General features: G+C 45.6%; 57 protein-coding genes and 1 pseudogene (2 of these 58 cut by a window edge). 33 read left to right on the forward strand and 25 right to left on the reverse strand.

Going from position 1 to position 57,349, the window contains the following annotated elements; genetic code table 11:
* From atpD to AC5W14_RS10920, 9 genes are all read left to right on the forward strand, one after another.
* Window positions 1-190: the end of a F0F1 ATP synthase subunit beta gene (gene atpD, locus AC5W14_RS10880; RefSeq protein ID WP_496057892.1), read on the forward strand. The gene continues 1,223 nt to the left of window position 1, outside the view; the window shows 190 of its 1,413 coding nt (coding positions 1,224-1,413); its start codon lies off the left edge, out of view; its stop codon occupies window positions 188-190.
* A 31-nt stretch (window positions 191-221) separates the two neighbouring features.
* The gene (locus tag AC5W14_RS10885) at window positions 222-626 is read left to right on the forward strand and encodes a F0F1 ATP synthase subunit epsilon (RefSeq protein ID WP_496194387.1); all 405 of its coding nucleotides are present in this window, start codon (window positions 222-224) and stop codon (window positions 624-626) included.
* A 413-nt stretch (window positions 627-1,039) separates the two neighbouring features.
* Window positions 1,040-1,267, forward strand: a complete 228-nt coding sequence (locus AC5W14_RS10890; protein ID WP_496057890.1) for a DUF1146 family protein — start codon at window positions 1,040-1,042, stop codon at window positions 1,265-1,267.
* Between the two features lie 179 nt (window positions 1,268-1,446).
* Complete coding sequence (gene murA / locus AC5W14_RS10895) at window positions 1,447-2,766, forward strand: UDP-N-acetylglucosamine 1-carboxyvinyltransferase (protein ID WP_496057889.1); 1,320 nt, start codon at window positions 1,447-1,449, stop codon at window positions 2,764-2,766.
* 150 nt (window positions 2,767-2,916) lie between these two features.
* Window positions 2,917-3,732 (forward strand): flagellar hook-basal body protein, encoded by an 816-nt coding sequence (locus AC5W14_RS10900; RefSeq protein ID WP_496057888.1) that lies wholly within the window; start codon window positions 2,917-2,919, stop codon window positions 3,730-3,732.
* Between the two features lie 22 nt (window positions 3,733-3,754).
* On the forward strand, window positions 3,755-4,594 hold the full coding sequence (locus AC5W14_RS10905; RefSeq protein WP_496194388.1) for a flagellar hook-basal body protein: 840 nt from the start codon (window positions 3,755-3,757) through the stop codon (window positions 4,592-4,594).
* Between the two features lie 47 nt (window positions 4,595-4,641).
* A complete protein-coding gene (locus AC5W14_RS10910; protein WP_496057886.1) occupies window positions 4,642-4,926 on the forward strand; it encodes a DNA-directed RNA polymerase subunit beta in 285 nt (94 codons plus the stop codon).
* 73 nt (window positions 4,927-4,999) lie between these two features.
* Complete coding sequence (gene fabZ / locus AC5W14_RS10915) at window positions 5,000-5,437, forward strand: 3-hydroxyacyl-ACP dehydratase FabZ (RefSeq protein ID WP_496057885.1); 438 nt, start codon at window positions 5,000-5,002, stop codon at window positions 5,435-5,437.
* A 154-nt stretch (window positions 5,438-5,591) separates the two neighbouring features.
* Window positions 5,592-5,765 carry a hypothetical protein gene (locus AC5W14_RS10920; RefSeq protein WP_496057884.1) on the forward strand — a complete coding sequence of 58 codons (174 nt, stop codon included), beginning with the start codon at window positions 5,592-5,594 and terminating at the stop codon, window positions 5,763-5,765.
* Between the two features lie 82 nt (window positions 5,766-5,847).
* Here AC5W14_RS10920 and AC5W14_RS10925 read toward each other — a convergent pair whose 3' ends face one another.
* Window positions 5,848-6,924, reverse strand: a complete 1,077-nt coding sequence (locus AC5W14_RS10925; RefSeq protein WP_496194389.1) for a branched-chain amino acid aminotransferase — start codon at window positions 6,922-6,924, stop codon at window positions 5,848-5,850.
* A gap of 89 nt (window positions 6,925-7,013) precedes the next feature.
* Window positions 7,014-8,192 (reverse strand): YbfB/YjiJ family MFS transporter, encoded by a 1,179-nt coding sequence (locus AC5W14_RS10930; protein WP_496194390.1) that lies wholly within the window; start codon window positions 8,190-8,192, stop codon window positions 7,014-7,016.
* 180 nt (window positions 8,193-8,372) lie between these two features.
* Between AC5W14_RS10930 and AC5W14_RS10935 the strand changes: the two genes are divergently transcribed.
* From AC5W14_RS10935 to ytvA, 4 genes are all read left to right on the forward strand, one after another.
* Complete coding sequence (locus AC5W14_RS10935; protein ID WP_496194391.1) at window positions 8,373-9,275, forward strand: hypothetical protein; 903 nt, start codon at window positions 8,373-8,375, stop codon at window positions 9,273-9,275.
* A complete protein-coding gene (locus AC5W14_RS10940; protein ID WP_496194483.1) occupies window positions 9,253-9,831 on the forward strand; it encodes a methyl-accepting chemotaxis protein in 579 nt (192 codons plus the stop codon). Before AC5W14_RS10935 ends, AC5W14_RS10940 begins: the two co-directional genes overlap by 23 nt.
* A 462-nt stretch (window positions 9,832-10,293) precedes the next feature.
* The gene (locus AC5W14_RS10945; RefSeq protein ID WP_496194392.1) at window positions 10,294-10,668 is read left to right on the forward strand and encodes a hypothetical protein; all 375 of its coding nucleotides are present in this window, start codon (window positions 10,294-10,296) and stop codon (window positions 10,666-10,668) included.
* Between the two features lie 105 nt (window positions 10,669-10,773).
* Window positions 10,774-11,556, forward strand: coding sequence for a YtvA family blue-light photoreceptor (gene ytvA, locus AC5W14_RS10950; RefSeq protein WP_496194393.1), 783 nt, complete (start codon window positions 10,774-10,776; stop codon window positions 11,554-11,556).
* 41 nt (window positions 11,557-11,597) lie between these two features.
* Here ytvA and AC5W14_RS10955 read toward each other — a convergent pair whose 3' ends face one another.
* The gene (locus AC5W14_RS10955) at window positions 11,598-11,777 is read right to left on the reverse strand and encodes a CsbD family protein (RefSeq protein WP_496057878.1); all 180 of its coding nucleotides are present in this window, start codon (window positions 11,775-11,777) and stop codon (window positions 11,598-11,600) included.
* Window positions 11,778-11,866: 89 nt separating this feature from the next.
* Window positions 11,867-12,724 carry a MurR/RpiR family transcriptional regulator gene (locus AC5W14_RS10960; protein ID WP_496194394.1) on the reverse strand — a complete coding sequence of 286 codons (858 nt, stop codon included), beginning with the start codon at window positions 12,722-12,724 and terminating at the stop codon, window positions 11,867-11,869.
* A gap of 196 nt (window positions 12,725-12,920) precedes the next feature.
* On the opposite strand from AC5W14_RS10960, the gene AC5W14_RS10965 reads away from it, so the two are divergent.
* Window positions 12,921-14,495: a gluconokinase gene (locus AC5W14_RS10965; protein WP_496194395.1), complete on the forward strand. Its 1,575-nt coding sequence runs from the start codon at window positions 12,921-12,923 to the stop codon at window positions 14,493-14,495.
* Between the two features lie 73 nt (window positions 14,496-14,568).
* On the forward strand, window positions 14,569-15,474 hold the full coding sequence (gene gnd / locus AC5W14_RS10970) for a phosphogluconate dehydrogenase (NAD(+)-dependent, decarboxylating) (protein WP_496194396.1): 906 nt from the start codon (window positions 14,569-14,571) through the stop codon (window positions 15,472-15,474).
* A 372-nt stretch (window positions 15,475-15,846) separates the two neighbouring features.
* On the opposite strand, the gene AC5W14_RS10975 is transcribed toward gnd, so the two are convergent.
* Both AC5W14_RS10975 and AC5W14_RS10980 read right to left on the reverse strand, forming a co-directional pair.
* Window positions 15,847-15,978, reverse strand: coding sequence for a hypothetical protein (locus tag AC5W14_RS10975; RefSeq protein WP_496058225.1), 132 nt, complete (start codon window positions 15,976-15,978; stop codon window positions 15,847-15,849).
* Between the two features lie 297 nt (window positions 15,979-16,275).
* A complete protein-coding gene (locus AC5W14_RS10980; protein WP_496194397.1) occupies window positions 16,276-17,886 on the reverse strand; it encodes a long-chain-fatty-acid--CoA ligase in 1,611 nt (536 codons plus the stop codon).
* Between the two features lie 208 nt (window positions 17,887-18,094).
* On the opposite strand from AC5W14_RS10980, the gene AC5W14_RS10985 reads away from it, so the two are divergent.
* From AC5W14_RS10985 to AC5W14_RS11005, 5 genes are all read left to right on the forward strand, one after another.
* Complete coding sequence (locus tag AC5W14_RS10985; RefSeq protein WP_496194398.1) at window positions 18,095-19,090, forward strand: 2-hydroxyacid dehydrogenase; 996 nt, start codon at window positions 18,095-18,097, stop codon at window positions 19,088-19,090.
* Complete coding sequence (locus AC5W14_RS10990; protein ID WP_496194399.1) at window positions 19,083-20,453, forward strand: aspartate aminotransferase family protein; 1,371 nt, start codon at window positions 19,083-19,085, stop codon at window positions 20,451-20,453. Before AC5W14_RS10985 ends, AC5W14_RS10990 begins: the two co-directional genes overlap by 8 nt.
* 128 nt (window positions 20,454-20,581) lie before the next feature.
* Window positions 20,582-21,781 carry an N-acetylglucosamine-6-phosphate deacetylase gene (gene nagA / locus AC5W14_RS10995; protein ID WP_496194400.1) on the forward strand — a complete coding sequence of 400 codons (1,200 nt, stop codon included), beginning with the start codon at window positions 20,582-20,584 and terminating at the stop codon, window positions 21,779-21,781.
* A gap of 2 nt (window positions 21,782-21,783) precedes the next feature.
* Entirely contained in the window at window positions 21,784-22,512 is a 729-nt protein-coding gene (nagB, locus tag AC5W14_RS11000) for a glucosamine-6-phosphate deaminase (protein ID WP_496194484.1), read from the forward strand.
* 42 nt (window positions 22,513-22,554) lie between these two features.
* Window positions 22,555-23,289 (forward strand): GntR family transcriptional regulator, encoded by a 735-nt coding sequence (locus tag AC5W14_RS11005; RefSeq protein ID WP_496057865.1) that lies wholly within the window; start codon window positions 22,555-22,557, stop codon window positions 23,287-23,289.
* Window positions 23,290-23,397: 108 nt separating this feature from the next.
* On the opposite strand, the gene nagE is transcribed toward AC5W14_RS11005, so the two are convergent.
* The gene (nagE, locus tag AC5W14_RS11010; protein WP_496194401.1) at window positions 23,398-24,771 is read right to left on the reverse strand and encodes an N-acetylglucosamine-specific PTS transporter subunit IIBC; all 1,374 of its coding nucleotides are present in this window, start codon (window positions 24,769-24,771) and stop codon (window positions 23,398-23,400) included.
* 16 nt (window positions 24,772-24,787) lie between these two features.
* Complete coding sequence (gene murQ / locus AC5W14_RS11015) at window positions 24,788-25,711, reverse strand: N-acetylmuramic acid 6-phosphate etherase (protein WP_496194402.1); 924 nt, start codon at window positions 25,709-25,711, stop codon at window positions 24,788-24,790.
* A gap of 346 nt (window positions 25,712-26,057) precedes the next feature.
* Between murQ and AC5W14_RS11020 the strand changes: the two genes are divergently transcribed.
* From AC5W14_RS11020 to AC5W14_RS11045, 6 genes are all read left to right on the forward strand, one after another.
* Window positions 26,058-28,418 (forward strand): glycoside hydrolase family 31 protein, encoded by a 2,361-nt coding sequence (locus AC5W14_RS11020; RefSeq protein ID WP_496194403.1) that lies wholly within the window; start codon window positions 26,058-26,060, stop codon window positions 28,416-28,418.
* 531 nt (window positions 28,419-28,949) lie between these two features.
* Entirely contained in the window at window positions 28,950-29,705 is a 756-nt protein-coding gene (locus AC5W14_RS11025; protein WP_496194404.1) for a C40 family peptidase, read from the forward strand.
* Window positions 29,706-29,846: 141 nt separating this feature from the next.
* Complete coding sequence (locus AC5W14_RS11030) at window positions 29,847-30,539, forward strand: Na-translocating system protein MpsC family protein (RefSeq protein WP_496057860.1); 693 nt, start codon at window positions 29,847-29,849, stop codon at window positions 30,537-30,539.
* 179 nt (window positions 30,540-30,718) lie between these two features.
* Window positions 30,719-31,621: an ROK family protein gene (locus tag AC5W14_RS11035; RefSeq protein WP_496194405.1), complete on the forward strand. Its 903-nt coding sequence runs from the start codon at window positions 30,719-30,721 to the stop codon at window positions 31,619-31,621.
* A gap of 99 nt (window positions 31,622-31,720) precedes the next feature.
* Window positions 31,721-32,365, forward strand: a complete 645-nt coding sequence (locus AC5W14_RS11040; protein ID WP_496194406.1) for a hypothetical protein — start codon at window positions 31,721-31,723, stop codon at window positions 32,363-32,365.
* A gap of 510 nt (window positions 32,366-32,875) precedes the next feature.
* Window positions 32,876-33,874 (forward strand): C40 family peptidase, encoded by a 999-nt coding sequence (locus AC5W14_RS11045; RefSeq protein WP_496194407.1) that lies wholly within the window; start codon window positions 32,876-32,878, stop codon window positions 33,872-33,874.
* 51 nt (window positions 33,875-33,925) lie between these two features.
* On the opposite strand, the gene AC5W14_RS11050 is transcribed toward AC5W14_RS11045, so the two are convergent.
* Window positions 33,926-34,159: a DUF2273 domain-containing protein gene (locus tag AC5W14_RS11050; protein WP_496194408.1), complete on the reverse strand. Its 234-nt coding sequence runs from the start codon at window positions 34,157-34,159 to the stop codon at window positions 33,926-33,928.
* A gap of 184 nt (window positions 34,160-34,343) precedes the next feature.
* Between AC5W14_RS11050 and AC5W14_RS11055 the strand changes: the two genes are divergently transcribed.
* Both AC5W14_RS11055 and AC5W14_RS11060 read left to right on the forward strand, forming a co-directional pair.
* Entirely contained in the window at window positions 34,344-34,760 is a 417-nt protein-coding gene (locus AC5W14_RS11055) for an Asp23/Gls24 family envelope stress response protein (RefSeq protein WP_496194409.1), read from the forward strand.
* Window positions 34,761-34,996: 236 nt separating this feature from the next.
* Entirely contained in the window at window positions 34,997-35,743 is a 747-nt protein-coding gene (locus AC5W14_RS11060; RefSeq protein WP_496194410.1) for a glucose 1-dehydrogenase, read from the forward strand.
* A gap of 1 nt (window position 35,744) precedes the next feature.
* Here the strand turns inward: AC5W14_RS11060 and AC5W14_RS11065 are convergent, their stop codons facing one another.
* Window positions 35,745-36,194: an OsmC family protein gene (locus tag AC5W14_RS11065; RefSeq protein ID WP_496194411.1), complete on the reverse strand. Its 450-nt coding sequence runs from the start codon at window positions 36,192-36,194 to the stop codon at window positions 35,745-35,747.
* 172 nt (window positions 36,195-36,366) lie between these two features.
* Here AC5W14_RS11065 and AC5W14_RS11070 point away from each other — a divergent pair, with 172 nt between their 5' ends.
* A complete protein-coding gene (locus tag AC5W14_RS11070) occupies window positions 36,367-37,824 on the forward strand; it encodes a glycoside hydrolase family 32 protein (protein WP_496194412.1) in 1,458 nt (485 codons plus the stop codon).
* 36 nt (window positions 37,825-37,860) lie between these two features.
* On the opposite strand, the gene speB is transcribed toward AC5W14_RS11070, so the two are convergent.
* From speB to AC5W14_RS11100, 6 genes are all read right to left on the reverse strand, one after another.
* On the reverse strand, window positions 37,861-38,808 hold the full coding sequence (gene speB / locus AC5W14_RS11075; RefSeq protein WP_496057851.1) for an agmatinase: 948 nt from the start codon (window positions 38,806-38,808) through the stop codon (window positions 37,861-37,863).
* Window positions 38,809-38,832: 24 nt separating this feature from the next.
* Entirely contained in the window at window positions 38,833-40,224 is a 1,392-nt protein-coding gene (locus tag AC5W14_RS11080; protein ID WP_496057850.1) for a YjiH family protein, read from the reverse strand.
* A gap of 57 nt (window positions 40,225-40,281) precedes the next feature.
* Entirely contained in the window at window positions 40,282-41,670 is a 1,389-nt protein-coding gene (locus AC5W14_RS11085; protein WP_496194413.1) for a sigma-54 interaction domain-containing protein, read from the reverse strand.
* An 83-nt stretch (window positions 41,671-41,753) separates the two neighbouring features.
* Window positions 41,754-42,551, reverse strand: coding sequence for a carbon-nitrogen hydrolase family protein (locus AC5W14_RS11090; protein WP_496194414.1), 798 nt, complete (start codon window positions 42,549-42,551; stop codon window positions 41,754-41,756).
* Window positions 42,548-43,888, reverse strand: coding sequence for a purine-cytosine permease family protein (locus tag AC5W14_RS11095; RefSeq protein ID WP_496057847.1), 1,341 nt, complete (start codon window positions 43,886-43,888; stop codon window positions 42,548-42,550). Before AC5W14_RS11095 ends, AC5W14_RS11090 begins: the two co-directional genes overlap by 4 nt.
* Window positions 43,889-43,914: 26 nt before the next feature.
* The gene (locus AC5W14_RS11100; protein WP_496194415.1) at window positions 43,915-45,366 is read right to left on the reverse strand and encodes an aldehyde dehydrogenase family protein; all 1,452 of its coding nucleotides are present in this window, start codon (window positions 45,364-45,366) and stop codon (window positions 43,915-43,917) included.
* Window positions 45,367-45,590: 224 nt separating this feature from the next.
* Between AC5W14_RS11100 and AC5W14_RS11105 the strand changes: the two genes are divergently transcribed.
* On the forward strand, window positions 45,591-46,775 hold the full coding sequence (locus tag AC5W14_RS11105) for a pyridoxal phosphate-dependent aminotransferase (protein WP_496194416.1): 1,185 nt from the start codon (window positions 45,591-45,593) through the stop codon (window positions 46,773-46,775).
* A 27-nt stretch (window positions 46,776-46,802) separates the two neighbouring features.
* Here AC5W14_RS11105 and AC5W14_RS11110 read toward each other — a convergent pair whose 3' ends face one another.
* Together AC5W14_RS11110 and AC5W14_RS11115 are read right to left on the reverse strand one after the other, a co-directional pair.
* Window positions 46,803-47,579: a Cof-type HAD-IIB family hydrolase gene (locus AC5W14_RS11110; RefSeq protein ID WP_496057845.1), complete on the reverse strand. Its 777-nt coding sequence runs from the start codon at window positions 47,577-47,579 to the stop codon at window positions 46,803-46,805.
* A 93-nt stretch (window positions 47,580-47,672) separates the two neighbouring features.
* A complete protein-coding gene (locus AC5W14_RS11115; RefSeq protein WP_496194417.1) occupies window positions 47,673-48,119 on the reverse strand; it encodes a DUF4385 domain-containing protein in 447 nt (148 codons plus the stop codon).
* Between the two features lie 142 nt (window positions 48,120-48,261).
* On the opposite strand from AC5W14_RS11115, the gene AC5W14_RS11120 reads away from it, so the two are divergent.
* A complete protein-coding gene (locus AC5W14_RS11120; RefSeq protein ID WP_496194418.1) occupies window positions 48,262-50,223 on the forward strand; it encodes a glycoside hydrolase family 15 protein in 1,962 nt (653 codons plus the stop codon).
* 124 nt (window positions 50,224-50,347) lie between these two features.
* On the opposite strand, the gene crcB is transcribed toward AC5W14_RS11120, so the two are convergent.
* The 7 genes and pseudogenes from crcB to larA all read right to left on the reverse strand — a co-directional run bounded on the left by crcB (window position 50,348) and on the right by larA (window position 55,362).
* The gene (gene crcB, locus AC5W14_RS11125) at window positions 50,348-50,722 is read right to left on the reverse strand and encodes a fluoride efflux transporter CrcB (protein ID WP_496194419.1); all 375 of its coding nucleotides are present in this window, start codon (window positions 50,720-50,722) and stop codon (window positions 50,348-50,350) included.
* Window positions 50,719-51,141 carry a fluoride efflux transporter FluC gene (locus AC5W14_RS11130; RefSeq protein WP_496194420.1) on the reverse strand — a complete coding sequence of 141 codons (423 nt, stop codon included), beginning with the start codon at window positions 51,139-51,141 and terminating at the stop codon, window positions 50,719-50,721. Before AC5W14_RS11130 ends, crcB begins: the two co-directional genes overlap by 4 nt.
* Window positions 51,142-51,234: 93 nt before the next feature.
* Window positions 51,235-52,428: a nickel pincer cofactor biosynthesis protein LarC gene (gene larC, locus AC5W14_RS11135; protein WP_496194421.1), complete on the reverse strand. Its 1,194-nt coding sequence runs from the start codon at window positions 52,426-52,428 to the stop codon at window positions 51,235-51,237.
* Window positions 52,425-53,102: a nickel pincer cofactor biosynthesis protein LarB gene (gene larB / locus AC5W14_RS11140; RefSeq protein ID WP_496194422.1), complete on the reverse strand. Its 678-nt coding sequence runs from the start codon at window positions 53,100-53,102 to the stop codon at window positions 52,425-52,427. The genes larC and larB overlap by 4 nt, the downstream gene beginning before the upstream one ends.
* 21 nt (window positions 53,103-53,123) lie before the next feature.
* Complete coding sequence (gene larE / locus AC5W14_RS11145) at window positions 53,124-53,846, reverse strand: ATP-dependent sacrificial sulfur transferase LarE (RefSeq protein WP_496194423.1); 723 nt, start codon at window positions 53,844-53,846, stop codon at window positions 53,124-53,126.
* Between the two features lie 20 nt (window positions 53,847-53,866).
* Window positions 53,867-54,073, reverse strand: a pseudogene (locus AC5W14_RS11150) (ATP-dependent sacrificial sulfur transferase LarE); the annotation flags it as partial.
* 32 nt (window positions 54,074-54,105) lie between these two features.
* Entirely contained in the window at window positions 54,106-55,362 is a 1,257-nt protein-coding gene (gene larA, locus AC5W14_RS11155; protein WP_496194424.1) for a nickel-dependent lactate racemase, read from the reverse strand.
* Between the two features lie 260 nt (window positions 55,363-55,622).
* On the opposite strand from larA, the gene AC5W14_RS11160 reads away from it, so the two are divergent.
* A complete protein-coding gene (locus AC5W14_RS11160) occupies window positions 55,623-56,342 on the forward strand; it encodes a (Fe-S)-binding protein (RefSeq protein WP_496194425.1) in 720 nt (239 codons plus the stop codon).
* 25 nt (window positions 56,343-56,367) lie between these two features.
* On the forward strand, window positions 56,368-57,349 hold the 5' portion of the coding sequence (locus AC5W14_RS11165) for a LutB/LldF family L-lactate oxidation iron-sulfur protein (protein WP_496194426.1). The gene runs 443 nt beyond the window's last position; the window shows 982 of its 1,425 coding nt (coding positions 1-982); the start codon lies at window positions 56,368-56,370; its stop codon lies off the right edge, out of view.

A 57,349-nucleotide genomic window follows, 5' to 3' on the forward strand; every position in this document is an offset into this window, starting at 1 on the left:
CTTCCTATCCCAGAACTTCCACGTAGCAGAACAGTTTACCGGCCAGACAGGATCTTATGTCCAGGTGAAAGACACCATCAGAGGATTCCGTGAAATTCTGGATGGAAAACATGATGACGTGCCTGAAGATGCGTTTCGTCTAGTAGGTCCAATTGAAGCTGTGCTGGATAAAGTAAAAGCATCGTCTTAATAATTGAGGCTGCTGTGAAGGAGGATAAATGATGTCTACTACCAAACTTAGTATCGTTACTCCTGACGGCACAGTTTATGAGGGAGAAGCAGACCTGGTCAGTGTACGTTCCACTACGGGAGAACTCGGTATACTGCCAGGCCATATTCCTTTAGTTGCGCCCCTGGAAACAAGCCCTGTGCGGGTGAAAACAAATGCGGGCACAGATCTTGTAGCGGTCAGCGGCGGCTTTGTAGAAGTGCGTCCTGATAAGGTGACTATATTAGCCGAGTCAGCAGAGCGCCCGGAAGAAATAGACAAAGGTCGTGCGCAGACGGCAAAAGAAAGAGCGGAAGAGCGACTAAACCGTGCTAAACAGGAAGAAATTGATATCAAGCGGGCACAGCTTGCTCTAAAGCGTGCCAATACCAGGCTTGAAGTAGCAAAACAAAAATAAAAAATGGTTCACTGTGTCCAAACAGTGAACCATTTTTTATTTTTATACGTTTTCTTTTTGGAGAAACCTTATGAATTAAGCAATTCATTTCTATATTTGTAATTTTCTTTCTATTGTTGTAATCTTTTTGTAAAGATAATTTAAAAAACATGTTATATTGTATTTACTATTTCTGTAAATGTGGTACATTAGGTAAGGAAATATTTAACTTTTTCATTTTTTGCACAACTTTTGTCCTGAATTTTAAAAAAATATGTAAAAAACCACGTGATGTTTTATGTTTATGCTGAAAAGGGAAAGGAAAGACTGGGTAAGCTATTCTGGGACTAGGAATTTTGACCCTTCTTTTATGTCTGCATATAGCTTATGATAGTGTGCGGATTGTACCGTCCTCAAGTAAGGAGTTTTTTCGAATGGAAGCCGGTCAGGAAGCAATTTTACATATACTCGTTAACATCTTTTTTCTGATAGTAGTATGGTGGACCCTGCAGGCCTTTCGTTTTGATGTCTTTTTGAGAGATCCCGAAGGCTTAAGAGCTAAATTGCTTTATGTATTCGTCACAATAGCTATCAGTTATCTTGTCAGTTCGTTTTTCATGGAATACCTGCAAGGCTCTTTCATGTTAAGAAACCTGCTTTAAAACGAAAATTTCAAGAAAAAGCAATAAATCTGTAACCTTTGCTGCATGCTGCCGACTATATTAGGTGGAACCATGCTCGATGCAGCATAACTGGCAATCGTCACCGTAACTAACCTTAGATAATCAATTGAGAATAATAATGTTTAATAATGATGTATTAAATAGTGGAGGGAAAAATGGTGGAAAAAATTCTAGTACGAGGTGGAAAACGCTTAAAAGGATCAGTGAAAGTAGAAGGAGCGAAAAATGCCGTTCTACCTGTTATTGCAGCATCTCTGCTTGCAGAAACAGGAAAAAGCACGATCTATGAGGTACCGCCTTTAGCCGATGTATATACAATGAAGAGCGTCCTTTCCCATATTGACGCACGAATTGATTATAAAGATGGAATCTTTACAGCAGACGCAAGCGGATCGATCGGAACGGAAGCCCCGTTTGAATATGTACGTAAAATGAGAGCATCCTTTCTTGTTATGGGCCCAATGCTTGCAAGAAAAGGACTTGCTCATATTGCGCTTCCAGGCGGATGCGCGATCGGATCGCGTCCTATTGACCAGCACCTGAAAGGCTTTGAAGCGATGGGTGCTATTGTAGAAATCGGCAACGGCTATATTGAAGCCAAAGTGGAAGGGCGTCTAAAGGGAGCCCGTATATACATGGATTTCCCAAGCGTAGGCGCAACGGAAAACATTATGATGGCAGCGGCTCTTGCAGAAGGAACGACAATTCTGGAAAACGTAGCAGAAGAGCCGGAAATTGTAGACCTTGCCAATTACATTAATGCGATGGGTGGAAAAGTACGCGGTGCAGGCACCGGCACTATCCGCATTGAAGGTGTAGAAAGCATGCATGGTGCGGTTCACACTATTATTCCAGACCGTATTGAAGCAGGTACATTTATGATCGCCGCAGCTATTACAGGAGGAGAAGTTTTTGTAGAAGGCGCGCTTCATGAGCACCTTCGTCCTCTCGTAGCGAAAATGAGAGAAATGGGCGTTATTATTGAAGATGAAGATAATGGCATGCTCGTAAAAGGTCCTGATATGCTTCGTCCGGCTGATATCAAAACATTGCCGCATCCTGGTTTCCCAACAGACATGCAGGCCCAGTTTATGGCTCTTCTTACACAGGCGCACGGTACGGCTGTTATCACGGAAACAGTCTTTGAAAATCGCTTCATGCATGCAGAAGAATTCCGCCGCATGAATGCTGATATTAAGACAGAAGGAAGAACAGCTGTTGTTACAGGCCCGGCTCACTTAATCGGCGCCGAAGTAGCAGCAACAGACCTTCGTGCAGGTGCCGCTCTTGTTCTTGCCGGTTTAGTGGCAGAAGGAGAAACATCTGTAACGGAACTTCGTCACCTGGACAGAGGCTACGTAGATTTCCATCAGAAGCTGCAGGCACTTGGAGCCAACGTTACACGTGTCAGCATAGAAGAAAGCAAAGGGGAAGAAGTAGAAGAAAACACAGTACTTCGTTCCGTACAAAACCGTTAATATGTAAAGACCAGGCCCGGCGCTCACGCGTCGGGCTTTTTATTTTAAAAAAATGGATAAAAAAAGTACACATTATTTTTCTTCTGCCGATATAGTGAAGGAGAGTACTAGCAGCAGCGGAAAGAAACTAAAAAAGGATGTGGCGCCCGGATGTTAAGAGGGTTTTATAGTGCAGCCAGTGGAATGATAACCCAGCAGCGGAAAACGGAAATGCTTAACAATAATATATCGAATGTGAATACACCTGGTTTTAAAGAAGATAAAGGGGCAATCCGGACGTTTCCAGAGATGCTTCTGCAGGCTAAAAATACTACCGGCCAAAAGGGGCATGGCTCCTACCCGATTGGAGATCTGGCTACCGGCGTTTATATGCAGGAAAAGACGGCCAACACGATGCAGGGAGATCTTCAGGAAACGGGGAATGCTGTGGATATTGCTATTTTAAATGGTAATGTTCCTGAAAATGAAGCAGGAGACCCGAGCTCTATTTATTTTGCAGTGACGAATGATGAAGGAGAAACAGGCTACTCCCGCAATGGCAATCTAGCCGTGGATGGGGCAGGCTTCTTAACGACGAGCCAGGGGCATTATGTTCAAGGAACCGACGGACAACCGATAGCTGTAGGGAATGAACGGTTTTCACTAAGCCGGGAAGGCATCGTGACAACAGAGGATGGAGAGGAAGTTGGGGAGATTGCTGTAGCTTATGCAGAAAATAGCGATGACCTCGTAAAAGAAGGATCGGGGCTGTATCGTTCAGAGAATGGAGACCTTCCGTTAGCCGGTGAGGCAGGAGCGGACTATCAGCTGCAGCAGGGCTTTGTGGAGCGGTCCAACGTAGATGCTACGCAGACGATGGGAGAGCTGACGAGCAGCTACCGGAATTTCGAATCCAATCAGAAGATACTTCAGTCATATGACCAGAGCATGCAGCGCGCCGTAAATGAAGTCGGCCGTCTGGGATAGCTATAACTAAAGGAGACAGTGTATGAATTCAATGATGATGCCTGCATACAATACAATGGGAGAACTTCAGAAACAAATGGATGGCATTACGAACAACCTTTCCAACAGCAATCAAATTGGCTATAAACGAAGAGAAAGTACATTTTCTGATCTATTGTTCCAGCAGATTAACAATCAGCCTAATGCCAATCAGCTGGGCCGCAAAACGCCCGATGGCATCCGCCAGGGAAATGGAGCGGGCATTGCCCAGACCGCTATCCGTCTGGAGCAGGGCGCTTTAAAACAGACAGATCGTGAACTCGATTTTGCAATTACTGCCGAAGATTCCTTCTTTCAAGTAGAAAACACGCAGGGAGAAGGGGCGGAAAGGCGCTATTCCAAAGATGGCAACTTTAAGCTGTCTGAGAACCCGCAGGTGCCCGGCTCATGGACATTAGTAAATAGTTCAGGGGAATATGTACTCGGAGAGAACGGGGAGAGAATAAACGTGCCTGACGGCGCAGGAGAAATTGCACTGCGTAATAACGGACAGCTTACAGCCGTTCTGGAAAATGGGGAAACAGCAGAAATCGGCAGCATTGAACTGGCTAAAATACTTAAACCGCAGCTTTTGGAAAATCAGGGCGGTAATTCTTATACACTTCCAGATCCTGCATTGCTTGATATCGCAGAAGGAGATATGATAGAGTTGCAACCGGGAACATCAGATCTGCTTCAGCAGAAAACATTGGAGCAGTCTAATGTTGATATGGGACAGGAAATGACAAATCTTATTCAGGCACAGCGTAATTATTCCTTCAACGCCCGTGCAATTACGCAGGGAGACCAAATGATGGGACTAATTAACAGCGTTCGCGGTTAATTAACATGCTGCTGGCTTGCCGGATGGATGGTATAGGAGAGAAACCGATGAAGCCAGGAAAAAAGCCCAGGCAGGGGACGACCAGAACGGAACAGAGGCATAGGCATAGAGGAAAACCAGCATCGGACAGCGGAGCTCCTCATAAAGAAGAAAACCAGGATAGAACCATTCCCCCTTTATGGAAGCGCCTTGTAGGCCTGCTTATCGTACTGCTTATCCTCGCTGTTGTGGGATTGATTGTCGGCTATCTTATTTTAGGGGACGGCGGGTCTTTACAGGTGTTGAATCCCGTGACTTGGATTGAACTGATCCGCTTTGTAACGGGTCGATAGATAGCACAGCCTGTTTATGGCATACTATAAACAGGCTGTGTTTTAGTATGCTCAAAAAAGAGGAGAGATACATATGTTAACTATTGACGAAATTAAAGACATTATTCCGCACCGCTACCCCTTTCTTCTAATTGATAAAGTGATAGAAGTAGAAGATGGCAAACGAGCCGTAGCTGTTAAAAATGTTACAGCGAATGAAGAGTTTTTTAACGGACATTTCCCGGATTATCCCGTAATGCCCGGTGTGCTTATTGTAGAAGCGATGGCTCAGACCGGCGCTGTAGCGTTGTTAAAGCTGGAAGAAAACCGCGGAAAACTGGCTTTGTTTGCAGGCATTGATGGCTGCCGGTTTAAGCGCCAGGTCAAACCGGGCGATCAGCTTACGCTGGAAGTGGAAATTAAAGGCTTCCGCCGTTCTATTGGTAAAGGAAAAGCCACTGCCACAGTAGATGGCGAAATTGTAGCAGAAACAGAACTGACTTTTGCGCTGCAGGACGCACCGTCTGCTTAAGTAAAGCTGAATAATAAATAGATGGAAAAGCCCGGCCTGTATGGATGCCGGGCTTTTTTTCTATCTGGTTTATACAGGCATTATATAAAAAAGAACAGGCTGGCTGTGATAAAATAAAAAGAAACAGTTACAACGTATAAGGGGGGCTCCTGCAATGCTTCTAACATCCAAAGAAAAAAAACATCTGCTCAAAGTGTTAAAACGAGATCAGTATAAGTGGTTTCATCCGCAGGCGGAAAAAGAAAAATCAAAAGAGCTGTACGATAAGATCAAACAGACGGTCCGAAACGAAAAAATAAATGAAGATAAGCCAAGCAGTAAGCTTTAAAGGATCTATCAGCACGGTGAATTGACATGAAGCGTTAAAAAACGAGGAAGCCCTGGGGGGCTTTCTCGTTTTTAGGTGCCTATTAAGTCTGGACAGCAACGGTCCAGCTCATTTTATCTTCAATCATACCGGTTTGGATACCGGCAATCGTTTCATACAGCTCGAGGGAAAGTTTTCCTGTTTCCCCGTTGTTGATTAAAAGGTCTCTGCCTTTCCATTTAAGCGTGCCTACCGGGGAAATAACGGCTGCAGTGCCGGTACCGAATATTTCTTCCAGGGTGCCGTTTTCATGAGCTGCCTCTACTTCATCTATAGAGATTAAACGCTCAGTCACTGGAATATCCCAGCTTTTAAGCAGCTCGATTACGGAATTACGGGTAATCCCTTCCAGGATGCTGCCGTTTAATGCAGGCGTAATCACTTCTCCATTAATTTTAAAGAAAATGTTCATACTGCCTACTTCTTCTATATATTTCTTTTCAATGGCATCCAGCCAGAGCACCTGGTCATAGCCAAGATCTTCTGCTTTTTTCTGGGCTTTCAGGCTTGCTGCATAATTGCCTGCCGTTTTAGTAAAGCCGACGCCGCCTTTTACCGAACGGACATAATCGTCCTCTACAAAAATACTTACCGGGCTCATCTGCTCGGAGTTGGAATAATAGGCTCCCACCGGAGATAAAATAATGATGAGTTTATAGCGTGAGGAAGGCTTGACGCTGAGGCTTGCTTCCGTCGCGATAATGAAGGGACGGATATACAATGACTGCCCCTCTTTTGTAGGGATCCAGTCTTTTTCAAGCTTAACCAGTTCTTTTAAAGCTTCCACCATGAAATCTTCATCAATTTCGGGAATGTTCATGCGGCGGTTGGATTCGTTCAGGCGTTTGAAATTTTTCTCCGGGCGGAATAAAAGCAGCTTATCCTGAAAATGATAGGCTTTTAATCCTTCAAATACCGCCTGCCCATAGTGAAACACAAGACTGGATGGATCCATTGTTAACGGCTGGTATGGAACAATTCTAGGGTCGTGCCAGCTGTCCTCTGTGCTGTAATCCATAATAAACATATGATCGGTAAATTCTGCGCCAAAGCGGAGATTATCATAATCCGGCTTTGACTTTTTTTCTTCTCTCTCTTGAATGGCCAATGATAAAGACATACCGTATCGCTCTCCTTGTGTGTAAATACAATCGTATGGTGTGCATTATAGCAAGTATACTCTTAAAAAACCACTTAAGGAAAGACTGTTCAAGAATAAGAGGTAATCGAGTTCTCAATCACGCGGCTTTTAAGAAACAATAACAAAATACTAATCAGAAGCACTCCTGCCGATAGAATAAATCCGCCGGTATATTCACTGCCGGTTGTTACGGCTGCCGCTGCCAGCGGTCCAATAAGCTGGCCGATGCCGTAGCTTGCAGTGAGACCTCCCATAATAAGCTGCGGCTTTAGAGGCTGCAGCTGTCTGGCAAGCATCATCGTTAACGCTACAATGCCCATGAAAGAGCCTCCATAGCCGATGGCAGAGACTACGGCAAATCCTGTCGTTGGAGAAAGAATCGGCAGAAGCACCGCTGCGGTCTGTAAAATATAGGCGCCCTTTAACGCAGAAAGGATTCCGATATGCTTTTGCAGCCAGGCCCAGAATAAGCAGGAAGGAATAACTGCCGCCCCGACAACAGCCCATATGTAGGATGGAGACAGGCCGAGTTCTCCTTTGGAAGACAAAAGCGAAATAATAAAGGTTCCGAATATAATGTAGCCAAAGCCTGCACAGCCATAGATAAGATAAAGAGCCTGCACGGCTTTGGGGTCTGGAGTATCGACGGCAATAAAGGAGGCTTTATCAGAAGACGGTGTCTGATTGGACAGCTCAGGGAGCTTTAGCTGCAGACCGAGCCAGATTAACAGGGACAGCACGAGGCTGATAACCCCAAAGCCTAGCCAGGCACCTTCCATTCCAACTCTTTCGACTAAAGAAGGGGTAAACAGGCCGGACAGCAGAATGCCGCCGCCTACGCCGCCATAGAGCACTCCGGATACAGGCAGGCGGTCATACCCTTTTAATTTATTAAGGACAAAAGCGGCAACAAGGACAAACACCAGGCCGCTTGCAACGCCCGACAGCAGCCGCCACACAAGCCAGGGGAAAAGAGAGCCGCTCAGCCCCATAGCAGCTGTGGTGAGGACACTGACAGCCAGCCCGGAATAGATAATGCCTCTGCCAGGTTCAAGGCGGCGTGCCCACATTGCTCCAATAAAATAACCCGTATAGTTAGCGGAGGCCAGAAGTCCGGCAGAAAAAGGAGCAAGGCCCCGGCTTTCCATTGGAGGGAGAAGTGGTGTAAAAGCAAACCGGCCAATCCCCATTACAACGGACAAAGCAAGAAACCCGGCTGCCATATAAACGATTGGTATCCATTTCATTGTATCAGCCTCTTTTTTTATAGTTCTTATTTCCTTGTTTAATTATTTTATCCATATTTATATGTAATTATTAAGTGAACATGTAATATTTTTGTTTAATAAAATTATTTTATGGGCATATATATCTAAAATAGAATATAATATATAAGTATAAAGACTTATATAAGGGAGAAAGAGAAGATGAGAGAGAAAAACAAGGTAATGCTTTGGATTGGAGGCGGTGCTCTTTTTATTATGACGACTGTCCTTATTTTACACCAAATGTTTCATTGGCAGCATATTATGATGAATCACAGCGGATCGGGCAGCAGCCTGAACGGCTTTTCCCTGGTTATGGCTGTTGTCTTCATTGGAGGGGCTGCAGGGCTCTATATTTCTTCTCTGCTGGTTTATTTGGCTTCAGCAGCAAACGCTAAACTTCCGCTTATGTTAACGCTTGCGATAACGTTGACTGCGATGGGGACCATTGCTGCAGGAGAAGGAATGGTGGAATACCATTTTTCTATATTTGTCTCTCTTGCTATTGTAGCTTATTACAGAAGCATCCCGCTGCTTTTATTATCAGCTTCTCTATATGCGCTGCATCACATTACCGGTTTTCTCTTTTTTTCGGCTGCGGTCTACGGGATGATGGAATATAATATTGTCATGGTGACCGTGCATGCCGTATTTGTTATCCTCACTGTTACTGCCCTGGTATTTCAAATTAAGTCGAGCGAAGCATTCAATAGAAAACAGGCTGCTGTTCAACGGAAGCAGCAAGAGGTTATTGCAGGGTTAACACAAAATATTCGAGGTGCCTCTGCTGATCTATTCACCAATACGAGGGAAGCGGAACTGGCTGCACAGGAAATCAGTTCCGCTGTTACTGCTCTTGCCGGCGGGCATGAAAGGCAGGCTGTTCAAACAGAAAAAGAGATAGAAGCCCTAAAGGCTATAGAATACCTTATTCATGATTTAGCGGGCCACAATAAAGCGGTCCAGGCTTTCATCCGGTCAGTGGGCGGCACAGTCTTCAGCCGGCGTGAAATCACTGCAGGAATTTACAGAAACGATCAAGGTGCTGGAAGAAAGGTCCGCTAAAATAGGAGGAATGGTCGAATTAATTACGAACATTGCCGATCAGACAAATCTGCTTTCCTTAAACGCCTCGATTGAAGCGGGAAGAGCGGGAGAAGTGGGCAAAGGTTTTGCGGTAGTGGCAGGTGAAGTACGAAAGCTTTCCGAGCAGTCTAATAACTCTGCTAAAAGCATAAAGCATATCGTAACAAATATCCAAAAAGACATTCATTCGGCTTCTTCTGTCTGGAAAAAAGGGGAGGAACAGCTTGAAGAGGGTAAGACGCTTACGACCGAAGCAGCCGAGATGCTGGAACAGATTGCAGCCGGTGCCGACATCGTCCATAAACAAATGGAGCAGTCGATGCAGAATACCGGGCAGCTCTTAAGTAAAACGGGCATTCTGGTGCAGTCCTCTGAAGCGGCGACCGAGCTGACAACTACTACTTTAATGGAAGCCCGCTCGATTTCTGCTGCTGCAGAGCGGCAGTCTGTAAGCATGAAAGGATTGTCGGAAGCTATTGCGGCCGTGGATGGACTGGCCGGACAGTTGAAATGTGCAGCAGAAAAACTAAAATAAAAAGCCGGCTCCCTCTTATAGAGAGGGGACCAGCTTGTTTTCCGGCGTACTGCTGTATTTATCATTAAAAGCTAAAATAGGGCACGATGCGCAGCTTTCGTTGATTCCGGTGCAGGTAACCATGCATTCCATTTTTCCTTTGTTATATACCTGGGATAATTCCTGTTTAACATAACAGTTAAGCTTAGAACAAAAAACCAGCTGTTCTGAAAGAGCATATTCCATCGTGTGCACCTCCCTTATTATTTGCCTTAAAAAGTATCTTTATACTTCTATATACCCATTATAGGAGTGTGGAAACAACAATATTTTTCATTCGCATAAAAATATTTTCTTTAAATTAGCGATAAAATGTTTAAAAAGAACTGAAATAAGGAAAATATTACTAATATACGTAATGGTACAATGAATTGCCTTTCTTTATCCGGAGGACTGTTTTGCTGTACCGGGAAGGGGGCTGAAATGAAATATTGGACATACATACTTTTTCTTTTATCTATTTCAGCCCTGCTGGCCGGGTGTGGAACAAAAAGCACAGAATCGGCTCTTCTGGAAGAAAGTCCGGAAAGCCCTTCTTTTTTTCTGTTTTCCAATGAAGAAAATATGACAGCGGAAAAACCTTTTTATGACGCGCTTCTTACTTACTCCAATGTATGTGGAGAAACCGGCGGGGCAGCGGTGGAAATTCTAAGTCAAACGGCCGGCATGGAAAACGGCACTGCTTCTTTTCTTTTTGCGGATCAGAAGCAGGAAACCCCTTATGAGGGAGAAGCTGATGCAGAAAGCATCTATACCTTTATGGAGGAACATGCCCCGTGTCCGGTGGAAGGTAAGTAATAAACAATGCAGAAAAAGCAAATGTTTTCAAATAGTAGCAGGGTATTATTTGTAAGAGTATAATGTAGAAAAATGATGTTGGTAGATAGAGAGAGGTAAACTGCGATGAAAGATAATTATATTTCAAAGGAGTTCGCTGATTCACTCGTTGTGCAGACAATTGATTCAGCACAGGTGGGCGTTACCATCACGGATCCTTCCCAGTCGGATAATCCGATTATTTATTTGAACAATGGTTTTACGGAAATTACCGGATACACGAGCAGCGATACGCTCGGCCGCAACTGCCGGTTTCTGCAGAGTGATGTCGCAGCAGGCGATGCGGTCGAAGAAATGCGGCGTGGCATAAAAGAAAAGAAGCCGGTTACTGTGGAAATACTCAACCGCCGTAAAGATGGCCGCGTTTTTTGGAATGAAATATATATAGAGCCTTTGTATAGAGAAGGAAAGCTCTATTTTCTTGGCGTGCAGAAAGATATATCCAAACAAAAAGAGTATGAAGAAAACCTGGAAAAAACCCAGGAACAGGTCTCTCAGCTGTCAACGCCTATCGTTCCTATTACAGAAGAGTTCTCGGTGCTTCCTATTATTGGGGATTTATCCTATGAACGGTTTGAAACGATCCGCAATTATATATCGGAAACCTATTATTCGATGCATTACTCTTACCTGGTGCTGGATCTATCCGGTCTGGGGAAATACGATAATATGGTGGCGGATGGGCTTTTAAATCTCAATCGTCTGTTAAAAATGCTTGGAGCAAAACTTATTATTACAGGCCTTTCTCCGGAATTGTCGATTGCCTTTGTGGGAAGAAACATCAATCTAACCGATATTCAGACGGCATCGACCGTGAAAAGCATTTTAAAACAATACGATATAACCTAAAAAAGCCGAAAATCCTCTCCGGGATTTTCGGCTTTTTTTTATTAATTTTTCTTCTTTAGGTTTCCAATGCCTTCTTGGGTTTTGCCTTTGGTTTTATCTTTTTTTCCATCTGCCTGCATATCCGGATCGTTTTTTGCGTTTCCTACCTGATCTTTTACTTCACCTTTGGCTTTGTTTACTGTACTTTTTGCTTTGTCGCTGAATCCTTTTTTATCTGCCATTATGTTTCGCTCCCTTTATAAGTTAATACTCTTATATTCCTCTCCGGCCGGGAAATGAAACCGGAATTATTTAAAGGCTCGGGGAAGGGTCACAGCCGCTTTCGGGAAATAGCATCGCGGATTAAAGATAAAGCTTCCTGCGTCTGCTGTTTTCTTTTAACACAGTAATTCACATACAGGGTATCGAGCAGAGACAGCTCGGCAATTCTGGAAGCCAGTGCTTCCGAACGATATTCTGTTTCCTGCGCCACCGTATACAGGGAAATATCGGCCTGTTTTGTAAGAGGGGACTTAGCGTAGTTAGTAATAGCAATGGTCCGGGCCCCTTTGCCTTTAGCCACTTCCAAAACTTCCAATAGGTCTTTATTCGCGCCCGTGTGGGAAATGAAAAAGGCGGCATCCTTTGGCTTAAGCTGGGAAGCGGCCATCAGCTGAAGGTGGCTGTCTGTGTAAGCGAGGCTTGAAAGCCCGGTACGCATAAATTTATGCTGGCCGTCCTGCGCCGTCACTCCCGATCCTCCGTTTCCGTAGAAGTGGACCTGGCCTGCTTCAAGGAGAATAGTCAAGGCTTCCTGGAGTGTGTCTGCGGTTTGGATATCTCTTGTGTGGGCCAGCGCTGTCATATTGGACTGGAACACCTTGTTCATAATAGTCATTTCAGAATCATCTTCTTTGATATCTTCATGAATGTCTTCGATCGGTGTCACAAGCTCGGAGGCAAGCGAAATTTTCATAGCCTGATAGCCTTTGAATCCCAAATGCGTACAGAATCGAAAAACAGTAGCGTCGGCTATCTGAAGGTCATCAGACAATTGATTAATGGTGGAATGAATAATTTTTTCAGGGTTTTTTAACACGTAATCGGCAATTTTTTTCTCTTTTGCACTCATCTGCTTATAGGAAGAGTGGATGCGGTGAAATACGTGCGGAATCGATGTATCAGCCATAAACGGCTCCTTTCCGGGCGTGTCTTCTTGATAGTGTATAGCAAACATGGAAAGAAGAGAAGTTGAAAAAAGTGGAAAAAGAAAATTAGTTTCGGCTTGTATAAAATTTTATTTCTTGTATAATTAAAAAATAAGAAAAATATTTTCATTCGTGCGCAAAAATGAAACCGCTCTAATTTCTAAGGGAGGATTAAAAATGAAAGCGATTATTGGAATTGACATCGGTACGACGAGTACAAAAACTCTTGCATATGGAACAGACGGCCGTATTTTTTCGGAAATAGAAAAAGAATATCCGCTGTACTCCTCCATCCCTTCAGAAAAAGAACAGAATCCGGAAGAAGTATATTCCGCTGTCATAGAAACGATAAAAGATACCGTAACAGCTTTAAAAAAACAGGGAATAGAAGCAGCCGGGGCAGGCTTCAGCTCGGCTATGCACAATATTATGGCAGTTGATCAGAATGGAGAGCCTCTTACCAGGCTTATTACCTGGGCGGATCAGCGTTCGGTTAAGGAAACAGAGGCATTAAAAGACGGAAACGGTCATGAGATTTTTATGCGGACCGGTACGCCGATTCATCCGATGTCGCCTTTAACAAAATTAATGTGGTACCGGAAACACGAGCCTGCTCTATTTAAGCAGGCGGCAAAATGGATTTCAATTAAAGAATTTGTCTTTTACCGGCTGTTCGGCACGTACGCCATTGATTATTCGATTGCGTCTGCGACAGGACTCTTTCATCTTGAAAACCTGGATTGGGACGAGGAAGCCCTTCAAACAGCAGGAGTTACGAAAGAACAGCTATCCGCTCCAACCGCTACAAACACTATTTTTACCGGCCTCCAAGAAGGACTTCAAACAGAGCTTGGTCTTTCAGGAAAAACGCCTTTTGTTATTGGAGCAAGCGACGGAGTACTTGCCAACGTCGGTTCAGGTGCGCTTGCGCCCGGCGTAATAGCGTGCTCAATTGGAACGAGCGGGGCCGTGCGAACGGTAATTGATAAGCCCCATGTAGACCCAAAGCAGCGTATTTTCTGTTATGCGCTTGCCGAAGACAGGTGGGTGATCGGCGGACCAATTAATAATGGCGGCATTGCCCTGCGCTGGGCGCGGGATAAATTATTTCCTGATTTAAAAAAGCTGGCAGAGCAGGAAGGGAAAAATCCGTACGACGTGCTCAATGACATTATTGATTCGGTAGCCCCGGCTTCGGACGGTTTAATCTTTCTTCCTTACTTAATGGGGGAAAGGGCTCCCTTTTGGAATTCCGATACAAAAGGAATGTTCTTTGGCCTGACGCTTCACCACGGCAGGGAGCATATGCTCAGAAGCGTGATGGAAGGCGTCATGATGCAGATGTACTCGGTTGTTATCGCGTTGATGGAAGCAGGCGTCGAACCCAGGCAGTTCAGGGCAGGCGGCGGTTTTGCCCGCTCACAGACCTGGAAGCAGATGATGGCTGATATGTTTGAAACGGAGATTGTTATTCCGGAAAGCCATCAGGGCTCCTGCTACGGAGCGGCCTGGATGGCGATGGAAGCCCTTGGTATGGTGGAAAGCCTGGACAGCATTGAGCAGACCATTTCCATTGATGAAAAACAATATCCCATTAAAGAAAATGTCACAGCCTACAGAGACATTAAGCCGATTTTTTTACGGATGGCAAGAGATCTGAAAGACGAATTCAAAGCGATCTCCGAAGTACAGCGTTCCCATGCGGAAGGGAAAAGACGGCTTTCCCCTACTCGGAAAGAAGAAACACTGTAACTGTCGCGGGTTGTAAGGGAGCTCAAAAAACATATTCAACGGCTTTTTATAAAATAAAAGGGGGAAATATATTATGAAAATCGGATTAGTTGGACTAGGGAAAATGGGATTTAATATAGGAGCACAAATGCTGGAAAAACAACATGAGGTAGTAGCTTTTGATTTAAATAAAGAATTTGCAGATTCTTTTGTGAGCGAAGGCGGTACGGCGGCTGAAAGCCTGGAGAGTCTGGTGCAGCAGCTGGAAACACCGCGCGTCATCTGGGTCATGGTGCCGGCCGGGGAACCGACAGAAAAAGTACTGAATGAAACAGCGGGTTACATGGATAAGGATGATATTCTCATTGATGCCGGGAACTCGCACTACAAAGAATCAGTGGAGCGCCATAATGCATTTGCTGAACGTGGCATCCGATTTATGGATATGGGAACAAGCGGCGGTATCTCCGGCGCCCGGAATGGAGCCTGCTTCATGGTAGGCGGAGCGAAAAGCGCTTTTGACCACATTGAGCCGGTACTTGATGATCTGTCCGTACCCGATGGCTATCATTATTCAGGAGAAGGCGGCAGCGGCCACTACTTGAAAATGGTGCACAACGGTATCGAATATGGAATGATGGCAGCGATTGGAGAAGGATTTGATCTTCTTGAGAAAAGTCCATTTGACTATGATTATGAAGGGGTAGCCAAAGTATGGAACAACGGCTCTGTTATCCGCGGCTGGCTCATGGAATTAATGGAAGAAGCATTCAAAGGCGATGCGAGGCTCGATGAAATAAAAGGGGTCATGCATTCTTCCGGAGAAGGAAAATGGACCGTAGAGTCCGCGCTTGATATGGAAATGGCGGCACCCGTCATTACGATGGCTTTAATGATGAGGTACCGCTCGCAGGAAGACGATACGTTTACAGGGAAAGTCGTAGCAGCGCTGCGCCACGGATTCGGCGGCCATGCGACTGAAAAAAATACCGATAAGTAAATTGAAAAAGGCTGTTTTCCTGTAATAGGGAGCAGCCTTTTTTTCTATAGGATATGGCGGAACTGATTGGACTGTTCTTCCAACTCTTTAGCGGCCTGGATGATCGTGTGAAAGTTATCGGCGGCTTTTTTAATCTGCAGCTGTTAATATTTTTTAAATAATATGACTTAAGTTGAAAAAAGACTAAAAAATGCAAAAAAAAGAGTCTGGCTTCTAAAAGTCAGGCTTTTTAGTAAACAGCTATGTATATATAGCAGGGTTGGGATACATCAAACGAAGAATTCTACGCTTGCAGCAGGGTAAGCCGAGCAGGTATCCGAGCCCTGCATTCTGGTAATTCCCTATTTAAAGGAATTTATTTCTGGGTCGTTATTACGCTTTTGTTTTCTTTGCTTTTTTCTTGAAAAGCGGCTTTTTTTCAGCTTTTACAACAGGATTTGATTTGTTCTGCTGCTCTGCATCTTTGCCGTAAAGCTCTCTAGCTTTTGTGTACATTAGTGTCAATTAATAACCCTCCTTTTTTATCTTCTTATAAACACTTTTCCCGCTGTGTTTTTTTCGCAAACATACGATTTGTATGAGCGGAAATCTATTGGCTGAACAGCTGGTAAATAAATTGCTTATAAGGGAAAATTAAACCATTTTTGAAGCACTGTCAATAGAAGAATTTCAATAAAGTTCAGGAAATTTAGACAACTTCTCTAAAGCGCTTCTGACAGTAGATACAGCGGATTTATAAAAAGCGGAAATCTTTTTTTATAAAGAAAAACCGCTCTGTCTGAAGAGCGGTTTTTCAAGAGATCAGGAGCTGGTTTTTAATGCTCTTTTTAAAATTTTACCGGTTGCGTTTTTTGGAAGTTCTTCAATAAATTCGATGGCAGCAGGTAGCTTAAATTTAGCTAAATGCTGGCTGCAGAAACCATGGACATCCTCTGTTGTTAATTCTTTGTTTTTTGTAACAACAAAGGCTTTAATTTTTTCTCCGTATGATTCATCGGGCTCACCGAGGACTGCTGCTTCTACGATATCCGGATGCTGGTAAATAACTTCTTCTACTTCCCGGGGATACACATTGTAGCCGCCGACAATGATGAGATCTTTTTTACGGTCTACAATATAGATGTAGCCGTCCTCATCCATGCGGGCGAGGTCGCCGGTATAAAGCCAGCCGTCACGGATCGTCATGCTGGTCTCTTCCGGAAGGTTTAAATAACCCTTCATGACGTTGGGGCCTTGAACAATCAGTTCTCCGACTTCATTTCGAGGCACTTCTCTGTCTTCCGGGTCCACGACTTTATTTTGAATGCCCGGGAAGTCCACGCCGACGGATCCGGCTTTTCTTTCGCCGTGAAGCGGGTTAAAAGCCGTAACTGGAGCGCTTTCCGACAGCCCGTAGCCTTCCAGAATCGGCACATCAAATCGCTGCTGGAACCGTTTGAGAAGCTCTACCGGCATGGACGCACCGCCGGAAATACAGAGACGGATGGAAGAAAGCTCTTCTTTTCCGATATCAGGCATTTGGTTAATAAAGTTATACATTGTCGGCACCCCTGCAAACAAGGTCACCTGATGCTTCTGTATGGCTGCCACGGTCTCTTTTGGACTGAAGGCTGGCATAATGACGATAGGCACTCCTTTAATAAGAGAGGCGTTCATTGAGACGGTCATACAGAATACGTGAAACATCGGCAGCACGGCCATGGAGACATCTTTTTCTTCATACTCCATGGCATCTGCCGTAGCGAGTGCATTGGAGAGCACATTTTCATGCGTCAAAATAGCCCCTTTCGGCCGGCCGGTTGTACCTGATGTATAAAGAATAACCGCGGTATCCTCCTTTGTAAGCGTTGTGCTGCTTAATGGAGCCTGATTTTCGTCCAGCAGTGAGGGAAAAGAGATATAGTCCGGTGATGGCTCAAGGCCTTCTCCTGTCAGGATAACGTGATCCAGAGAAGAAAGTTTTGCTTTTACCTGCAGAAGCGGGTCCTTCATTTTTCCAATACCAATAATGGCTTTTGCTCCCGAGTTGGAAAGAATAAACTCAAGCTCGCTTGGTGTATACATCGGGTTCATTGGCACAACGGCTGCACCAATGCGGAGAATGCTGTAATACGAAATAACAAATTCCGGAGAGTTTCCGAGCAGCAGTGCTACACGGTCTCCTTTTTGAACACCGAGTGATTCCAGTCCACCGGCGGCCTGGTTAATGTCTTTAGCAAGAGACGAATAGGTAAAGGGCTGGTCCTGCCATATGTACGCAGTAGACTCAGCAGAGACATTGGCTGCATCCTCTAAATAATCCACAAGTGTAGTCAATAAATGAATCCTCCTTTTTGAAATAATGAATGAACAGTCATTCAATGTAAGCGATAACAAACTACTACAATAAACATAATCTTTATGGAAGAACATGTCAAGATAGGAGCACCGGTCCAAGTTGAAGTAGCGGACAAAACCTTCACATCGTAAAATATAACCCTCTTACTTTTTATGAATTTATATGAAAAAATTAACATATTAAGATAGATTTTAATTCTTTTTATAAAGAAGGAAGGAAAGGAAGTTCCTTGTATAGAAGAGGTACGTTACAACGAAGAAACTGATACATAGGTGGGATAAAATGGAAAAGCCGTATATTTTAGCATATGGAAGAGTAAGCGAAGAAGCACTGGATAAGCTCGGACAGGAATACGAAACAGTTTACTTTACGCAGGGAGAAAACCTGGAAAATGAACGTTTTCGTGAAGTAGTAAAGCAGGCAGAAGCGATTGTCGGGGTGGAACTTGAGATAAATGAACAGCTGCTCGAACATGCCCCGGCCTTAAAGGTTGTCAGCAATGTAGCAGTAGGTTACGATAACCTTGATATGAAAGCGCTGTCTAAGAAAGGGGTCGCTGGCTGCCATACGCCGGGCGTTCTTAATGATACGGTCGCAGACGCTGTATTCGGAATGGTCCTGGCATCTGCCCGAAGAATCCCCGAAATGGACCGGTTTGTAAAAGAGAACAAGTGGAATGGCGTGATGCCTGATGAAAAATTTGGCGTTGATGTGCATCATAAGAAAATAGGCATTATTGGCATGGGACGGATCGGAGAAGCAATAGCCAAGCGTGCCAGCCTCGGATTTGATATGGAGGTTCTTTATCATACCCGTTCCAAGAAGGAAAAAGCAGAAAAAGAGTACGGAGCGGTTTATCATGAATTACCAAGCCTGCTGGAACAGTCCGATTTTGTCGTGCTCATGACACCCCTGACTTCGGAAACAAAAGGGTTAATGGGAGCAGAGGAATTCAGGAAAATGAAACCAGGCTCTATTTTCATAAATGCTTCCAGAGGAGCGGTAGTGGATGAAGAGGCACTGGTTCATGCACTAAAAAATAAAGAAATCCGTGGAGCGGCCCTTGATGTGTTCCAGCAGGAACCAATTCAGCCGGATCACCCTTTTTTAACCATGGATCAGGTCATTACGCTTCCGCATCTGGGCTCGGCAACAGCAGAGAACGAAAACAATATGTCTCTGCTTGCAGCAGACAACGCCCTAAAGGTACTGAAAGGACAGACCCCGGCTTATATAATAAACCCGGAAATACAGAAAGGGAGGAATGAACATGAGTGAAAGGTTTACAGCAGAAGCAGTCAGTCCGGCCGAATGGTATGAAAAAGACGAGGAACTCGTATGGCATGCCATGCGCCCGGGAAGCAAAAAGCGTTCCTTTATTGCCTCAAAAGCAGAAGGGGCGTGGATCGAAGATATAGAGGGAAACCGTTACCTTGATGCGATGGCCGGTCTTTGGTGTGTAAATGCAGGATACGGACGCAAAGAAATAGCGGAGAGCGTGTACGAACAGTTGCTGGGCATGCCTTTCTATCCGTTGACGCAAAGCCATAAGCCGGCTATTCAGCTGGCTGAGAAGCTCAACGAGTGGCTGGGTGGGGATTATGTTATCTTTTTCTCAAACAGCGGGTCGGAAGCAAATGAAACGGCCTTTAAAATAGCCAGACAATACTTTCATCAAAAAGGGGAGGCGGCGCGCCAAACATTTATCTCGCGCTATCGTTCCTATCACGGTAATACGATGGCTACGCTTGCAGCAACCGGCCAGGCCCAGCGTAAATATAAATACGGTCCGGGTCTGCCCGGGTTTGTTCATGTGTCACCGCCGGATCATTACCGCTCGGGAATGGAAACAGAAGACCAGAGCAATGAAAAAGCAATACAGGATTTGGAAAACGTTATGAACTGGGAGCTTGGCGAAACGGTCGCCGGAGTAATCATGGAGCCTATCATTACAGGAGGAGGCGTACTTGTTCCCGGAGATACGTATATGAAACGGGTTCAGGAAACATGCCGGAAGAACGGGACCCTGTTAATCTCAGATGAAGTGATCTGCGGATTTGGCCGAACCGGTAAACCTTTTGGATTTCAGCATTTTGATGTGCAGCCGGATATCGTAACGATGGCGAAAGGCATTACAAGCGGCTATCTGCCGCTGTCCGCAACAGCTGTGAAGCGGGAAATCTATGAATCTTTTCAGGGGACAGAAGCCCATGATCATTTCCGGCATGTGAATACATTCGGAGGAAGCCCGGCATCATGCGCGGCGGCACTTGCCAACCTGGAAATTATGGAGAAAGAGCAGTTAAGCGCCCGCTCAGAAGAACTTGGAAAAGAACTGCAGGAGTCACTGCAGGAACTGCTCTCCCTTCCTCATGTAGGAGATGTCAGGGGAAGAGGGCTGCTGGCAGGAATTGAATTTGTGGAAACAAAAGAAAACAAAAAACCGTGGGAAGAAGCGAAAGTAGCGCAGATAGTAGCACGTTGCAAAGAAAAAGGGATGATTATCGGGAAAACGGCGGATACGGTAAACGGCTATAATAATATTATTACGCTTTCGCCCCCGCTAAGTCTTACCCGTGAAGACTTTGATTTTCTTGTAAAAACGTTGAAGGAAACAATTCACGAAGTTGTCACCCAATAAAAAAAGTAAATGGCTCTGTTCCACCAGATAAAATAAAATCTGGTGGTTCTTTTTTGGTTTATTGGTATAGACAACTATAACATTTAACGGTACAATTAAAGCAAGAGAATATAATAAGGAGTGAGAAAGTGAGCAGCGAATGGATTATAAAGAATGTTCGTGTCGTTAATCCGAAAGAGGATATCGATCGGGCGTTTATTCATATACAGGAGTATAAAATTACAAAGGCAGCTTCTATGGAAGAGTGGGAATTATATAAGAGCAAAATAATGGTAGAAGATGGAGCAATACTGGATTTCTCTAAAGAAAAGAACACTTTTCTAGTACCGGGTTTTGTTGATGTTCATATTCATGGAGCCAACGGCAGCGACGTAATGGATGGAACACAAACCGCGCTTAAAACGATGGCCTCTTTTCTGCCGGGGGAAGGGACAACAAGCTTTTTAGCTACGACTATGACCCAGCACCCTGACAAGATCAAACAGGCACTTGAACAGGTTGGAAGCTACGAAGCGGAAGAGCGGGCTGAAGCCGAATGCCTCGGAGCCCACGTGGAAGGTCCTTTTTTTACAAAGGAAAAAGCAGGTGCCCAGCCGGCGGGGTATCTGCGTCAGGCGGATGTTTCTCTTTTTAGAGAGTGGCAGCGGGCAGCTTCCGGAAAAGTGAAAATAGTATCGCTCGCTCCGGAGCAGGATCCGGAATTTCTGCTCACCTCTTATTTAAAAGAAACGGGAGTAGTCGCTTCCGCTGCGCATTCCAACGCAGAAGCGGCTCTTGTCCGGACGGCACAAAAGCACGGGATGTCTCATGCCACGCATTTATATAACGGGATGAGCGGCCTGCATCACAGAGACCCCGGACTGGCAGCAGAAGCTCTTCTTAATCCTGCTATCACAATAGAAATGATCGCAGACGGAGTGCACATTCACCCTGATATGGTTAAGCTTGCCTATCGATTGAAAGGTGCAGCGTCGACCCTGCTCATTACGGATTCCCTGCGCGCCAAAGGACTGCCGGACGGGAAGTACGATCTTGGAGGCCAGCAGGTAACCGTTAAAGGAAACAAACCATATTTAGACGATGGAACGATAGCCGGCAGCGTCCTGCCAATGAACGAAGCACTCAAAAACATGTTGAACTTCAGCGGCTGTTCCCTGCAGGAAGCGGTGCGGATGGCTTCCTGGAATCCAGCTGAATTAGCTGGAGTGCTCGACAGAAAAGGAAGCATTGAAGCAGGCAAAGATGCAGACTTTGTTTTGATGGATAGAGAAGGGCAGGTTTACAAAACATGGTGCAGAGGACAACTGGCCTTTCAGAAAGGAGAATGACAGTGCGTTTAATAGAAGCAATGGATTACGAAGAGATGAGTGAAACGGCTGCCCGGCTGCTGTATGAAAAAATCGCAGAAAAGCCTGATGCCGTGCTCGGTCTGGCCACAGGCGGCACCCCTGAAGAAACATACGCCGCACTCGTCCGGAAACTAAAAGCAGAACCACTAAATCTGTCCGGCCTTCAGACATTTAATCTCGATGAATATGCCGGGCTTTCCCCGGCTGACCCAAACAGTTATTATAAATATATGGAGAAAAAGTTCGTAAGTCCGCTGCAGATCAATAAAAGGCAGTGCCATATTCCAAACGGCGAAGCAGAAGATTGGGAAAAAGAGGCGGCACGCTATGAAACAATCGTACAGCAATCGGGCGGGGTGGACCTTCAGCTTTTAGGTATTGGGGAAAACGGACATATTGGTTTCAATGAGCCCGGCACTTCCTTTCATTCCACAACGCACGTCGTTACATTAGATGAAGAAACCAGAGCCGCTAATGCTAAATACTTTAAGCAGCAGGAGGATGTTCCTGAAAAAGCTATCACCATGGGAATAGGCACAATTATGAAAAGCCGCAGTATATTGTTGATCGTCTCAGGAAAAAGAAAGGCGAAAGCTCTGAATCGGCTGATGAATGGCGAGGTAACAGAAGCTTTTCCTGCTTCTGTTCTTCACAAACATCCCGATGTTACGATCATTGCCGATAAAGAAGCAGTTTCACTTCTTTCATAAGATAGAAAATGCTTGTACCACAATATGCCAGGAGGACGCCATATGATTGACAAGCAGTCTCCGCTCCCGATTTATTATCAAATTCAGGAGCTGATCCGCAAAAAAATTGAAAAGAAAGAATGGCAGACAGGCGATGTTCTGCCTTCCGAACGGATTTTTGCAGAGCAGTACGAAGTGAGCCGTATGACCGTAAGGCAGGCAGTAACAGAGCTTGTGAATGAGGGCCTGCTCCGCAGAGAAAAAGGAAGAGGAACCTTTGTTGCTGAGCAGAAATTCACCCAGACGCTGCAGGGGCTGACAAGTTTTACAGAAGATATGAAGGCGCGGGGGCTGAAGCCGAGCAGCCGTTTAATCGGCTTTACTATTAAAGAGGCTGCTGGAAAAACAGCCCGTGTGCTTGGCCTCAATGCTGGAGAAGAGGTTTACGAAATACAGCGTATACGGCTGGCAGATCAGTCGCCGATGGCCATGGAAACAACGTATATTTCAACAAAAATGGTTCCCGGCTTAACAGAAAGCATCGTTCAACATTCTATTTATGAATACGTAGAATCTGAGCTCAGTCTGGCGATTGGATATGGTGAACAATCCCTGGAAGCGGCTCTATCGATGAAAAAGGAAGCTGAACTTCTGGAGATAGAAGTAAACGATCCTATTCTGCTTATTTCAAGAATTACGTATCTTCAGGATAAAACCCCGTTTGAATATGTAAAGTCTGCCTACAGAGGAGACCGTTATAAATTCAGCATTCAAATGCCAAGAAGCGAACGAAAATAAATATTCAATACTTTTCAACATAAATCCCCTTTGTCCTGTTTTAGAAATAGGACAAAGGGGTTTTTATGCTCATAAAAATCCCGCTCTGTTTAAGAGCGGGAAATGAGCTTAAGCACTTTTGTTAGGATTCTGATTTTTAATAGCATCTGCTAAGAATTCTACATCCGTACCTACAATAACTTGTAAATTTGTTTTATCCATTTTTACTATGCCTTTGGCACCCTGGCGCTTTATTTCGGATTCATTAATTTCATCCATATTATGAATTTGCAAACGCAGTCTGGTAGCACAGTTATCTATATTTTTAATATTGTCATATCCACCTAATGCAGCTACATATCCATTAGCAAGTACATCATACTTGTCATCTCCTTTTGCGGAAACGATAGAGGTTTCTTCTGATTCTCTACCAGGCGTCTGCAAATTAAATTTAATGATAGCGAAATAGAAGATAACAAAGTAAGCAATACCGAAACATAGACCTATAAGCAGCAGCCTGATAGGTTCAGTAGCTAAACCATAACTGAGTACATAATCCAAAAAGCCGGCGGAAAAACCAAATCCGCTTAAGGTTCCGGCGGCATAGGTAATCATCATGGAAGCCGCCATAAGCAGTGCATGAATTAAGTAGAGGACTGGGGCAAGAAACATAAAAGTGAATTCAATTGGTTCTGTGATTCCAGTAAGAAATGATGCTAAAGCGAGGCCGCCAAGCATACCTGCGGTTTGAAGTCTTTTTTCCGGTTTGGCAGCAAAAACCATAGCAAGACAAGCTGCCGGAAGACCAAACATCATAACCGGGAAAAATCCAGTCATAAATATTCCTGCGGTCGGATCTCCTGCGAAGAATCGGTTCAAGTCTCCAGTAGCGCCTTCAAATGACCCAAATTCGAACCAGAAAAAACTATTTAAAACATGATGAAGGCCGATAGGTATAAGAAGTCGATTTAAAAAGCCATAAGCTCCTACTCCAATCATACCAGCGTCTATTATCATGGTCCCCAACGAATCTATACCTGCTTGTACAGGAGGCCATGCATAACCGAATATAAAAGCTAATAGAATCATCGTACCTGCTGTAATAATAGGAACAAACCGTCTTCCTCCAAAAAAGGCAAGCCACATTGGGAGTTTAATATTATAAAAACGGTTGTACATCAAGCCGGCAACAACGCCGCTTATAATTCCTCCTAAAAATGACATATCAACAGCTTCATTGATTGCTGCTGTTCCATTAGTTAAAACAAGATAACCAATGGCTCCTGCTAATCCTGCGGCACCATTATTGTCCTTGGCTAAGCCGATAGCTACTCCAATAGCAAAAATAAGAGGTAGATTATCGAATAATGCTGCCCCTGATGCAGCCATAAAAGGGATATCGAAAATATCTTCTGCCCCTAGACGAAGTAATAAAGCTGCAGCAGGCAGAGTAGCTATAGGGAGCATTAAAGCTTTTCCTATTTGTTGTAAAAATCCAAGCATATGAAACCCTCCTTAATTAATTAGATTCTTTAGTAAGGTATAAATGATTTTGAATTGCTTTTTTAAGATGGCCATTATGTTTTTTTAATAGTTTTTCAGGACCTTCACCACCCTCACCAGTAATTAATTGAACAATAGCTGCTTTTGTATTATTTTTTTGTTCTTTTAAAGCGGAGGCCGCCTCCTCTCTATTTGCTCCAGATGCATCCATCACAATAGAAAGAGCGCGCTCTTTGAGCTTTAAATTTGTAGGTTGTACATCAATCATTAAATTACTGTAAACTTTACCAATCTTTATCATAGAAACAGTAGAAAGCATATTTAAAGCAAGTTTTTGGGCAGTTCCTGCTTTCATTCTGGTGGAGCCGGTAATTACTTCAGGGCCAACACAAAGCTCGATTGTGTGGGAAGCTGCAGATGCCATGGGAGAACCAGAAGAACAGACAAGAGCTATTGTGAAAGCTCCTTTGCTGTTTGCTGTCTCTATAGACCCTAAAGTATAAGGTGTGCGTCCACTGGCTGCTATACCGACGACCACATCGTCTGCTGTTATGTTTACAGATAAAATATCTGAACGTCCGGCTTCTTTGTTATCTTCAGCATCTTCTAAAGTATTTTTTAAAGCTGCTTCTCCTCCTGCCAGTATCCCGATCACCTGCGCTGAATCTACTCCATATGTGGGCGGGCATTCAGAAGCATCCAGGAGTCCTAGTTTTCCACTTGTTCCAGCTCCTATGTATATAAGCCTTCCTCCTTTTTCAAAGGCTTCTGTGATCTTTTCTACTGCAATTACAACAGCAGGAAGCGCCCTGGAAATCGTCAATGGCACAATTGCGTCTTCTTCATTAATAATGGACAGCATTTCATGAGTGGACTTTTCATCTATATCCAGTGTCTTTGGATTTCTGTTTTCCGTTTTAATAGAATGAATATTGAACATTAGTATTCTCCTTTTCTATAGGAATTTAATAAAAATTTACCACCTTAAAGTATAGATATCTATACCAATGTTAGATTATCTCTTAAGTTAAATATATTTGAAGACATTTCTTTTTACAAAATAGCGCTTACATAAATATAGCATCATATAGTATAGATGTCTATACCAAAAAAACTATCTTATTTTATCTGAAAGCCGGTTTATATAATAGAAGAAACTGAAAAAAAGAGAAGAAATAAATAAAAAGAAATAAACGCAAACGGTTGCGTTGAAGACTCGTTCTTTCTATAATGTTCTTCATGAGCTAAAAAACGAGGGAATATTGAAGAAAGAATAAGGGGGATTTATGAAAGACACTAGTTTTGCTATACATCCAGACCATCAACAGACAGCAGAAGCAGTAAATTTTCAGGATATCGGTAATGTGAACACCGTTTCCAAAAGCGAGGGTGTAGTAAGCCTTATATGCGAACATGGTTATGTGAGAATCAGCTTTCCAGCACCAGGTATAGCCAGGGTGAAAATGCACCCTAAAGCAATGCCGGATGATTCAAGTACGGCAGCGGTTACAGGACAGGAACCCCTGCAGGAGATATCCGTTCAGGATATGGAGGAGGTCCTCGCCGTTCGGACGGAAGAACTCCGCCTGTCTATTTCCAAATTTCCCTGCCGGATTACAATTTACGATAAAGACGGGGGGCAGATTACAGACGAACAGCAGGAAGGAATGGCGTTTTCTTCAAGAGGAGAAGTCCGTGTTAGTAAAACCATGGAGCCGGAAGACCATTTCTACGGTTTTGGTGAAAAAACCGGCTTTCTGGAAAAGCGCGGGGAAAAAATGAGAATGTGGAATACAGATGTATTTGCGCCTCATAACCCTGAAATAGATGCGCTTTACCAATCTATCCCTTACTTTATGTCTATCCGGAAAGGGAAAGCATACGGCTTTTATTTGGATAATACATTTCAGACGGAATTTGATTTGAAGACTTCTTATGAGACGTATTCTATTTCAGCAGACGGAGGAGCGCTGGATTATTACATTTTAGCAGGCCCGCAGCCTAAAGATGTGATCCGCCAGTATACCTCGCTTACCGGCAGAATGGAGCTCCCGCCCAAATGGGCGCTGGGCTATCACCAGTCCCGATACAGCTACCGGAGTGAAGCAGAAGTACGTGAGCTGGTGGAAGCATTTAAACGAAAGAATATTCCTCTGGATGCCGTTCATCTGGATATTCATTATATGGATGAGTACCGTGTATTTACGTTTGATGAAGAAAAATTTCCGAATCCGGAAAAGCTCGTTCAGGATTTAAAAGCAGAAGGAATTAAAATTGTGCCGATTGTAGATCCGGGAGTAAAGCGTGATGAAACGTACCTGCCTTATCAGGAAGGAATGGAGAATAACCATTTCAGTGCCTATCCGGATGGATCGGTCTATTACGGAGATGTATGGCCTGGTGAAAGTGCCTTTCCTGATTTTTTCCGCGAAAAAACAAGAAAATGGTGGGAAGGGCAGCAGGCCTACTATACAGATATGGGAATAGAAGGCGTTTGGAACGATATGAATGAGCCCGCGGTGTTTAATGAGAAAAAGACGATGGATAACGACGTTTTTCATGAAGAGAATGGAACGTATAAGACACACCGGGAGCTTCATAATGTTTATGGCCTTCATATGGGCCAGGCAAGTTTTGAAGGGCTGAAGAACAAGCTTGATGGAAAACGGCCGTTTGTTCTCACGAGAGCAGGGTTTGCCGGGATTCAGCGCTATGCAGCAGTGTGGACCGGAGACAATAGAAGCTTCTGGGAGCACCTGCAGATGGCTGTACCAATGACCCTTAATCTCGGAGTATCCGGTGTTCCTTTTGCCGGAAACGACGTAGGCGGCTTTGCTCATGATACGAGCGCAGAGCTGTTAACAAGGTGGACCCAGCTTGGAACGTTCACGCCATTTTTCCGTAATCACAGCAACATTGGCACCGTGTTTCAGGAACCGTGGGCTTTTGGTGAAGAAACAGAAGAAATTATTAAAAAGTATATTGAACTCCGCCATAAATGGATGCCGCATTTGTACGACCTATTTCAGGAAGCCACTGAAACCGGTATGCCCGTGATGAGACCGATGATGATGCATTATGCGGATGATCCAAACACGCTGAAGCTGCACGATCAGTTTATGATAGGTGAAGACGTTCTGGTAGCACCGGTTACTCAATCAGCTGCCAAGCACCGGATAGTTTATCTGCCGGAAGGAACATGGTATAACTATTGGAATGACCAGGAGAGTCATCAAGGCGGCCAATACATTATGGCGGCAGCTGATTTGGATACCCTTCCTATTTTTATCAAAGAAAACAGTGTGGTGCTTGAAGGTAATGTGAAACAAAATGCAGACGCAGAAAATGACAGCCTGACGGTACATGCATATCTCGGGGAAGAAGGAAATCTGCAAAAACGTATTTATGAAGACGACGGGGAAACGCTCAATCATCAAAAAGAAGCGTATTTCTCACAAAGTATTCACATTTCTCGGAAAAGCGACGTTATTTCTATAGAAGAAAATGAAATTCATTCAGGCTATGTGCCTGGCTGGACGTCTAAAACGTATGTATTTCATCAAGTCCCTGAAGAAACAGAGATATATGTAAACGGCATAAAGCAGAAACCCGCATATGATAAAGCACGGTTTCGTGCATCTGTATAAGAAAATATCCCAGTCGCGTTTAAGCGGCTGGGATATTAATTTTTTAGTGAAGTATAGGCCATAAGGATGAAGTATTTAATATTTCTAAATATTACACTACGATTACACTGTAATTTTGGTAAAATTTAGGATGTAAAAAGTAAAATGCGATAAAGTCAGGTGTTACGGACATATTGTTACACTGTTTACCCCGTTTTTTTACTGATTAAACATTTCACTGTACTATTTTTTTTTACAGTTGTATCACAAAGGTCCAAAAAAGGTTGAGGAATAACGTCACGGGCTCTATAATTCAGAGTGTTGATAAGAAAACAAAGACAAGTGAAAAAAACATACAGTACTAAAAAAAATATCAGGGGGTGACTTTTCGTCTAAAGAACAGCATATACTTTATAGCGATAAGATATACATAGAATGATTTAAAGTAATGAAAGTACAGTAATATCTTCTGTGGAAAAAATCGATAAAGGATTCATGCGCCGTTCTATATACCTTATACATGTACAGGGTATAAATAGACGAAAATCAATTATGAAAAAATATCTAGTAGGTTCAGCATTCGCAGCAGCAGCACTATTCGCAGTACCAAACGTATCTGACGCAGCATCCATCGACGGCCACGGCAGCCTGAACAGTGGAGACGTTAACTCTTCTGTTAATGCTCTGCAGGAAGAATTAAAAGCGCAGGGTTATTTCAACGGCTCTACCGGTTCTACTTTCGGACCAAGAACATTAAGTGCAGTAAAAGCATACCAGCTTGATAAAGGCATTTCCTCTTCAGCAGGAAGCTTTTACGGAGTAGTAGGACCACAGACAATTCAGTCTTTGAACGGATCCGGCAGCTCATCCAACACATCTTCAAACACGTCTTCTAATACAACAACAGCTTCCAGCAGCTCTTCTGAAACGAAGGTTGCCGGCGCATCTACGACACAGGCCAGCAGTGGTGTTGTTTCTGCAGCCAGACAGCATATGGGTACCCCGTATGTATGGGGCGGAACTTCTACAAGTGGTTTTGACTGCAGCGGATTCTTACAGTATTCCTTTAAGCAGGCAGGAAAAGATATTCCACGTACAGTTTCCCAAATGTACAGCGCAAGCACTAAAGTATCCAACCCAAGCGTTGGAGACATCGTATTCTTTGATACAAGAGGCGGTCCTTCCCACGCAGGTATCTACATTGGTAACAATCAGTTTATCCACTCCGGTTCTTCTACAGGAGTAGCTATTGCAGATATGGACAGCTCTTACTGGGCTCCACGTTACATCGGCGCCGGACGCATGTAATTCAATCATCCTAAACAGCCTCTTCCTCTAGGAAGGGCTGTTTTTTTTACGCAGTTACAACGGGTGTATCGTCTTTCTTTCTTATAATGTATAATAGTGAATGAAACCTATTCGACGATTCATTGCAAAGGAAAGTGAATAATGAATATACAATCTGTACAGACCCAGCTTGCAAGTTATATAGGGAGACTGTTAAGGAATCATTTTGGCAAAGGACCCGGCTCCGTCTTTGTGTCAGTGAAAAATCCTTTTATCACTATTTATTTAAAAGATTTTATAACACCTGTAGAGCAGGTGCTGATTAACCAGGATAAGCAAACCAATGTTGAGAAAACCCGGGATTACCTTATGGCGGAATTAATTCCGGAAATAAAAGAGTACCTTAGTGAAAATGCAGGATTTTCTATAGAAGAAGTGTATTACGACTGGTCCCTGGATACGAAATCAGGGATGATTCTGGGTGTGCTTTCCGAAGGGAAAGCTTCGAAAGATAAAACATGGGAAATGTATCCCGGAAAAGAAAAGGTTCATAAAGAAATCATCAGAATGAGTCGTCATGCCGAGAAAACGCCTGTGTACGTGGACTCGTTTTACTTGAATGAGCGGACGCTTGTTATTATGCGTACCGGTATTCTAGTAAGAATTGAAAAAGAACTAATCAAAGCAGGATTTGAAGAAGAGTTAAAAATCACCAAACGCCCGCTGGAAAAAAATCTGATTCGTAAAACGCAGCTGGAAGAAATTCTGCCGGCTGCAGTTGAAAATATTTTCCTGGACTGGGATTTTGCTGAAGATATCAGTTTTATCGTGATTATTTTAAATCCCAATAAATAAAAGGCCGGAAAAAGGACGGATAGGAAGCCGGCCTTTGTGCCGGGAACAACAGAAATTTCTGTTGTTCCCGGCTTTTTTAGTGGTTTTTTACAGGATAGACTATAAAATAAAGTCTTCTTATCCGATCATATTGATGTGTTATGATGGTATCAGTTAATTTGGAGAGGAATCCAACGTGTATGAAAGACTATAAAATAGGAATCGATATAGGCGGCACAAAAATTCTGGGCATATTAGTAGATGCAGAATATAAAGTAATTAGAGAATGCCAATACCCTACATTTCAGGAGAACAAGGCCCTGGATTGGAAGCAGGCTCTCTATATGGCATTGGATTATCTTTCCTGCAAACTGGAAAACACAGGCAGGATTCGGCATATTTCTATTGCCTGTGCGGGGTTGATTGATACTGAAAGGGGTACCATTGTGTATTCACAGAGCCTGAATGTTTATCAGCTCAAGCTCGCTGAGGAATTGTCAGCGGCTTTTTCCATTCCGGTCTCTCTTCATAATGATGCAGATGCGGCAGCTTATGCAGAAGCTGCTTTTTATCAGGCAGAATCACTTCTTTATATTTCTGTAGGGACGAGTATCGGCTCAGGGCTGATCGTAAATGGGAAATTGTTTAAAGGAGCGGAAGGTATGGCCGGGGAACTGGGCCATTTTCCTGTAGAACAGGAAGGAAGGCTCTGTGCCTGTGGAAATAAAGGCTGTGTAAGAGCGTATGCTTCTGGAAAAGCAATAGAACAGGAAGCAGGGCAGTGGCAGCAGAAGCATCAGCAGCCGGCTTTTTTCATGCCGCAGATTTTATCAGCAGCAGAACAGGGACACCCATATTACGAAAAGCTTCTAAAGGCAGCGGCTTCCCGGCTTGCCCAGGCAGCAGCGGGGGCCGTTCATTTATTAAATCCTTCCATGGTTGTCTTTGGGGGAGGGCTTATGGAAAACAGCCCGCTATATTTTGAGTACACAAAAAAAGCTGTCCATGCGGGTCTTCTTCCCCGTTTTTCTGACAAACTGAAAATCGAAAACAGCTTCGGGAAGGAAAAGAGTGCTGCGCTGGGAAGTGTTTACTTAGTATAAAAAAATAGATAAATGATGAAAAGTCATACTGCTATGTATGGAAAAACAACCAGAATTTATGTAGAATGATAAAAGATAATGGAAAGGGGCGCTCAGCCTATGTCATCGATATTACAAAAACAGCTGAAGGATGCATTAAATGATGCCGTTGAAAAGCAGCAGTTTCACTTAGCGGAGCAGGCCGTCACTCATTTAAAAAACCTTGCGCAGCTGGAGGCTTTTATTGAAGGAAAGCCCGCCGCAGAAAGTTATTCCGTTCAACAGCCGTCGGCAGCTGTTAATCAGGGAATGGTAGATCTTCTTGCCCCGGTTTCAGAATCTGAACGGTCCCGCGATAATGGATTAACTTCTCTCCGGAATACATCCTCCTCTAAAAGAGATATGCTGCTGTTATATTATATAGAAGAAGAGGATTTGATTAAATTTAAAAAATCCCCACAGACTTACGCTGTAAGCGTTGATTTCTTTCGTTCATTTCTGAACCATTTAATAGAATGGAAAAACAAATCACCCTTTTCTTCCAAAGACTACTACGAAGCTTTTGGAGGGAAACTGAGTGAAAAGTCAACGTATCAAACATCCACATTGAGGCAGTTTATTACCCTTTTATTCAGGTATTGTGTCAGACTCGGACTGCTCGAAAAGCCGGAAATTCATCAAAGAAGCCGATACGTGGTTTCAGATGACAGCGATGTTGAGAAAACCATACAATACATTAAAAGCGAAAAAATGCTTCAATTATAATAAAAAGGCTGATTTTGTAAAGAATCCATCGGATTCTCTGCAAAATCAGCCTTTTTTTGTGCAGCAAACGTGAAATAATCAAGAGTATTGTATGGGGGTACTTTTATCTCTCCGATGGCTGAATTTACTCATAAGACGTGCAAATAGCAAAACGAAAGTCGCATATATAAACTTTTATTAAAAATAAGAATAGGTAATTAATCATGTTTATGTTACATATGGTCGTTTTATTGTTACAAAAATGGGTCTTACGTTACAGTTGTGTAACAAAACAGGAAATAGTATTGTGAGTTCTTTCCCTATCATCATATAATTCAAACATACTAAAACAAATAATATAAAAAACAAGGAGGTGTACGTTCGTTTCACTCTCACTACATAACAATAAACATGTCGTTGGAAAACATAAAATTATTTATCATACATATAGCTTTATACATAGAACAATTAATAAACCCTGTTCTAACGACATACTTACATAACGAGAGATAAACGGCGTCTACAACAATTATGAAAAAATACTTTATCAGCGGTGCACTTGCAACAGCGATTCTATTCACTCCATCCATGGCGGATGCAGCCCTTGGAGACCAGACCCTTCGTTCCGGAATGAAGCATTCTGATGTATCCGAACTGCAGACATGGTTGAACAGTAAGGGATTCAATGCAGGCTCTGTAGACGGTTCTTTCGGCCCGAGAACGAGAAGTGCGCTCATCTCGTTCCAAAGAAGTGCAAACATTTCTGCTGATGGTATTGCAGGTAACCAGACATTCGGAAAAATGAACCTTAGATCTTCCGGTTCCTCTTCTTCCTCGTCTAACTCTTCTTCCAACACGACTGTTAAATCTGCTTCAACCGGCAGCAGCGAATTTTCCCGCACGCTCCGCCAGGGAAGCCGCGGCAATGACGTAAGAGCACTTCAAAGCGCTTTGAACAGTAAAGGGTTCAGTGCCGGTACCGCAGACGGAGTATTTGGTGCCCGTACTGCAAGTGCGCTCCGCTCTTTCCAGTCCGCTGCAAGAATTGGTGTAGATGGTGTCGCAGGACCGAACACGTTTGCTGCGCTTAGAGGAAATGTGCGTGCTTCTTCCAATAATTCATCGGCAGGCAGTTCCACTGCCGCTCCGGCAAAAGTAGCAGGAGCTTCTACTACTGCTTCTACAAGCGGAGTCGTAAACACGGCAAGAAAATATATTGGTACTCCATATGTATGGGGCGGCACGACGACTAGAGGATTTGACTGCAGCGGCTATATTCAATTTGTTCTTCGCCAGCACGGAGTAAACACTCCCCGTACAGTAGCACAGATGTACAGCGCAGCTTCAAGAGTGTCCAGTCCATCCGTAGGTGATATTGTTTTCTACGATACTAGAGGAGGCCCTACTCACGCCGGAATCTACATTGGTAATAATCAATTCATCCATGCAGGGGCTTCAACAGGAGTAGCTGTGGCAAGCATGAATAACAGCTACTGGTCTCAGCGTTACATTGGCGCAGGACGTCTTTAATACAGCAATATGAATAAACAGCCGGCTGCGTATCTGCGCAGCCGGCTGTTTTTATCGTTCTGTTGTAAGCCACTTTAAAAAAGATGAAAGATTTTCCCGTAAATCTTTTTTCCCGTCAATTTGCCGGCCGATTATTACTCCAAGTGCTAAAAGAAGCGTAACAAGCAATGCTTCTCCAAATCCCCAAAGCAGAAAAACAATACCTGCGATAACAGCAGATAAAAGGCCAATGATTCTTCCTCTGTAGGGCAGAATCATTTCAAGGAAAGTGGGGTGATTTTGCATAATCTCCTCCGTTCTACCAATGGATGCGGTTCGAAATATATATTCTTGTTTTATATACTATCTCCCATATTCCACATTTTGAAACGCTCTGGAAGGAAGTATATTCTAAAGAAAAAGGATTACAACTTTATAAAAAAGGGAAAGCTTGTATCATAACGATATTATTTATAAAGGAGCTAATAATATGGCAGAGATAAATAATCCGAATAACCAAGAAGAAAAAGAACTGCAGTTCAGTAATGAAGTTATAAAAAAAATTGCAGCATTAAGCGCAGCCGAAGTAGAAGGGATTTTATCCCTCAGCGGCGGAGTAGCTGAAGGGTTTGCAGAACGTCTGGGCAGAAAGAGCCTTACTAAAGGAGTTACTGCAGAAACCGGTGAAAAGCAGGCGGCAATTGAATTAAATGTTATCGCGAAATACGGCGCTAACGTGCCGCAGGTATTCCAGGAAGTGAAACGGAGAATCACTGAAAATGTAAGACAGATGACCGGCCTGGAAGTAGTAGAAGTAAAAATGTTTGTCGACGATGTGGATGTTGAAGGAGATAGAAAGCTCGGAGAAGACGAGCCGGAAGTTCGTGAAACAGGACGTCTCGAATAGTATTGCATTCGAATCGGGCTATTATAATTCTATTTAACTAAAGGAGAACTTGCATATGTTTAGAATGGTAAGCAAATTATTTAAGTTTGGTGTGATGGCAGCACCGTTTATTAAAAAGGGCTACAGCAAATACAAAGCAAAGAAACGCCCAACAGACACTACACGCTAAGAACATCCCCGGCGGGAAGCCGGGTTTTTTTGTACTTAGATCATAATGACTTTACAAGGAGGGTACTATGTCTTTTGAAAATAAAACAGTAGTAGTAACAGGAGCAGCGAAAGGAATTGGTCGTGCGACGGCCCGAATGTATGCCGAAAAAGGGGCGGCGGTCGTGCTGGCTGATGTGGATGAAAAGGGACAAAGTGTAGCAGAAGAGCTTCAAGACCAGAACCTCAAGGCTATCTTTATTAAAACGGATGTTACACGGGAAAGTTCGATGTCTTATTTAATGAAAAGAGTTTATGAAATATACGGCACTATTGATGTACTCGTAAATAATGCAGGGATAGAAGCCTTTCTTTCCCCATTCGAAATAACGTTGGAAGAATGGGAAAACGTGATGCATACGAATTTACGAAGCGTGTTTCTGGGAACAAGAGAAGCCGCGAAGGTAATGAGGCAGACGCAGAATGGAGGCGCTATCGTTAATATTGCTTCAACGAGAGCATCCATGTCAGAACCCCACTCGGAAGCCTATGCAGCCTCAAAAGGAGGCGTTATCGGCTTGACGCATTCATTTGCGGCTTCTTTAAGCCCTTATAATATTACCGTGAATGCCATCTCACCGGGGTGGATCGAAACCGGAGATTATCAAAAGCTTTCTATTCACGATCATACCCAGCACTTGTCCAACCGGGTAGGGCGTCCGGATGACGTAGCGAAGGCCTGTCTTTATTTATCCGAAGAAAACAATGATTTTGTCACAGGAACCAACCTGGTTGTAGATGGAGGAATGACCCGTAAAATGATCTATGAAGAATAATCTAGGAAAAGCGGCGGATGACAGGGTGAACGGAAATGGAAACATTTCCAGCCACCGCCCTGGAAATCATGCAGCTTTTTTCTGCTTTGTCAGCGAGCCGTATGGCTTTTGCTTCTTCCTTTTCGGTAACAGAGGATGTGAGCAGTAAATCCGGATAATGGATAATCTCTTTATACGTAAAAACACCATTGGTTACATCGACGAGTCCTTTGCTTTCCATGGAGAGCTTTTCTGTTTTGATGCCGGCTCTTTCCAGCATGGCGGCAAACGTAATAATATAACAGGCAGCAGCTGCCCCGAGAAGCATTTCATCAGGATTGGTCCCAATGCCGGGTCCGTCCATTTCCGCAGGAATAGAGATCGCGGTTTCCAGATGTTCAGAAGCCAGCGTGCCTACGCTGTTTCGGCCTTCCGGCCAGTGCGTAGTAACGATAAAAGGGTGCAGAGCCAAACGTATCACTCCTTCAATGTATAGGGATATTCTTTTAAACTAACGAAATATGGTACTTATTTCAAGAAATATCTTCCAGACTGTCTTGACAAGGTTTACATAGTAACTGTACGATAAGATTATGTTTAATGGAATCGATTCCATTAATGAAATAAAGGAAGGCGGTAGATGAATGAATTGGCTTCTGACAGATAAAAGCAAGCGTCTTACTTCTGATAACAGCAGAGAACTGGAATATATAAAAGAACAGGTGGCACTATCGCCGTGGCGCCAGACGTTTCATATTCAGCCGGAGAGCGGTTTGTTAAATGATCCAAATGGTTTTGCCTTTTTTAATGGGGAATATCATTTATTTTACCAATGGTATCCGTTTGGCCCTGTGCACGGGTTAAAGCATTGGTATCATCAGACATCAAAGAATCTAGTAGACTGGCAGAGCCATGGGGCGGCGCTTGCGCCTGATATTTATGAAGACAGGCACGGGGTCTACTCAGGCAGCGGTATAGTGGTAAATGAAAAGCTTGAGCTTTTTTATACGGGCAATACGAAGCTTGATAATGGAGAAAGACTGCCTTTCCAATGCTCCTGTGCGATGCGGGCGGATGGAACGTTTGAAGAGAAGAAGGTGCTGATCGAAGGCGCGCCGGACGGATATACGACGCATTTCAGGGATCCGAAAGTATGGCAGACAGAAGACGGCACGTATTATGCAGTAATTGGCGGCCAGCGGGATAACCTGACGGGAGTCATCCTGCTTTATGCTTCTGCTGATCTCGAGAACTGGGAGTGTAAAGGAGAAGTTAAAACAAGCCTGCCTTCGTTTGGTTACATGTGGGAATGTCCGGATTACTTCGAAATGCAGGGACACGGAATCCTGATGTTTTCTCCGCAGGGGATCGAAGCAGAGGGCGACCGCTTTCGAAATATCTACCAGTCCGGTTATATTATGGGAGAGACACTTGATTTAACAACGGGCAGGCTGGAGCACGGGGATTTTAAAGAGTGGGATCACGGTTTTGATTTTTATGCACCGCAGACAACGGAAAGTCCGGATGGCAGAAGAATCTTAATCGGCTGGATGGGGCTGCCGGATCAAAGCTATCCGACCGATCGTTTTGGATGGGCCCATTGCTTGACGCTTCCGAGAGAGATTGCGTTTGAAAACGGGGAAGTGCGGCAGAGACCGGTGAAAGAATTAGAAGAAAAACGCATCACCTCAGAGCACCGGACCTGGAACGAGTCAGACCAGATGCTGAATGGAAGCGCTTATGAGCTTAATATCCGTTTTGATTCGCTGCCGGATGCACCTTTTTCTTTATATGTGCGGGAAGGCACGGAGGAGAGAACAGCACTGCACTACGATCCGCAGGAAAAGAAGCTTATCCTGGACAGAACAGACAGCGGAGAGCCGTTAAATGAAGAGTACGGCACGGTGAGAGCTGCTTCGCTGTCCCATCCGCTGTCGGATCTTAGATTGTTCGTTGATACCTCTTCAATAGAAATATTCGCAAACGACGGGGCGTGCGTCTTTACTTCACGGATTTTTCCGAAAGAAGACAGTACAGGCATCCGACTGCAGGCAGAAGGCAGCGGCCTGGCCTTTCATGCAGAAAAATGGGAATATAAATAAAACCACAGCCCTTTCAACGGGGCTGTGGTTTTTTTGCTATTTCAACTGGTCGCGTTTATGCATGGCGACAAGAGTAATCATTTCAAAAGCGACGGCGGAAGCGAGTGCTGCCGTGATTTCTCCATGATCATAGGCCGGCAGTACTTCAACGAGATCAAATCCTTTAATGTCCAGTCCATATAACCCTCTCACATATTCAAGCGCTTCGTGGCTCGTCGGACCACCGACTTCCGGCGTTCCTGTGCCGGGGGCATAGGCCGGATCAACAAAGTCGATATCGTAGGAGACAAAAGCAGGAGCGTCCCCAACGCGTTCCCGCACCTGGCGGAGCACTTCTTCGCAGCCAAGCTTGTGTACTTCACGCATTGGAATTGTTTTAAAGCCCAGGTCTACTGGATCCGTTACATCATGGGGACCATAAAGCGGGCCGCGCAGGCCTACTTGAATAGAACGGGATGTGTCAATTAAGCCTTCTTCCACGGCCCGCCGGAAAGGAGTGCCGTGCATATATTTTTCCCCAAAGTAGTTATCCCATGTGTCGCTGTGTGAATCAAAATGTATCAAAGCGACAGGCCCGTACTTTTTGGCAAAGGCACGAAGATGGCCCAGGCTTACAGAGTGGTCCCCACCTAATATTACGGGCGTCACATCATCGGCCAGAATAGTGGAAAGCTGTTCTTCCACGAGTTCGTATGAGCGGTGAATGTTCTGCGGAACCGTGTCAAAATCACCGTAATCAACGCCGGAGCAGTAGTCGAATATATCAATTTCCTGATCCGGGTTATACGGGCGGAGCAGGATGGAGAAATTACGGATGTGCTGAGGGCCGCCTCTCGCTCCAATCCGGTTTGATACCGCGGTGTCAAATGGGTTTCCGACCACGACGAAATCAACGTCTTTTGTTGTGCGGATGTTTTCCAGGCGCATAAATGTGCGGACTCCGGTGTAGCGTGGGCTTAATGAAGAGTCTTTTGGTCTGTACATATGTAATCCTCCTAGAATATCGTATTAGAAAAAGAAAAGATGGGCCATCGCAACAATAATAGGCAGCGTAATAATGGTCCGCTGAATAAAGATAATAATCAGGTCAAGCAGGGACAATGGAATTTTGGAACGAAGCAGAAGAATACCTACTTCCGACATGTAAACGAGCTGTGTCATCGATAAAGCAGCGATAACGAACCGGGTTAGCTCGCTTTCGATCCCGCTTCCGATCACAGCCGGCAGAAACATGTCGGCAAATCCTACGATCATGGCCGGAGCGGCAGCGCCTGCTTCAGGAATGGACATCCACTCCAAAACCGGCACAAGCGGGTAGGATAAGATCGTAAAAATAGGCGTAAATTCTGCCGTTAACAGGGCAATGGTTCCAAGCCCCATCACAAGAGGAATTAAGCCGAACCAGATATCGAGCACATTTTTGGTTCCGTTTACGACCAGCTCTTTTGGCCCTGTTACTTCGGACGCTTTAGCCACTGCTTTTTCAGAAGCCCAGCGCAGCCGCGTTTTGCCTTCCGGAACGTCTTCTGAAATCTGTTTGCCGACCGGCTCATAATATACGTCGGATTTCCGGGACAGAGGCGGAATGCGCGGACATATGATGGCAGCTGAAAGGCCGGCAACAATCACTGTCAGGTAAAAAGGAATAAACATATGATCAAGTCCAATAAATTGAATCACCACTAAACTAAAAGCGATAGAGGCGACAGAGAAATTAGTAGCAATAACAGAAGCTTCCCTTTTCGTATAAAAGCCGCCTTCGTACTGCTGGGTGGTAATGAGAACGCCGACCGTTCCGCTTCCCATCCAGGAAGCCATCGCATCAATAGAAGAACGGCCGGGGAGCTTAAATAATGGACGCATAAGCGAACGGACGAGCGTACCGATAAACTCCATTAAGCCGAACTGCAGGAGAAGCGGCATGAGGAAGCCGGCGACAAGAAACCATGTAGTCAGAACCGGAACTAAATCATAAAGAACGGTTCCGCCGGTCAGGTCGGACCATATGACTTCCGGTCCTATCTGATACAGAACCATAACAGCAAAAGCGGCTCCTAAAAGCCGGAAGCCGGCCCAGACCCAGCTGACCGCAAACAGTTCGCGAATAAACGGAAAACGCTGCAGCCAGGCGGCGTTTTGTTTTTCAGCGGTCATTGCCACAAGCGTCATGACGCCCGACAAAACGAGCAGAAGCGTCATAAATGAAGCCAGGCCGTCCTGAAATACAAGCTGAAGGGATTCGGCAGCGATACCGATGCCTATCGTCCACTGCCCTTGATAGGGAACAGGGAGCAGAAATAAAAACAAGCTGATAATAGAAGCAGTCAGCGCCTTGGACATATTTCGTTTCGTCCAGGTCGTTTCTAAACTGTGCCTGTCCACTTCTTTATTTGATTCCATCGTGTCCACATCCTTTGCAAGTGTCTACCCTTACCTATTGCAAAAACCATGCCAATATCAGGAGCGGATGTTGTATTTTTTTAATTTGCGGACGACAGAAGGCTGGCTGATCCCAAGCCATTTTGCCATTTCAGTCGTCGTCCGGCAGTTGGAAGCGGCTTCTTGCATAATGGATGCTTCGACTTCAGCGAGCGTGTCCGGAAGCGTTTTGGAAAAGGTATCGTACATTTCTTTTTTGGCAGCCGGCGAGCGCGGAATGGTAATATCGTTTGCGGTGACAACGCGTGAGCCGCTTGTCACAATCAAGCGCTCAATCATGTTCATCAGCTCACGCACATTGCCTTTCCATTCCAGTTCGCTCAATAAATAAAGCGTGTTTTTATCGAAGGATATGTCCCGGTTGTGCTTCTCGGAAAACTCCTGGAGAAAATGGTGGATCAGCGGAATAATATCGGAAGAACGCTCCCGGAGCGGAGGGATCGTAATAGGCACCACGTTCAGACGGAAATACAAGTCTTCCCGAAAAGTATGCGCCTCGACCATCTCATCAAGCTTTTGATTGGTGGCACTAATGAGCCGGAAGTCAACAGACTTTATTTTGCGGCCGCCCACTCTGTAGAACTGCTTCTCCTGAATGAACTTCAATACTTTCACCTGGTCAGCGAGAGAAAGCTCTCCAATTTCATCCAGAAACAGCGTGCCGCCTTCCGCCAGCTCCGCCAGGCCGATCTTGCCATGACGCTGGGCCCCGGTAAAGGCACCGCCTTCATAGCCGAACAGCTCCGCTTCAAACAAAGACGCCGGAATGGCACCGCAGTTTACTTCAATAAAAGGACCTTCGGTGCGCCTGCTTTCTTTATGAATCATTTTCGCGATCTGGGTTTTCCCAACCCCGGATTCCCCGAGGAGAAGCACGTTAACATCCACATCGGCTACTTGTTTTGCCATCTCCAGGCACCGCTTCATCTCCGGCGATTTAGCCACAAATCCGTGCTCCTGCATGTGTCTGCTGCGCAGATGGGTAAGTTCGTGAAGCACACGCTCCATTTCTCCTTCCATATCCTCCAGATAGCTTTTCATATTAACGAGCTCAGTCACATCATGAGAATAGGTGGCAACCCGCCACAGCTTTCCCTTTGCATTGAAAACGGGAACACCGGTGACGAGAAATTTTTTATTTTCCCTCGTCGTTTGAATCAGCGTCACCCGTTCTTCCTGCTTCTTAACCAGAGGGGTAACAATGGGGGTGAAAAGACCTTCTTGCTCAAGATCATATACGGAGCGGCCGACGAGCTCTTCGTCGTTGTGAAGGCCATACAGCTCCTTCATGGCCGGTGTAACTTTCGTAATCACACCGTGAATATCAGTTACCAGCAAATCATCTTTAATAGCATTCAATATCGCTTCATTTTCTGCGTTAATCGTCGTATTATCCACATCTTTCATCCTTTCCTAAATGCATTATTCATTATTGAATAATGTATGGGAGAAAAATTCCCCCGCCCTGGACGGAGGAATTATCATGTATGTTAAGAAAAAATATCGGTGCGGCGTTCTTGATTCATCGTATAAAACGTCTGCCGGCAGGAGTGCTGGTAGGCACTGTCCAATGAAGCGGTCCCGATATCAGGCTCTCCGGAATAAAGCTGATGCCTCAGTTTCCCATCCGGAGCATAAAGGGAAGATTCTCCAAAGTATGAAAAAGAGCCGCTCTGTCCTGTCTGATTCACCGCCGCTACATAAAGCGAATGATCACGGGCGCGGGAAGAGGCAAACCCGTGAAATGCATGTTCGTAAGGCTCTTCCCATGCGCTTGGGGCAACAAGGATGTCGGCTCCTTCATTGGCCAGGTAAGCCGCATGTTCCGGAAAGGCCATGTCCCAGCAGATCATAACCCCGATACGGCCTATTTCAGTTGATAATACTAAAGGAATACGGCCTTTTTTAAAAGAGGTTTCCCCGCTGGTGCAGTGAATTTTCCGATAGGTGCCGGCGAGCGTTCCTCCGGGGCTTATCACGTTGACCGCATTGTATACCTGCGTGTCTCCGGGAACAGCCTCGGCAAATCCATAAAACAGATAAATGTTGTGTTTTTTGGCAAGAGCGGAAAGCTCATCATAATGGCTGCCTTCCGCGTGGCTGGCCGAGGGGGCATAGGCATGGCCCGCCTTGTAGCCGGACACGCACATTTCCGGCAGGACGACTGCTCCCAGACCCGGGGAAGTCTCTTTTGCCTTCTGGACGGATTGTATGACCATCTGGATATTTTTCTGTTCCCTGCCTACAGAGTAAGAATCCTGAATCAGCGCTATTTGAGTATCATTCATGCCGTACTTGTCCTTTCCTTAGGTGCTAATGTCATAAAGAGCCAGTAGAGAAGACCTGACAGGAAGAAAGTAAGAATAGTGGAGCCGATAGGGAGCGGAGCAATATACGTAAAGTATAAAGCAAAGCCTGCGCCGAGGACATAGGCCAAATAGGAGAATGTGTTAATTCCGTTTTGGTACTGGTACGTGCCGCGGGCATTGGAAACCAGCTCCTCCGCTTCATATTTCGCTTTGTGAATTAAATAGTAATCCGTTAGAATAATCGCAAAGATAGGAATATAAAGAGTTGCAATCAATAGAACGAAATCAAAGAAGTTAGCCATCAGCATGTCTTTGAAAAGCGCTCCTGCAGTTGTTATAACGCCAAAGGCCAAAGCCGGCTTCCAAAACGTCAGCTTTGGAAAAATATTTAAAAACGACATGTTTGCGCTGTAAAGCGCCATCGCATTGGTAGATAATACCGAAAAGAAAACGACCGTCGCTGCAACCAGGCCGAAGCCGTGCTGGGCTAAAAGAATAGTTGGGTCGTATGTCTGCGGCATGCCTCCAATAATACTGTAGCCGCCGACTGCTGCCCCAAGGCCAAAGGCAATAAGAGAAGCAATAATGTAACCACTGAACGTAGCCGCCATTGCCCCTTTTTCACTTTTGGCGCTCCGGTTATAATCGCAGACCGAGGACATCCACGAGAAGGCGGTCGCAATCACAATATCAAAGGCAATAACGGCCGTTGTAATAGGATTTTCGTTTAACTGCATCATAATTAAGTCATTCAGCTGATACACGGTAAAAAGCTGATAAAAAACAATAAAGGATAGAACGAGCATCGCCACCGAAATGAATTTCTGTGTCAACGCGATGCCGCGGATACCGTAAATAACAATCAGGACAACAATGATCTGCGTAAGTATTGTAAATAAATTAATGTTGCTGTAGCCAAATACAGTATTTACTGCGTAATTCAAGCTGAGTCCGGCCATATAGGCCTGAATCCAGCTCCAGCCGACAAGGACAACCGTATTTGCCAACGCCGGCAGGACGGCGCCTTTCTGCCCGAAAGCCCCGCGGGAGATTACCATAGTAGGAAGTCCGGTACGCGTCCCGATCCGGCCCATTAAAGCGAGAGGAACTGCGCCGACCGCCGAGCCGATCAGGCTGACAGTAACGACGGTTTGAAACGATATATCCGGAACAAACAGCATGCCTGTTAAGATGGTAGTAATAACAAAGTTAGCCGCAATCCATATAGCGAATATGCCAAACGTGCTGACTTTTCGCTCATGGGGCTGGAGGGGACGGATATCATCTGTGCCAAACTTCTTCTTTTTTGCTTCCATGAACAGTTCTTCCCTTCAAGGTGAATTTATTTTTCAAAGTGGTACCAGCCCGGTGAAGCAAGGCTGTTTGAATAATTCGTATGTTTGTATTCGGTAAAAGAAACAAGGCCTTCCGGGCCGAGTTCGCGGCCTATTCCGCTTGCTTTAACGCCGCCCCACGGTGCATTTACGTAGGGGGTATGATAACTGTTGACCCAGATAATGCCGGCCTGAAGCCGTGCCTGCACCCAGTCTGCGAGCTCTTTGTTTTCTGTGAGTATACCGGCAGCCAGACCGTATGGTGTACCGTTGGCAAGAGCGACCGCTTCTTCGGGGGCGGCAAAAGACTGGATCGTGGCAACCGGTCCGAATACTTCTTCCTGCACCACGGCCATCGACTGCGTGACTCCGGTCAATACAACTGGATCAAGAAAAAAACCGGGCCCCTCGAATGTTGTGCCGCCGCATAAACGCTCTGCACCTTCTGCTTCTGCCTGCCTGACAGCAGCAGATACCTGCTCATAGTGATTTCTGCTGATCACAGGGCCCAGCTCTGTCTCGGGAAGAAGCGGATCTCCTGCTTTCAGCTGCTGCAGCTGTTGCACAAGCTCTTCCTGGAAAGAATCGAGTATCGTTTCCTGAACGAGGAAACGAGGGGCGGCGACGCACACTTCGCCCTGGTTAAAAAAGGCGGCAAAAACGGCCCAGGACACAGCTTTTTCCACAGAAACATCATCAAACACAAGCAGCGGTGATTTGCCGCCCAGCTCCAAAGACACTCGTTTCATGGAAGCCGCGCAGGAGGCATAAATTGATCTGCCCGTTGGAACACTGCCCGTAAAGGATATTTTTGTCAGGACAGGGTGATCGACCAATGCTTTTCCGACCGTGCCGTCTCCGGTAACCAATTGAAAGACACCGGCAGGAAGCCCGGCTTCTTCGAGTATTTCAGCGAGCAGGACAGCGCTCAGCGGGGTAAGTTCAGATGGTTTGTACACGACCGTATTTCCTGCTGCCAGCGCCGGCGCGACTTTCCAGATGCCCAGCAGAAGCGGGAAATTCCACGGAATAATCAATCCGCAGGCGCCTATGGCTTCTTTAGAAACAATACTTGTGGTTCCGTCTTCCATTTCTTTTGTTTCTGTAAGAAAATGAGGAATCAGGCCGGCATAGTACTGCAGGCAGGCCGCCGTGTCTTCAATATCGAGCTCGGCCTCCCGGATGGGCTTCCCGGTATTTTGGGTTTCCAGAGCTGCGGCCTCGTCTTTTCGGTCTAAAAGGATCAAAGCAGCCTGCAGAAGCACTTGTTTTCTTGCTTCTGCATCAAACCGCCAGGAAGAAGTGTTAAAGCAGTCCAGAGCGGATGTGGCCGCATTATCAACCTGCAAAGCGTCAGCATCGCGGATAGAGGCAATAACTTCTTCGGTAGCAGGATTAACGATCGAGCGGGCCGGACCGTTTCCTTCCAGCCAGCCCCCGTTTATATAAATTGACTTCATGATGTGTCAGCCTCCTTGTACATGTGTAATTAGAATATTTGCAAAATTCGTGCCAAGTGTAAAAAAACATATAAAAAGAGTGAAAAGACGGCTCTGCTTATTTTCCTGCCGTACGTTTCCCAGTATAATAGGAAAAAATGCTGCATGCGGAACAATGATAGATAATCTGACAATAGTTATTCATTATTGAATAATTATTTATTATTGAATAAAAGGAGAAAATTATGGCTGTATTTGAATCGTCCCATCTTTTAAAGCAACTGCCGGAACAGTTTTTTGCATCGTTAACCAGAAAGGTGCAGAAGCTGCAGCAGGAAGGAGTTTCGTTGATTAATCTTGGACAGGGCAATCCGGACCGTCCCACACCTGCACCGATTGTGAAAAAAATGCAGGAGGCGGCCGCAGATCCGGCAAATCATAAGTACGCGCCTTTCCGGGGATACGCTTCTCTTAAAGAAGCCGGTGCTGCTTTTTATAAAAAAGAATACAACGTTGACCTTGATCCCGAAACAGAAATAGCCGTGTTATTCGGCTCCAAAGCGGGACTGGTCGAATTAAGCCAGTGTTTATTAAATGAGGGCGATACGGCTCTGCTTCCAGATCCAGGCTATCCGGACTATTTGTCCGGTATTGCGCTCGCCAAAGCAAAAAGTACGTTTATGCCGCTTTTGGAAGAAAACCAGTTTCTTCCCGATTATAAAGCCATATCGGAAGAGACGTGGGAGAAGGCAAAGGCTTTGTTTTTAAACTACCCGAACAACCCGACAGCAGCCGGAGCGGATGCCGGTTTTTTTGAAGAGACCGTAAAATATGCGGAAAAGCATCATGTCTGTGTGATTCATGATTTTGCTTACGGAGCACTCGGATTTGACGGAGTAAAGCCGCCGAGCTTTTTACAGGCTCCAGGTGCCAAAGAAACGGGAGTAGAACTGTATACGCTCTCCAAAACATATAACATGGCGGGATGGAGAGTGGCGATTGCGGCAGGCAACGCTTCTGTTATTGAAAGCCTGAACCTCCTGCAGGACCATATGTATGTAAGTATATTCGGCGCTGTCCAGGAGGCGGCTGCTTTTGCCTTCACAGCGGAGCAGACAGAAGTGTACGAGCAGGCCGCGATATATGAAAAGCGGCGTAATGTGTTTCTGGAAGAACTGCAGCAAGGCGGTATTACAGCGTTGCCTTCCGCAGGTACTTTCTTTGTTTGGCTTGCGGTACCGAAAGGATGGACGTCGGCTGCATACGCGGACCTTCTGCTTGAAAAAGCCGGTGTTGTAACGGCGCCTGGAAGCGGATTTGGAGATAAAGGGGAAGGGTATATCCGAATCAGCCTTCTCGAATCCGAGGAACAGCTCAAAAAAGCAGCCCAAAAAATTGCTGCACAGACAAAAGCCCTGCGCTCTTTGTAAAAAGAGCCAGGGCGGTACTGCCTGATATTATTCTACGAGACCGTAATATTTGAGTCCGTTGTAAATGCCGTCATTTTCAACGCTTGAGGTAACATATTTAGCGGATTCTTTTACCACGTCAGGAGCATTTCCCATAGCGACGCTGTTTTCAACAAATTTAAGCATTTCAATATCGTTTAAATAGTCGCCGAAGGCGTAGACATTTTCAGGCTTGGTGCCTGTTTCAAACATATACTGTTCGATGCCTTTTGCTTTGGAGCCGCCGGGAGGAAGAATATCCATAGACAGCTCATGCCAGCGGATAAAGTCCAGGTTGTCAAAATACTTGTGGTATTCATTTTCTTCCTGCTTTCCGCAGAATATAAGCATCTGATAGATGTTGTGGTGCTTATAATAATCGCTGTCATGATCCGGATGCATTGCTTTCAATGTAGAAATGCTCGTTTCAATGTCTTCATGATGGGGAACGTTGGCACGCATGCCTTCGTAGCTCATATAAACAAGCGGATGATTACGCGCTTCGCTGAAGCCGTTGATTTCTTCAATCGCTTTTAAATCAATCGGGTTTTTGCGGATCGCTTCTCCTCTTCGTTGCACATACTGTCCGTTAAAGCAGACAAATGAATCAATATTAAGCTCCTGCTGAATGCCCTGAAACAAATAAGGTGCCCGTCCTGTGCTGATAGCCACTTCGTGGCCTGCTTTATGAAGCTCAAAAATAGCATGTTTAGTAGAGGCCGGGATTTGCTTTTTATGGTCCAGCAGGGTGCCGTCGATATCAAAAAATAGTAATTTTTTCTCCATAGGTTTTCCCTTTCCTCTCCGCTCTTATGCAGGTATCTGTTTTCTGCCCTTACAGATTACCATATCCACGGGGTGGAAAGGCAGGGTTTTCTATTATCCGTACTTCTCTTTATGCTCTTTCTTCAAAGCGAGGTACGTTTCGTCTTCTCTCGCTTTGATCCACTTTTCTTCAAAAATCGCTGCGGATTCAGCTTTTTCTTCATTGATCTGCCTTTCGTTCACGTTGCCGTCTTTATCGTATTTTTTTCCGCCCTTGTAATTTGCATAACGCCTGGCGCGGGTGTAGCCCATCTGCAGGTATTTACGGGCCATATCCATGCCGACAAAATCCCCCTGCTTTTTATACTCCAAAAACATCTCATAAATTTTTTCAGACGACTCTTTGGCGATATCCGGCGTTTTAAAACGCCAGTGCGGCAGAATTTCACCTTTGTAAGGCTCTACCATTAATAATCCCTGTTCCCCGCGTCCAATTTCATACTTTTCTGGATTTTTACGGAAATCTATATTGTCAAAGTCTTTCTTATAGTCGAAACCCAAAGCTATCTCCCCCTTATCTAAAGATAGTAGCCGTAAAAGGGCGCAAATAAACCGAGAAGTGCAAAAAAGGCTCTTTTCATTTTTTATGAGTTCCTATAAGGTATAATTAATAAACAAGTTCAAGCTAAGAAAGAGGGAAGCCATGAGAAAAAAACCATACGTCACCGACGCAATTATTGGAAATGGAAATATGCTGATTTCTTTAACAAAGGATGGCGAGGCTCATCGGCTTTATTGGCCTCAAATCGACTATACTGACCAAATCAATGCACAGTCCGCGGGCTTTTATGATTACGAAACGGAAAAAACCCTTTTCTTTCACGGAAAAAGCTGGAAGCATACGCAGTATTATCGGAAAAATACGAATGTTCTTATAACAGTTCATCAGTATGAAAATTGGGTCGTAGAACAAAAAGATTTTGTCCTGTCGGACAGGGACGTGTGGATCCGCCGTTTTAAAGTGAGAAATACGGCTGACTATGCGCGGAAAGTGCAGATACTGTACAACTCGGACAGTGCGGTAGGCGGAAGGCATCACTTCCAGACCTCGGATTTTGACGAAAATACGGACTGTCTGTATCAGTATAACCGGAGCGACTGGATGGCTCTTGCCAGTCCCAATCCGATTACGAATTATTTCATAGGCAATTTAAATCTTCAGGCGCTGCCCGAACCGTTTGACGGGCGAAGCGTATTTAATCATCCAGAATCGAGCCTGTTTTTTGATTTTGACACGATCGAGCCGCAGGAGGAGCATGCCGTTTCCATCTATTTAGCTTGTGGAACGAACAAGCGCGAAGTAACCGATTTAATCTGGTACTGCCGCCGGGAAGAAGAAGACCTTGAAGAAATTACCGCGGCTTACTGGTATAAGGTACTGGAGAAAGCAAAGCGTTATTCCTATGGGGGCGAACGCACGCAGGAGATATACGACCGGTCTATCCTCACTTTTCATCTATTAAAAGATAAAAAAAGCGGAACGTTCATTGCCGGTCCGGAAGGCGATGAGAACTACGACTTTTCGGGAGGATACGCCTACAGCTGGGGACGGGATGCCGCCTTTATCGCAGCTGCCGTGGACACAGCGGGCTACCCTGAGCTCGTAGATGAATATTACCGCACGATAGCCAGCTGGCAGATGGAAGCCGGTTACTGGGAGCAGCGCTATTATACGGACGGACAGGTGGCTCCCAACTGGGGAGTGCAGATAGATGAAACAGGGTCCATTCTCTGGGGCATTCATGACCACTATGCTCAGACCGGGGATAAATACTTTAAAGAGATTATGTGGCCGACGGTGAAAAAAGGTGCTTTTTTCCTCAGGGACTTTATTGATAAGGAAACAAATCTGCCGAAGCCCTCGAAAGACCTGTGGGAAAAGCGTGACGGCTCACACAGCTATTCCGCTGCGGCGGTTTACGGCGGCATGATCGGTGCTTCCAAGCTCGCCCGGGAAGAAGGAGAGCACCATCTGGCGGAAACCTGGGAAAAAGTAGCGGTCGATATAAAAAAAGCGCTGGAAACAAGAGCGTGGAACGAAAAAAAAGGAAGTTTCCTAAGAACCATCAAGCTGGCGGTGAGTGCCAGTGTCTATGAAGAAGCACTGGCAGAGGGCCGTGAAGGATTTATTGAGTACAATCAGAAGGGCACCCCGCTGTACTATTTATGGGAAGATGATATAACCGATATCTGCCTGCTCGGATTGAATTATCCGTTTAACGTATTCGATTCTGGAGACAAACGGATGCAGAAAACTGCAGATCTGATTGAAGCAGAGTGTACATCGACTCATATCGGCGGCATTGAGCGTTTTCCGGGAGACGTATATATTGGCGGCAATCCATGGATTATTACGACGCTGTGGCTTGCCATTTTCAAAAAAAGAAGTGGCAAAACAGCCGAAGCCCATGAACTGCTGCAATGGACGATCGGGCACGCAAACCACCTTGGGCTGCTGCCGGAGCAGGTAGATAAGCATACGGCAGAACCGGCCTGGGTGATGCCTCTTACCTGGTCGCATGCGATGTTTGTTCTTGCCGTTAAAGAAATGTCGACAGAAGAAACAACGTATAATCTGGAAGAAGATTTGGAAGCAAAACGATAATAAACTAAAAAATAACCCTCACCAAAGTGCTGACCCCAAAAAGTTAGATTTCACTCTAACTTTTAAGATGCACTACCCAATGGTGGGGGTTATTTTTAATGGATTGAAGTTCTGAATGCCTGATTTACAGTAAAGGCAGATAAAACAGCATAAACGCGGCAAAGCTGCCAAATACACTATAAAGGACATAAAGAAACAGGGCTTTGTAAGCCTTTTGTTCGATCAGACGGAATGATTCCATACTGAATGTGGAAAACGTAGTAAAGGCACCGAAAAAGCCAACTGCTGCTGTAAGAAACAGTGGATCGTCGTAGGCGTCTCCCGGAACATATCCGTAAAAAAGCGCCAGAAATAAACCGAGCCCCGCAGAGCCTAGAATATTCACGCTGAGCATTGCCGTAGGAAAAGACCGCTCCGCCAAGGTCCGGTCGATCCACTTTCCAATAAGATAGCGGCAGACCGCACCGGCCGCACCGCCGATCATTACTAAAAATATCATGAGCCATTCCCCTCCTCAGATGAGCGGAGTTTTCTTCCAAGACGCTGTCCACCGGCAAATCCGGCCCAGGCAAAGATAATACCCCCGATAATAGTAGGGAAAATATAGGCTGCTATATGAACCGGTGAAAGCGCCGAACCGATTAAAACCGTGTCTGACACAATGGTGGAAAAAGTTGTATAGCCGCCGCACAGGCCGACACCGAGTCCGGCGCTGATCCATTCCCGAACGGTGAAAATGGCAAAAAAACCGGTCAATGCGCCGAGAAGCGCACTGCCGCTCCAGTTTTCCATCAGGGTGCCGAATGGAAAGGTATAGTCGATCGCAGCAAGGTTAATCGAGTAGCGAAGCAGGGTGCCAAGCATAGCGCCGACTGCAATGGCGAGCAGCACACTTGGCGGCCCAAATCGTTTGTTCATGGTTATCCCCGGCTTTCTATGTAATCTACCTCCAAAAGTATACGTCTTTTATATCAAAAGAAAAAGCCGCTCCGTTAAAAAGGAGCCGCTTCATTAAGGCGAAAAGGTTTGCTGGGCCAGGTTTTTAATTTCTGCATACACATCCACAAATGGTCTATCTGCGTGGAGGGATGCTTTCTCAACATCATCATACTCAGGCGAGGCCTGGTAGAGGGTGCCGCCTTCAAACCCAAGTTTAATGGATATGGGGCCGTAAGCCGTGTCCAGCGTTTCAAACCGCCGGGAAAGAATACGGCGTTCCCACTGGCTGCTCCGCACGCCAAAAGTAGTCGTCTCCCGAAAAAGAATAGATTCCAGCAAAGATTTATCCGCTGATTTGCATAAAACGGTAAGCAGCGTGCCGGGCCTGTTTTTTTTCATATACACCGGCGTGTAATAAACGTCGAGTGCCCCTCCCTGAAACAAACGATTCATTGTCGAGCCGAGGGCTTCTCCGGATATATCATCCACCTGGCATTCCAGGGTATAGACGGTTTCTTCCGAAACGTCTTGTTCTTCAAACAAAACAGCACGCAGCACGTTGGGATGGGAAAAATCCTTTTTGCCGGCCCCGTAGCCGATTTTTTGGAGAGGCAGTGCGGGAAGGCTGCCGAAGGAATCGGCCAGGGCTTTTAGAAAACCGGCTCCGGTCGGCGTCGTTAATTCTCCTTCCACATCGAGGGAAGCAAGCGGAATCCCTGTCAGTAGTTCAGCCGTAGCAGGTGCCGGAATGGGGTAGAGGCCGTGTGCCATCCGCACCTTTCCCTGTCCGGTCGGGACGGGAGACGCCATAATCCGCCCGGCATCAAGACTTTCAAGCGCCAGACAAACACCAATGACATCTATGATAGAGTCCATGGCACCGACTTCGTGAAAATGAACATCAGCGGCCGGCAGACCGTGAATATGCCCTTCCGCTTCTGCAATATGTTCAAAGACAAGCCGGCTCCTGTCTTTTACACGCTCCGCAAGCTCACTCTGCTCGATCATCTGCAGAATATCCGCCGCTTTCCGGTGCTGATGATCATGGTCATGATGATGGTGATGGGATTCTTCAATATCGAGCTGTAAATAAGCAGCGGAAATGCCCTGCTTGATAACCGGTACGATCTCCATCGTAAAGGCATCGAGCGGAAGCTTCTCCAGTTCGGTTCGAATATAGGAAATATCGGCACCGAGGTCAATCAGGGCGGACAGCGTCATGTCGCCCGAGATCCCGGAGATACAGTCCAGATAGATTGTTTTCATGAGGGAGCTCCTTCCGATGCCAGTTTCAAAATCATGGCGGCCTGGTAGGCGGCACCGAATCCGTTATCAATATTGACGACGCTCATTCCGGAAGAACACGAGCTCAGCATACTGAGAAGCGGGGTGAGGCCGTCAAAATGGGCCCCGTAGCCGACCGAGGTCGGTACGGCAAGGACCGGACGTTTCACAAGCCCGCAGACGACGCTTGGAAGTGCTCCTTCCATGCCGGCTACAGTAATAACGACAGATGCTTCCTGGAGAACGTTTCGATAGGAAAGCAGCCGATCAATGCCGGCTACCCCTACATCGTGAATGGTTTCGGTCTCACACCCGAGCCATTTGGCCGTCCATTCTGCTTCTTCAGCAACCGGCAGGTCTGATGTACCGGCAGATACAATCATAACTTTTCCTTTGTGTACGACAGCAGGTTCCCCGTAAATGAGAAGACGCGATGCTTCTTTATACGTACCTTCGGGATGAATGGCAAGCACTTCCCCGGCTTTTTCGGGAGACATCCGTGTAGCCATCGCCCGGCCGTGGGCCTGCAGCAGCTTTTCTATAATCGCGGCTGTCTGAACGGCCGTTTTGCTTTCCCCGTAAATGATTTCCGGATAGCCGTTCCGGGTTTCCCTGTCGTAATCGACTTTGGTATGGCCAAGATCTTCAAATGTCATCAAGCAGTCTCCTTTATATCTTTAGTCAATGGAAACAGGAGAAGATAAGGATAATGATTTATTCATGCTCCCGCTTTTGTAACCGGCAAGGTCCATTGTGACGAACTTGAATCCCAGCGATTCCAGCTTTTCGGAAATGCTGCCGTGCAGGGAGGCAAGCTTTGGCATATCGTCAGGTGTTACTTCGATACGGGCTATTTCGTCATGCGAGCGGACCCGGACCTGAGCCATGCCGAGTTCACGAATGTACTGTTCGGCCGCATCCACCCGGTTCAGCTTTTCGATCGTAATGGTCTCTTCGTAGGCAATCCGGGAAGCCAGACAGGCATAGGACGGCTTGTTCCAGTTCGGGAGGCCCATATCCTTCGAAAGCTCCCGGATTTCGCTTTTGTATAAGTCCGCTTCCTGAAGCGGGCCGCGGACGCCGTGCTCTTTGGCTGCAATAATACCGGGCCGGTGCTCGCCCATGTCATCGGCGATCAGGCCGAAGACAATGTTTTTATAGTGGCGTGTTTCCAGCAGCGGCTTCAGGTTTTCAAACAGGTTGTCCCGGCAGAGGTAGCAGCGGCTGCTTGTGTTTTCCACATAGCCTGGGATGTTCAGCTCAGACGTGGAAATAATCTCATGGGCTGCGTCCAGATGGGCGGCAAGCTCTTTCGTATCAGCCAGTTCCCGGTCCGGAAACGTTTCCGAATCGGCGGTGACCGCAAGCACATTGTCGCGTCCGAGCGTCCGGTTGGCCACNTCTCATGGGCTGCGTCCAGATGGGCGGCAAGCTCTTTCGTATCAGCCAGTTCCCGGTCCGGAAACGTTTCCGAATCGGCGGTGACCGCAAGCACATTGTCGCGTCCGAGCGTCCGGTTGGCCACGTGCAGCAGAAAGGTGCTGTCGATACCGCCGGAAAAAGCGACCACGACGCTTTTCATTTCCAGAAGAATGGATTCAAGCGTTTCCAGCTTTTTTTCAATCATGTATGGATCTCTCCTTTAGTTAAAATAGAAGGTTACACGTACGGGATCGTTAACGGGCCGAGCGGGAGCACCGCGACACTCATGTCAGGTCCGTACTTCTGCTTTAAATCTGCAAGCGTCTGTTCAATGTCATTGCACGGATTAAGCATCGTCTGTTCAATCTGTTCGTTGCTCAGCTTGGAATGAACGTATACATCTGCCCATACTTGAATGACCGCCTGCTTTTGTACCTGCCACTGGTCAAACATTTTAAATTCCGGATCGTTGATCATGTCGAGCAGGCCCTGCGGACTGTCGGCCATACTGAAAATTTCCGCAAAGTTGCCATGGTCGGGGATGCCGTCCGAACATTCTGCTGCGACAATAATGGCTCCGCCTTCTTTTACTATTTTTTGGGCAGCGCTCATGCCTTTAACCGCCTGGTATAAATTCTGGTCAAGTGGATAGCCGGAGTTCGTGGTAATAACAACGTCAAAGCGCTCTTCGCACTGAATCATCGCATGTTCTTTTGTAAAAGCACAGCCTTTTTCGTGCGCCGCAAACAGCTCCCCCGCAAAGACGCCGGTAATATCTTTGTCCCCGTTGAGCGTGACGTTCAAAAGAAAGTCAGGCGGGCAGACGCGGTTAATTTCCCTCGTCATATTCTGAACCGGATTATCCTCCATATTGCCCCAGGTGGATTTAGGATCCCCGATCATCCGGGCGTTGTGGAAGGTCATAATGGTTTCAATCCCGGCTATTCCAGGCATAATGCCTTTAGGGCCGCCGGAGAAGCCGGCGAAAAAGTGCGGTTCAATAAATCCGGTATTAATACGGAAGTCTGCCTCTACGTATTCCTTGTTTAAATAAATATCACAGCCGAATGTGCTGCGTCCTAAGTTAACAAGCTCATCTTTTTCATGGCAGTGATTGTTAATGATCCGGATGTTATCAACGACCCACCGGCCAAGCATTCCGACAAGCTCTTCTTCTGTCTGGTCCCGGTGGGTGCCGGTGCCGTTGATAATAACAAACTGCTCATGGGGAATATGCGCCAGTTCCTCAATAAGAAGCGGAACGAGAATATGATTTGGTGTCGGCCGGGTAATGTCGCTGATTACAATAGCTACTTTGTCAGAGGCTGTGGCCATTGATTTCAGGGGCGGCGTGTCTATTGGGTCGCGCAGGGCATCCCGAACGCCTTGTTTCTGATCGTCCAAAGCCGGCAGGTGATTTGGTTCTATAATAAATGCATCATCCGGCACATTCACCTCAAGATGCTGTTTTCCATAAAGTAGAGAAGTCTGCATAGTAAATCCTCCTTCATTATCGTCTGAATAGTATAAGATAACGGTTACATATATAATAAAAAATAAAAATCCCTGTAGTATCTTCTATGATACCAACACCAGAGCGGAATAGTACAGGGAATATTGATCAGATGAGCAGATCACACAAAGAATAATAATAATCGTTGAAACATGCAACAAAATTTTGTATGATGAAAACACTTACAATAATAGTCATCAGATGACCATATCACTAAATATGCAGTGAGGGAGAGAAAGAAATGAAAGTATCTTTATTTATTACCTGTCTTGGTGATGTATTTTATCCCGGCGTAGGAAAAGATGTGGTGGAAATCCTGGAAAGAAACGGCTGTGAAGTGGACTTCCCGGATGCTCAGACGTGCTGTGGGCAGCCGGCATACAACAGCGGCTATCATAAAGAAGCAAAAAAAGCAGCGAAGCATATGATCAAAACCTTCGACGCAGCAGAATATGTAGTAGCCCCATCCGGCTCCTGCGCCGCTATGTTCCGGGAATACGAGCACCTGCTGGAAGACGATCCCGCCTGGAAGGAACGGGCCCGGGAACTGAGAGAAAAAACGTACGAGTTTACCCAGTTTCTTGTCCGGGTGCTCAAGGTGGAAAGCACAGGAGCGGTTCTGCATGCCAATGCGACCTATCATTCTTCCTGTCACATGTCACGTCTTATCCGGGAGACGGAAGCACCGTTCCGGCTGCTTTCCAACGTCGAAGGGCTGACGCTTCATGAACTTCCCAATAAAAGCGACTGCTGCGGATTTGGCGGCACATTTGCCGTGAAAATGGGTGCCATTTCCGAGCAGATGGTAGAAGAAAAAGTAGAACACGTAGAGGAAACAGGAGCAGAAATACTGATCGGCGCTGATTCCGGCTGTTTAATGAATATCGGCGGAAAGCTGCAGCGCGGCGGAAAACCGGTCAAAATTATGCATATCGCCCAGGTACTTAACAGCAAAGAATAAGAAAAAAATAAAGGAGGAATGCCTCATGCCGATGAAAATAGGTGAACGTTCTTTTGACAAACGAGTCCAGAAGGGAATCGACAACACATTTATGCGGGACGCTGTCAGTTCTGCGCAGGCTCGTTTTCAGTCCAACAAGGCAAAAGCGGAAGAGCAGCTCGGCCATTGGGAACAGTGGAGGGAGCTGTCCGAGGAAATTCGGGAGCATACGCTGGAAAACCTCGACTTTTATTTGGAGCAGCTGACTGAAAATGTAGTAAAAAACGGCGGTCACGTCTTTTTTGCCTCCACCGGAGAAGAAGCCAACGATTACGTGAAAAAGATTGCACAGGACAAGCAGGCTAAAAAAGTCATTAAAGCAAAATCAATGGTGACAGAAGAGATCAGTATGAACGAAGCGTTTGAAAGCGTGGGCTGCGAAGTGATTGAATCCGATCTCGGAGAATACATTCTCCAGCTCGACGATCATGATCCGCCTTCCCATATCGTGACGCCGGCACTTCATAAGAACAAAGAGCAGATTAGAGAAACGTTTGCCAATTTAAAAGGATACGATAAAACGTCCAAGCCGGAAGAACTGGCCCAGTTCGCGAGGGAACAGCTCCGCGAGGAGTTTTTGACCGCCGATATCGGCGTAACCGGCTGTAATTTCGCAGTAGCAGAATCAGGCAGTGTGGCTCTTGTTACCAATGAAGGAAATGCCCGGCTGTCGACAACCATCCCGAAAACCCATATCGCCGTAATGGGGATGGAGCGTATTGTGCCGACCTGGGAAGAGCTGGAGGTTCTTGTAACAATGCTCTGCCGCAGCGCGGTCGGCCAGAAGCTGACCAGCTATGTGACTGGATTGAGCGGACCGAGGGAAGAAGGAGACCTGGACGGTCCGGAAGAATTTCATTTAGTAATTGTGGATAACGGAAGATCCAATATCCTTGGCACCGCTTTTCAATCGGCTCTGCACTGTATCCGCTGTGCGGCCTGCATTAACGTTTGTCCGGTGTACCGCC

The sequence above is a fragment of the Sinobaca sp. TMA16-18 genome, assembly GCF_059510535.1.

Excerpts from the sequence above, each read along its gene's own strand:
- AC5W14_RS11105 (WP_496194416.1), top strand. The coding sequence starts at position 45,591 with ATGGCTGTATTTGAATCGTCCCATCTTTTAAAGCAACTGCCGGAACAG.
- larB (WP_496194422.1), bottom strand. The coding sequence starts at position 53,102 with ATGACATTTGAAGATCTTGGCCATACCAAAGTCGATTACGACAGGGAA.
- AC5W14_RS11060 (WP_496194410.1), top strand. The coding sequence starts at position 34,997 with ATGTCTTTTGAAAATAAAACAGTAGTAGTAACAGGAGCAGCGAAAGGA.
- AC5W14_RS10925 (WP_496194389.1), bottom strand. The coding sequence starts at position 6,924 with ATGTCTTTATCATTGGCCATTCAAGAGAGAGAAGAAAAAAAGTCAAAG.
- AC5W14_RS11030 (WP_496057860.1), top strand. The coding sequence starts at position 29,847 with ATGAATATACAATCTGTACAGACCCAGCTTGCAAGTTATATAGGGAGA.
- AC5W14_RS10900 (WP_496057888.1), top strand. The coding sequence starts at position 2,917 with ATGTTAAGAGGGTTTTATAGTGCAGCCAGTGGAATGATAACCCAGCAG.
- AC5W14_RS11110 (WP_496057845.1), bottom strand. The coding sequence starts at position 47,579 with ATGGAGAAAAAATTACTATTTTTTGATATCGACGGCACCCTGCTGGAC.
- AC5W14_RS10945 (WP_496194392.1), top strand. The coding sequence starts at position 10,294 with ATGAAATATTGGACATACATACTTTTTCTTTTATCTATTTCAGCCCTG.
- AC5W14_RS11055 (WP_496194409.1), top strand. The coding sequence starts at position 34,344 with ATGGCAGAGATAAATAATCCGAATAACCAAGAAGAAAAAGAACTGCAG.
- AC5W14_RS11040 (WP_496194406.1), top strand. The coding sequence starts at position 31,721 with ATGTCATCGATATTACAAAAACAGCTGAAGGATGCATTAAATGATGCC.
- AC5W14_RS10930 (WP_496194390.1), bottom strand. The coding sequence starts at position 8,192 with ATGAAATGGATACCAATCGTTTATATGGCAGCCGGGTTTCTTGCTTTG.
- AC5W14_RS10905 (WP_496194388.1), top strand. The coding sequence starts at position 3,755 with ATGAATTCAATGATGATGCCTGCATACAATACAATGGGAGAACTTCAG.
- AC5W14_RS11025 (WP_496194404.1), top strand. The coding sequence starts at position 28,950 with ATGAAAAAATATCTAGTAGGTTCAGCATTCGCAGCAGCAGCACTATTC.
- AC5W14_RS10885 (WP_496194387.1), top strand. The coding sequence starts at position 222 with ATGTCTACTACCAAACTTAGTATCGTTACTCCTGACGGCACAGTTTAT.
- ytvA (WP_496194393.1), top strand. The coding sequence starts at position 10,774 with ATGAAAGATAATTATATTTCAAAGGAGTTCGCTGATTCACTCGTTGTG.
- AC5W14_RS11100 (WP_496194415.1), bottom strand. The coding sequence starts at position 45,366 with ATGAAGTCAATTTATATAAACGGGGGCTGGCTGGAAGGAAACGGTCCG.
- AC5W14_RS11070 (WP_496194412.1), top strand. The coding sequence starts at position 36,367 with ATGAATTGGCTTCTGACAGATAAAAGCAAGCGTCTTACTTCTGATAAC.
- AC5W14_RS10935 (WP_496194391.1), top strand. The coding sequence starts at position 8,373 with ATGAGAGAGAAAAACAAGGTAATGCTTTGGATTGGAGGCGGTGCTCTT.
- AC5W14_RS11080 (WP_496057850.1), bottom strand. The coding sequence starts at position 40,224 with ATGGAATCAAATAAAGAAGTGGACAGGCACAGTTTAGAAACGACCTGG.
- AC5W14_RS10965 (WP_496194395.1), top strand. The coding sequence starts at position 12,921 with ATGAAAGCGATTATTGGAATTGACATCGGTACGACGAGTACAAAAACT.
- AC5W14_RS11045 (WP_496194407.1), top strand. The coding sequence starts at position 32,876 with ATGAAAAAATACTTTATCAGCGGTGCACTTGCAACAGCGATTCTATTC.
- larA (WP_496194424.1), bottom strand. The coding sequence starts at position 55,362 with ATGCAGACTTCTCTACTTTATGGAAAACAGCATCTTGAGGTGAATGTG.
- fabZ (WP_496057885.1), top strand. The coding sequence starts at position 5,000 with ATGTTAACTATTGACGAAATTAAAGACATTATTCCGCACCGCTACCCC.
- AC5W14_RS11160 (WP_496194425.1), top strand. The coding sequence starts at position 55,623 with ATGAAAGTATCTTTATTTATTACCTGTCTTGGTGATGTATTTTATCCC.
- AC5W14_RS10980 (WP_496194397.1), bottom strand. The coding sequence starts at position 17,886 with ATGTTCTTCCATAAAGATTATGTTTATTGTAGTAGTTTGTTATCGCTT.
- AC5W14_RS11050 (WP_496194408.1), bottom strand. The coding sequence starts at position 34,159 with ATGCAAAATCACCCCACTTTCCTTGAAATGATTCTGCCCTACAGAGGA.
- murQ (WP_496194402.1), bottom strand. The coding sequence starts at position 25,711 with ATGTTCAATATTCATTCTATTAAAACGGAAAACAGAAATCCAAAGACA.
- gnd (WP_496194396.1), top strand. The coding sequence starts at position 14,569 with ATGAAAATCGGATTAGTTGGACTAGGGAAAATGGGATTTAATATAGGA.
- crcB (WP_496194419.1), bottom strand. The coding sequence starts at position 50,722 with ATGATATTTTTAGTAATGATCGGCGGTGCGGCCGGTGCGGTCTGCCGC.
- AC5W14_RS11090 (WP_496194414.1), bottom strand. The coding sequence starts at position 42,551 with ATGAATGATACTCAAATAGCGCTGATTCAGGATTCTTACTCTGTAGGC.
- AC5W14_RS11035 (WP_496194405.1), top strand. The coding sequence starts at position 30,719 with ATGAAAGACTATAAAATAGGAATCGATATAGGCGGCACAAAAATTCTG.
- AC5W14_RS10960 (WP_496194394.1), bottom strand. The coding sequence starts at position 12,724 with ATGGCTGATACATCGATTCCGCACGTATTTCACCGCATCCACTCTTCC.
- AC5W14_RS10955 (WP_496057878.1), bottom strand. The coding sequence starts at position 11,777 with ATGGCAGATAAAAAAGGATTCAGCGACAAAGCAAAAAGTACAGTAAAC.
- AC5W14_RS11120 (WP_496194418.1), top strand. The coding sequence starts at position 48,262 with ATGAGAAAAAAACCATACGTCACCGACGCAATTATTGGAAATGGAAAT.
- nagE (WP_496194401.1), bottom strand. The coding sequence starts at position 24,771 with ATGCTTGGATTTTTACAACAAATAGGAAAAGCTTTAATGCTCCCTATA.
- AC5W14_RS10985 (WP_496194398.1), top strand. The coding sequence starts at position 18,095 with ATGGAAAAGCCGTATATTTTAGCATATGGAAGAGTAAGCGAAGAAGCA.
- AC5W14_RS11095 (WP_496057847.1), bottom strand. The coding sequence starts at position 43,888 with ATGGAAGCAAAAAAGAAGAAGTTTGGCACAGATGATATCCGTCCCCTC.
- AC5W14_RS11020 (WP_496194403.1), top strand. The coding sequence starts at position 26,058 with ATGAAAGACACTAGTTTTGCTATACATCCAGACCATCAACAGACAGCA.
- larC (WP_496194421.1), bottom strand. The coding sequence starts at position 52,428 with ATGAAAACAATCTATCTGGACTGTATCTCCGGGATCTCGGGCGACATG.
- AC5W14_RS11005 (WP_496057865.1), top strand. The coding sequence starts at position 22,555 with ATGATTGACAAGCAGTCTCCGCTCCCGATTTATTATCAAATTCAGGAG.
- AC5W14_RS10920 (WP_496057884.1), top strand. The coding sequence starts at position 5,592 with ATGCTTCTAACATCCAAAGAAAAAAAACATCTGCTCAAAGTGTTAAAA.
- AC5W14_RS10990 (WP_496194399.1), top strand. The coding sequence starts at position 19,083 with ATGAGTGAAAGGTTTACAGCAGAAGCAGTCAGTCCGGCCGAATGGTAT.
- AC5W14_RS11130 (WP_496194420.1), bottom strand. The coding sequence starts at position 51,141 with ATGAACAAACGATTTGGGCCGCCAAGTGTGCTGCTCGCCATTGCAGTC.
- AC5W14_RS11085 (WP_496194413.1), bottom strand. The coding sequence starts at position 41,670 with ATGAAAGATGTGGATAATACGACGATTAACGCAGAAAATGAAGCGATA.
- speB (WP_496057851.1), bottom strand. The coding sequence starts at position 38,808 with ATGTACAGACCAAAAGACTCTTCATTAAGCCCACGCTACACCGGAGTC.
- AC5W14_RS10890 (WP_496057890.1), top strand. The coding sequence starts at position 1,040 with ATGGAAGCCGGTCAGGAAGCAATTTTACATATACTCGTTAACATCTTT.
- AC5W14_RS10910 (WP_496057886.1), top strand. The coding sequence starts at position 4,642 with ATGAAGCCAGGAAAAAAGCCCAGGCAGGGGACGACCAGAACGGAACAG.